This window comes from Stenotrophomonas maltophilia group sp. RNC7, from assembly GCF_030910085.1.
GTDB lineage: Bacteria > Pseudomonadota > Gammaproteobacteria > Xanthomonadales > Xanthomonadaceae > Stenotrophomonas > Stenotrophomonas sepilia.
Genome location: NZ_JAVFVN010000476.1, coordinates 53,808 through 111,478, shown reverse-complemented (window position 1 = coordinate 111,478; position 57,671 = coordinate 53,808). Strand labels below are relative to the sequence as shown.

The window sequence follows — 57,671 nt, the reverse complement described above, 5'->3', positions numbered from 1 at the left end:
TGCCGGTGCTGGCGATCATGCTGGCGGTGCAGCGCGTGGGTTCGTCGCTGGCCGCGCAGGTCGGTATGCTGGGCCCTGTTTCCACCATCGTGATGAGCCTATGGCTGCTCGACGAACCGATGGGGCCGGCGCAGATCGCCGGCACCGTGCTGGTGCTGATCGGCGTACTGCTGGTGACCCGCCTGCGGCGCTGACACCGGAGCAGGCGCGTGCGCGGATCCTGGCAGTGATCCGCGCGATCCCGGCGGGGCAGGTGATGGGCTATGGGCAGGTAGCGATGCGCGCGGGCCTGCCCGGGCGTGCACGCCTGACCGCGCGCATCCTGGGCCAGAACGACGACCCGGACCTGCCCTGGCATCGCGTGCTGCGCTCGGATGGGCGCATTGCCATGGAGGAAGGTTCGGCCGGTTGGCGCGAACAGTCACAGCGGTTGCGCGCGGAGGGCGTGGTGGTGGAGAACGGCCGGGTGCGGATGCCGGCGTCTGATCCGACGGCGGCACTGGATGCCGCCGTGTGGGGACCGGGCTGAGCTCCGCTGGCGACTGAACGGGCCGCGCCTGCCGGTCGCCAACAAGACACGGTGCTGCGGCTATGATGGAGGCCGTTCCATGCCGGTGCTCCCATGTTCCCGCGACTGCCAACCGTCACCAAGGCCCTGCTGATCGCCAACGCGATCCTGTTCCTGCTGCAGCAGCCGTTCCTGCTCGGCATGCAGACCTTCGAGCCGTTCATGCTGCAACCGCTGCAGCAGGGCTTCGATGCGTTCTCGCCGGGTGGCAACTTCCAGCCGTGGCAGCTGCTGACTTACGGTTTCCTGCATGGCAGCTTCATGCATCTGTTCTTCAACATGCTGGCGGTCTTCATGTTCGGCGCGCCGCTGGAGCAGACCTGGGGCGAAAAGCGCTTCCTGCTGTATTACCTGGTGTGCGTGGCCGGTGCAGGCGTCTGCCAGCTGCTGGTGGGCACGCTGCTGGAAAACCCAGCCACGGTGCTGGGGGCCTCTGGCGGCGTGTTCGGCCTGCTGCTGGCTTACGGCATGCTGTTCCCCAACCAGCGGGTGATGCTGCTGTTCCCGCCGATCCCGATGAAGGCGCGGACCTTCGTGATCCTGTTTGGCGTGGGCGAACTGGTGCTGGGCATGACCGGCTTGCAGCCAGGCGTGGCCCACTTCGCGCACCTCGGCGGCATGCTGTTCGGCTGGTTGCTGATCCGCTACTGGCGCGGGCAGCCGCCGTTCAACAAGCGCCGCCCACCCGGCCCGCCGAATCGCCCGAACCATCTGCGCAGCGTCAAATGATCCGAAGGATCATTTGACGCTGCAGGTGCCAACCTTGGTTGGCACGCCCTCACAGATCCTGCAACACCACCTGCGCTGCATTGTGACCTGGCGCGCCGGTCACGCCGCCCCCGGGATGTGTTCCCGACCCGCACAGATACAGGCCGGGCAGGGCACCACGATAGCCGGCCTGGCCAACCATCGGCCGTGCCGAGAACAACTGGTTGGCACTGAGCGCTCCGTGGAAGATGTCGCCGCCGATCAGGCCGAAGGTGCGCTCCAGATCCAGCGGTGACAGCACCTGGCGGCCCAGTACGCTGCCAGCGAAACCCGGCGCATACCGTTCAACGGTGGCGATCATCAGATCGGCCACCGTTTCACGATGATCATCCCAGTGACGCCCACCGGGCAGCACGGGCGCCACGTGCTGGCAGAACAGGCTGGCGACGTGCTTCCCCGGCGGCGCCAGCGAATCGTCCAGCGTGCTGGGAATGAGCATTTCCACGATTGGTTCGCGTGACCAGCCATTGCGACGCGCATCCAGCCAGGCACGGTCCATGTAATCCAGGCTTGGGGCCATGATGATGCCGGCGCTGAGGTGATCGCCGGGACCGGGCAGAGCGCGGAAGTCCGGCAGCTGCGACAGCGCGACATTCATCCGGAACGTGCCGGAACCGCAGCGCCAGTTCGCCATGCGTTCGCGCGTTGCGTCCGGTACCTGCTCCGGTGCCAGCATCTGCTCGTACAGCAGCTTTGGATTGACGTTGGCGATCATCGCGCGTGCGCGCAGGATTTCGCCGTTGGCCAGCGCCACGCCCACGACACGACCCTGCTCGATCAGCAGGCGTTGCACACCGGCATCCACGCGCAGCTCAGCCCCGGCCTCCCGCGCGGCAGTGGCGATGGCCTGGCTGATCGCGCCCATGCCACCGATCGCATGGCCCCACGCACCTTTCATGCCATTGCACTGGCCGAACACGTGGTGCAGCAGTACGTAGGCACTGCCCGGTGTATAGGGGCTTGCGTAGTTGCCGACGATGCCATCGAAGCCGAACAGCGCCTTGATCGGCTCGCTTTCGAACCAGCGGTCCAGGTACTCGGCCGCCGACAGCGTGAAAAGGTCCAGCAGCTCCTGCCGCAGCGAGGCATCCAGCGTGGCCAGTTCACGACCGAGACGGCCCATCTGCCACAGGGCGGGCAGCGCACGCCAACCGCCTGCTGCACCCAGGTCCGGCGGCGCGCGTAGGGCCCAGGCGCGCAGCACGTCGGCGAAGATCTCCAGGCGCGCTTCGTATTCGGGTAGCCGCTGTGCATCCCGCTCGGAAAACTTCGCGACCTCGGCCTGGGTGCGGCCTGGTGCGGACAGCAGGTAGCGGCCGTCCGGCAATGGCAGGAAGTTGTTGGCCGGGCGATTGATGATGCGCAGCCCATGCGCATGCAGCTGCAGGTCGTCGATTACCTTTGGTTGCAGCAGCGACACCGTATAGGACGCCACCGAGTTGCGGAACCCGGGGTGGAATTCCTCGGTGACCGCCGCGCCGCCGAGAACGCCACGACGTTCCAGCACCAGCACCTTCTTGCCAGCGCGTGCGAGATAGGCCGCGCAGACCAGGCCGTTGTGGCCGCCACCGATGATGATCGCATCCCAGGACATCAGCACCTCGGAAAAAGGGGACGGAGGGGATTAAGTCGCAATCCGCATGGGGTCACAGGCAATGGGGAATAACGACTTAATCCCCTCCGTCCCCTTTTTTGATTGCCGCTTCGATGGTGGCGATGTCGATCTTCTTCATCGGCATCATCGCGTTGAAGGCGCGCTTGGCCAGTGCCTTGTCCTGGCTGGTCACCGCTTCGATCAGCATGCGTGGGCTGATCTGCCAGGAAACGCCCCATCGGTCCTTGCACCAACCGCACTGGCTCTCCTGTCCGCCGTTGCTGACGATGGCGTCCCACAAGCGGTCAGTCTCGGCCTGGTCCTCGGTCTGGATCTGGAAGGAGAAGGCTTCGCTGTGCTTGAACGCGGTGCCGCCGTTGAGGCCGACGCAGGGGATGCCGCAGACCGTGAATTCGACCGTCAGTACGTTGCCTTCCTTGCCGTCCGGGTAGTCGCCCGGGGCGTGGTGGACAGCGCTCACCGCGCTGTCGGGAAAGGTGTTGGCATAGAAGGTGGCGGCCTCGAGCGCGCCGTTGTCGTACCAGATACAGATCGTGTTCTTGTGTGCCATGTCCGGCTCCACGATGGACGAAGGCGCAGCGATAGCACGCCCGGTGTTAATCCGGGATCGTGCTGCACCCGCAAAAAAAGAGCGCCCGAAGGCGCCCTTTGTACTCCCGGTGCGGCAGCCGGCTCAGCGCCAGACCTTGATCTGGTCGGCTTCGCTGCGCTGCATCGGCTGGCCGGCCTTGCAGCTGAAGGTGGCGCCGAACGCCGGCAGGTTCGCCAGCGTGCCGTTGCTGCGCCACAGGCCCGGTGCGCGGATGTCGGCGGTCAGGCGACGCACGGCCTCGTTCGGCGACAGCTGTTGCGCCCACAGCGCCGACCACGCGCGGAAGAAGCCCTGCTGCTGTGCCTGCTTGGCCTTGGGCTCCTGCGCGGCATACGCCGCCCATGCCAGTTCCAGGCCGGCGATGTCGGCCAGGTTCTCTTCCTGGGTCAGCGTGCCGTTGACCTTGGCACCCTTCACGCCCGGGAAGTCGTAGGCGCTGTACTGCGCGGCCACGCGATTGCCGAGCAGGGTCCAGGCGGTCTTGTCGGCCGGGGTCCACCAGCTGCGCAACTCACCCTTGGCATCGACCAGCGCGCCCTTGGCATCGATCGCACGGGTCAGCTCGTGGCCGACCAGGCCCCCGAAGCTGCCGAACTTGTCGGCGGTGTCGGCCTTGGCGTTGAACACCGGGCCCTGCAGGATCGCGGCGGTGACGATCAGGCGGTTCTGCGCCAGGTCGTAGGCCAGCGACGGCTGCTGCGGCAGCACGTCCCAGCGACGGTCGGCATTGCCCTTGCCGATGCGCTTCATTTCCTCGCGGTGGCGCCAGGTCGAAGCAATCAGCATGTTGCCACCAAACGAGCCGCGCCCCATCGGCTGCACGCTGTAGTCCAGGTCGCGCAGCGGGGTGCCGATCTCGATCTTCAGCGCAGCCAGCTTGGCTTGCGCTTCAGCCTTGGCTTCGGCGCTCATCCAGCTGTTGTTCTTGACCGCTTCGATCTGTACTTCGCGCAGCTTGTCGACGATCCACGCCGCCTGGCGACGATCTTCGGCGGACAGGTAGCGCGCGGCATATTCGCGGCCGACCATCGGGCCGGCGGCCACGTTGATCGCATCGAGCACGCTTTCCCAGCGCTGCGGTGGCAGGGTTTCGCCGCGCAGCACGCGGCCACGGAATTCGAACTCGGCGTCGCGGTAGGCCTTGGACAGGTACGGCGCCATCGAATCGCCCACGCGCCAGCGCAGGTAGGCTTTCCACTGGTCCGGCTTGAGCTTGGTGACCATGCCATCGAGCTGCTTGAACAGGCCCGGATCGGCCAGCGAGACCAGATCGTCATCCACGCCCTGTGCCTTCAGGAACGCATCCAGCTGCAGGTTGCGATAGCGGCTGTTGAGCTCCTTGGTGGAGATGGGCGCGTAGTTGTTGAACGGGTTGTTGATGCCGGCCAGCGACTGCGCGTTGCGCGCCAGCTCGGTCTCCAGCGCGATCACCGCCTGCGATTCGGCATCCAGCTTGGCCGCCGGGGTGCCGGTCAGCGCCAGGATCTGCTTGACGTAGTTGCGGTAGCGACCCATCAGCGCCACGGTATCGGCGTCGGTGCGGGTATAGAACGCGGGATCCGGCAGGCCCATGCCGCCCTGCATGAAGTAACCGATGTGGCGGTCCAGTGCCTTCAGGTCGACGTCAGGGCCGAAGTTGAAGGCGACCGGGATGCCCACCTGGTGCAGCGCGGCGATCGAGGCCGGCACATCCTTGGCCTTCTTGATGGCGTTGATGCGGGTCAGCAGCGGGGCGATTGGATTGGAACCGTCCGCTTCCACGGCGGCTTCGTCAAGGCCGCTGGCCCAGAAGTCACCCAGCAGCTTCTGCACGTTGCCCTGCGGCGACTTCATCGCGGCGTCGAGCAGGTCGCGCTGCTGCTGGCGGCTGCGGTCGACCAGCTGGCCCAGTGCGGTCGTGGCGCCGGTCTGCGGCACCGGGTTGGCCTTCAGCCAGCCTGCATTGGTGGCGTCGTAGAAGTCGCTGCACTGGGCGCTGACGGCCGGGGCGCGTGAGGCCTTCTTCTTGGCGGCGGCAAACGCATCGTGGGTCGGGAGCAGAGTCGCCAGGCTGATGCCCAGGGCGATGGCAAGCGGACGGAAGTTGGGCATGTGGAACGAATCCGTGATGGATTGAGGGCGCGCGCACTATAGCAAGCCGGGCATGGGCGCGGCATGCACGCATCACGGTGGCTCCGCCGAGCCGTGCGCCGACCAAGGTCGGCATCTACCAACGGCGTGGGTCATGCGCGGATGACGGGCGCTGTGAAAAACAAGGGCCCGGGAATTCCCGGGCCCTTGCAGGTATGCCGCAACGTCAGCCGTTGCTTACCAGATCACCACCTGCTGCTCGCCGGTGCGGGCCATCGGCGAACCGGCCTTGCACTGGAACGCGGCGGCGAAGGTCGGCAGGTTCGACGGCGCACCCATGGCGCGGAACTGCGCCGGGGCGTGCGGATCGGTGGCCAGGCGGACCTTGGCGTTTTCCGGGGTGTACTTGGTGCGCCACACGGTGGCCCAGTTGAAGAAGAAGCGCTGGTCGCGGGTGAAGCCATCGACCTTCGCATCTTCCTTGCCGGCGGAGGCCTTCTGCAGCGCGTCGTAGGCGGTGGCCAGGCCACCCAGGTCGGCGATGTTCTCGCCCAGGGTCAGGTGGCCGTTCACCGCCTGGCCGTCGACCTTGTACTGGTCGAACTGCTTGACCAGCTTGCCGGTGAGGCCTTCGAAGTTCTTCTTGTCGGCCGGGGTCCACCAGTCTTCCATGTTGCCGGTCGGCCCGAAGCGTGCACCCTGGTCGTCGTAACCGTGGGTCATTTCATGGCCGATCACCGCACCGATGCCGCCGTAGTTCAGCGCGTCGTCGGCCTTCGGATCGAAGAACGGCGGCTGCAGGATGGCGGCCGGGAACACGATCTCGTTCTGCAGCGGGTTGTAGTAGGCGTTGACGGTCTGCGGGGTCATGCCCCACTCGGTCTTGTCCACCGGCTTGCCGATCTTGGACAGGTTGAACTTGTAGTTGAACTCGTTGGCCGCGCGCACGTTGCCGAGGAAGCTGTCGCGCTGGGTCTGCAGGCCCGACCAGTCGCGCCACTTGTCCGGGTAACCGATCTTCGGGGTGAAGGTCTCCCACTTGGCGATGGCCTTGGCCTTGGTTTCCTCGCTCATCCAGCTCAGGCCCTGGATGCGGTCCTTCAGCGCGGCGGCCAGGTTCTTCACCAGTTCTTCCATCTTCGCCTTGGCTTCCGGCGAGAAGGCGACCTTCACGTACAGCTGGCCGAAGGCTTCACCGGCATCATTCTCGATGGTGCCCAGCACGCGCTTCCAGCGCGGCTTCTGTTCCTTCTGGCCGTTGAGGGTCTTGCCGTAGAACTCGTAGTTCTCCTGCACGAAGGCGTCAGCCAGGTACGGCGAGGCACTGTCCACGGTGTGGAAGCGCAGGTAGGCGCGCCACACCGACGGGTCGGTATCGCCCAGCGCCTTGCTCACTTCCTCATGGAAAGCCGGCATGGCCAGCGAGAACTTCTCCGGTGCGGCCACGCCCTGCGACTTGAAGAACTCGGTCCAGCTGAAGTTCGGGGTCAGCTTGTCGGCGTCGGCCAGGGTGACCGGGTTGTAGTACAGCTCGACGTTGCGCGACAGCTCGACGCGCGACTTGGAGGCCTTGGCCAGGCGGGTTTCGAACTTGACCACGTCCTCGGCCTGCTTGGCCGCGTCGGCCGCGGCGACGCCGGACAGCTCCAGCACCTTGGCGACGTGCGCCTGGTAGGCCTTCAGCTTGTCGGCGTTCTTGGCATCGGTGTAATAGGTGGTATCCGGCAGGCCCAGGCCGCCCTGGCTGGCGTAGGCCATGTTCATGGCCGAGTTCTTGAAGTCGGCTTCGGCACCGAAGCCGAACAGGACGTTGTCACCCTTGGCGGCGCTGGTGCGCAGGTAGTTGGCGATCGCTGCCTTGTCCTGCAGGCCGTCGATCGCCGCCAGGTCGGCCTTCAGCGGCTCGATGCCCTGCGCGTTGATCTTCGCTTCGTCCATGCCGGTCGCCCACAGGTCGCCGACGATCTTCTCGATGTGGTTCGGGTTCTTGACCTGCGCGACCTGTTCGGCCAGCTGGTGCTGCACGGCCACCGAGCGCTCGTCGAGGATGGTGAACGCGCCCCAGCTGGTGCGGTCGCCCGGGATTTCATTGGCGGCCAGCCACTTGCTGTTGACGTAGTCGCCAAAGGCGGTGCAGGCGTCCTTGGTGGTGTCCAGGTCGCTCGGCTGGAAGGCGTTGTAGGCCGGCAGCTTGCTCTCGTCCAGCTTATAGGTGGTGGCTTCGGCGGTGGCCGGGGCGGAGGCGGCGGCGTCCTTGGCCGGGGTTTCAGTCTTGCCGCAGCCGACCAGCGCGGCCGAAACGGCCAGGGTCAGCAGCACGATCTTGGGAGTACGGGTCACTTGAATGGCCTCCGGGCCGAGTGAGTCAGGGAGTGGCCGCAGGTGCGACCGTGGGCCGAACGATACGCCGCCGGCCAGACCTGCAAGGGTGTCGAAGGTCATGGTCGGGCGCAAGGGCTTTTGCCGGGCCCGGAAAAGGCAGACCCGGCAAAAGCCGGGTCTGTCGGGTGTTGCGGTTCTGGATGGATCAGAACTTGTAGGTGGCGCCCATGTACATGTAACGGCCGATGTTGTCGTACATCGCCGAACCGACGTCGGAGCCGAAGTAGTTCACCGGCGGATCCTTGTCGAAGGCATTGTCGATGCCCATGTAGACGTCGATCTTGTCACTCGGGAAGCGGTAGCCGAACTGGAAGTTGTGGTACGTGTACGAGCCGTTGCGGATCGGGCTGGTCTGTCCCGGGTTGGCCTGGTAGCTCTTCGGCTGCACACGCAGGTTCGGGCCGACGTAGGTCATGTCCCACGACGCGCGCCACTGGCCCAGCGAGTACTTGGTCTGCAACTGGCCACGCCAGCGCGGATCGGTCACCCAGGTGACGTTCTCGTCGTACTCGTTCGGGAAGGCCTGGAAGGCCCACTCGCGCGACTGCAGCAGACGGGTGCCCACCAGGCGGATGACGGTGTCACCCTCGGCCAGCTTGAAGCGGTAGTCCATTTCCAGATCGACGCCGACGCGACGCGAGCGGGCGAGGTTTTCGTTCAGCGCAACCCAGCGGCTGATCGAGTATTCCGGGAAGGTGCGGCCGCCAGCATCGGTCTTGCCGCCCACCGGTGCGCGTTCGATGAAGCCGCAGAAGCTGTTGTTGATCCCCCCCGGCGAATCCACGCAACGGGTTGCATTGGTCTGCGCGGTCACCGCACCAATGGCGTCCTTCAGACTGATCCACCAGTAGTCGACGGACATGCCGAAGCCCTGCAGGAAATCAGGCTGCCAGACCAGGCCATAGGTGAAGCTGCGTGCCCGTTCCGGCTTCAGGTCCGGATTGCCGCCGCTGACGCCCGGGCGGGTGGCAGTGTAGGTGTCGACCCAGCCGACCGGCACGCCCAGCGCCGAGCAGTTGGCCTGGCGCAGTGCCGGGTCCGCCGCGGTGTTCGGGCGGTTCGGGTTGGTGGCCAGGTAGTTGCAGGGGTCGTTGACCGTGGCGAAGTTCTCGCTCTGCGGGTTGTACAGCTCACCGATGCTCGGTGCGCGCACCGCTTGCGACAGGGTGCCGCGGGCACGCAGCGACGGGATGATGGTCCAGTCCAGGCCCACCTTCCAGGTGGTGGTCTTGCCGATGCTGCTGTAGTCCGACCAGCGGCCTGCGGCGTCCAGGGTCAGGTTGTAGATGCCCGGGATGTCAGCCAGTAGCGGCACTGTCGTTTCAACGAAGGCCTCGCGCACGTCGTACTTGCCCATGCGGTTGGGAATGGCGTTGAGGAAGGTGAGGCCCTGCGCGGCCAGCGGATCGGTGATCTCGCGGCTCTTTTCGCGGCGGTATTCCACACCACCGGCCACGCCGACATCACCGGCCGGCAGGCTGAAGAGCGAGCCGTTGGCCAGCGACGCGCTGAACACCGACTGCTGCAGGCGCGAGTAGTTGAACGAATTGACGTTCATCCAGTCACGTGCGGCTTGGGTCACCGCGCCGTTGCCGAACACCGAGAACGGCACGCAGCCTTCGCGGGCGAACTGCGAGTACACGCGGTTGCCGTTGTTGGGGTTGGTCGCGTTCGGGTTCAGCGTGGTGCGGCAGACGATCTGGCCAGTGGCCGGGTTGACCACGGTATCCAGGCCAGCCTGCCAACGCTCGTTGATACGGTTGTTGAGGTTCCAGCGCTTGACTTCGCTCTGGCCCCAGTTGCCGTAAACGTCGTAGGTCCAGTTCTCGGTCAGGTTGCCTTCCATGCCCAGCACAAAGCGCTGGGTGTTGCGCTCCACGTGCTCACCACGCTGGCCGGCGTCGACGTTGAAGCGGCTCAGGGTTAGCTGGCTCAGGCCGGCGCTGGTCATCAGTGCACGCAATTGCGGCGACACGTAAGCGTTATCGCGCTGGATGCGCAAGGTCTGGTCGAACGACGGCTGTGCCAGGAAGTCCGACTCGGTTTCGGTGTACTTGCCTTCGAAGTACAGGCGATGGTTGTCGGTCAGGTCGAAGTTGACGACCGTGTTGATACTCTTGCGGTCGAACTTCGGCTGCAGGTCGGCAACCGAGTTCAGGTCGGCGAAATCACAGTTCACGCAACTGGTTGCGCTGACCACGGTGCCGTCGTAGCGCTGCTTGCGGAAGGTGCCATCCGGGTTGAACTGGTAGCGGTTGCCCCAGGTAGCCGGATTGTTCGGGTTGAAGGTGCCGATGTTGAAGGTACCGCCGAAGGAGATCGAGTGATTGCCGCCCGGGCCTGCCAGCACGGTTTCCGGGTTGCTTTCGCTGGACGGCTTGCTGCTGTCGTAGTTCGGGTTGCGCACCGACACCAGGAACTCGTTGCCGATGGCGCGGTCGGTGCGGACGAAGCGGTCCTGCTTGCTGTACTCAAGGGCGACGGCGGCGTTGCCGCGGCCACCAGCGAAGTCGGTGCCGGCCGAGGCGCTGATGAAGGAGCGGTTGAAGCCGCCTTCGCTGGCCATGCCGGTCTGACCGCGCACTTCGGCGCCGTCGAAGGATTTCTTCATGATGAAGTTGACCACGCCAGCCACGGCGTCGGCGCCGTACACGGCCGAGGCACCACCGGTGATCACTTCCACGCGCTCGATCCATTCCACCGGGATGGTGTTGACGTCCACGGCCGAGGAGCCCGAGGTCGCGCCGACGTGGCGGCGGCCATTGACCAGCACCAGAGTGCGCGAGGTGCCCATGCCACGCAGGTCCATCAGACCCACGCCGGCGGTGCCGATGAAGCGGGTCGAGTTGCCCAGCGTGTAGGTCGGTGTCAGCGCTGGCAGGCGCGTCATCAGATCGCCGATGTTGTTCGCACCGGTGGCACGAATCTCCTCGGCGGTGATGGCCGTGACCGGCGAGGGGGTCACAAAGCCCGTACGCGCAATGCGCGAGCCGGTCACACTGACGCGATCGAGGTCGATCGGATTGGAGGAGGCTTCCTGCGCGAAGGCAGGTGCTGCGGCCACGGCGAGCAGACCGACGAGCAGGGCGCTGCTGAGCGGGTGACGGCCAGGTGGGCGGTTGTACGTCATCGTTATGGGTCCCCTAATGAATTGAAGCGTGCTGTTCCGTCCGTTCGTTACACCTAAGTTCATATAACGGGCGTCGTTCATGGAACCTAACACGGCCTTAACGAGAAATGCATACAAATGTCACAAAATGGTACTGGGTGCACTTCGAAGTTGGCTGAAAGTGCAACAAATACAATCGTTTAATATCAATTGTGATCTGCCGGCCACAACTTGATGACGCGAAGCTGAACGTGGTGGGATGGGCCACTTTGCGCAAATAGGCGTTTCATCATCCGTCCAGGAGCGGTGTTCATCAGAGGGGCGGAGGAAGCTGCCGTAGTTGGCCTGCAGCGTGGCGATCCCCCCGCTTGGCGACCAGGTCGTCGATGTGTCGGAACGTGCCTTTGCGTAGCTTTCGTAATTCCAAATCGACGTCGGGTTGCCCAGCAGGTCCTGGAAGTCCTCACCCGGCTGCACCTGCACTTCATGCTTCAGCATGTTGGTGTAGTTGTCCGAGAACTGCAGCGAACCGAAGCGGCCGATGTCTTGCAAGTACGTGAAGCCGACGGTAAGGGCCTGCAGGTTCTGGCAGGCTCATCTTCGGGGGGCACAGCGAGCTCAGGTTGCTGGCCGAATCGCGTACGACCCAGTCGGCCACGTCCTGATGGGTGGCCGAGGAGCTCTTCGGCAAGTCGTTGCGGCAGTAGTACTCGGCCAGCAGCAGCGGGTCTATGCTGGCTGCATCAACTCCGTTCTCGATCTTGCAGTTGTAGCAGTCGGCCGAGATCGACAGGTTTCTACAACCGGGGTATGGGCCGATTCGGCCAAGTTGCACTCGGTTTCTACGGCTACATGCCGAAGAATTGTGGTCAGGCGGCAAACGTGCTTGTGCCGTTCGTGGAGGGCGTGGATGCGTTCGATGAGCCCAAGTGCCAGCTCCGCTGGGGCCGGGAATGGGCAGGCCCTGTTCCACCAGGGCCTGTTCTTCCATCCGCTCAGGCCGGATACGGAAAAGCCCCGCCATGGCGGGGCTTTTTCGTTACTGCGGTTGCGGGATTACTTCACGCCGAACGCGTACTTGGCCTGCACGTAGATCGCGCGCCCGTAGGCGTTGTACAGGTAGTTGTTGTACGGCTGGCCGCTGGTGCCGGCGAAGCTGTAGCGCTGATTGTCCGGCATCTTGTTGAACACGTTGTTGACCATCAGCGACAGGGTCAGGTTTTCCATCGCGCGGTAGTTCACGCTCAGGTTGTAGGTGGTGTAGGAACCCCACTTGCCTGCCTTGTAGCCGGAGCTGTGGACGTAGTCATAGCCGTTGCCCACGTAAGCCATGTAGTTCGGCGTCTTGCCGATGTAGTTGGCATACAGGGTGGTGGTCCAGTTGTCCTTGGCCCAGCCGATCGAGCCGTCCGCGCGTACCTTGGCGTACGAGTCATACACCCACATCGCATACGGGTCGTGCAGCAGGTCCAGGAACTCGTCACCCGGCTGCGGCTGCAGCTTGCGCTTGAGCATGTCGGTGTAGTTGGCCGAGAACTGCAGCGAACCGAAGCGACCGATGTCCTGCACGTACTTGAAGCTGGCGGTCAGTGCTTCCAGGTTCTGGCGGGCGACGTTCATCTTCGGCGTGTAGATCTCGTCGAGCACGCCCGATGCATCACGGGTGATCCAGTCATCGACGTTCTGGCAGCTGGCCGAGGTGTTGTTGGACTGGCCGTTGCGGCAGTAGTACTCGGCCAGCAGCAGCTGGTCGGAGCTGAGCGTATCGACCTCGTTCTTGATCTTCCAGTTGTAGTAGTCGACCGACAGCGACAGGTTGTTGATCGGTGCCCACACGACGCCTGCATTCCAGACGTCGGCGGTGATCGGCTCCAGGTCGGGGTTGCCCGAGCGGGTGCCGAACACCGAGACGCTGTCGTACGGGCAGCCGGTGGTGTTGGCCGGGTCGTAGCCCAGCTGGCCGCAGCGGTAGTAGTCGGTGGAACCGTTGGCGTAGTAACCGCTGCGGCCCTGGAAGGCATCGGACAGGGTCGGTGCGCGGAACGCCGTACCGTACTTGCCGCGGAACAACAGGCTTTCGATCGGGCGGAACTCGATGCCGACGCTGTAGGTGGCCTTGTCCACGGTGTTGCTGCCGATCTTGAAGGCGTCATAGCGGCCGGAGCCGGTGACGGTCAGCGTTTCCAGCAGCGGCATGCGCAGTTCGGTGGTCACCGCATAGTTGCTGCGATGGCCGGCACCGGATACGGCGGTGGTCCCCCACACGCTGCCATCCATCAGGCCCGGGTCGGGCGTGTAATCCCAGCCTTCACTGCCGCCTTCCAGAACCACGGCGAAGCCAGCATCGCCACCCGGCAGCTTGAACAGCGAGCCATTGGTGACCTGGGCGCGGGCCAGGTTCTGCCAGGTGCGGCTTTCGCTGTAGCTGTAGCCGGTGAAGCTCTGGAAGTCACCGGCGGGCAGCGGTGCGTAGAACGCTTCCCAGTTCGGGCTGTAGATGTTGTAGCCGGTGCTGGTGGTACCCAGCACCGGGCCCAGCACACGCTGCTCGAAGTAGTCGTTGATCGGGTCGTTCCAGCGCACGAAATTGCGCTCGGTCAGCTTGTACTCGCCACGGGTGAAGCTGAGGCTGTAGTCCCAGTTGCCTGCGGTGCCGCGGCCGCCGAGGGTGACCTGGTAGGCCTTGTTGCGGTCGGTGTTCATGATGTCGCGGTAACCGCCGCCGCCGATGTCCTCCGGCGCGAACACGCGCTGCAGGTTCATGTACTGGCCGCTGGCCTGGTCGTAGAAGCGGCCCCAGCCCGAGGAGGTGCCCCACCAGGTGTAGCCGGAACCGGTGGCGTACTTGACCTCCTCCAGGCTGTACAGCGCGTCGCCGAACAGCTGGAAATTGTCATTCACGTCGAAGGTGGCCGAGCTGTAGATCTGCCCGCTTTCCTTGCCGTTCTTGATGGTCTTGTACCCGGTGCCGTAGACAGAGCCGCAGGCCTGGCCGGTCGGACGGGTACCGAGCACGGTGGTGCCGTCGAACTGGCCCGCCACGTTGGCGCACCGGTTCGGGTCCATCATCGCGTAGCGGTTGTTGGCGGCCGGCAGTAGCACCAGGAAATCGTTGGAGACGTACTGCGGGCTGTAACCGTCGGGGTTGTTGACCTTGGTCAGGTCGCGCTGGTAACCCCAGATCGGGCTGGTCTTCTCATACTGCACGTTGACCAGTGCATGGAAGCGGTCATCCTTGGAGTTGAAACCGCGTGCGCCGCTGAAGCGGAAGCTGTTGCCGCCTCCTTCGCTGTAGGCACCGCCGCGCACATTGAGCACGCCGCCATCCATGCGCTCCTTGAGGATGATGTTGACCACGCCGGCGATCGCGTCCGAGCCGTACAGCGACGACTGGCCACCCGGCAGGATCTCGATGCGCTCGACGATGTCGATCGGGATGCCGCTGATGTTGTTGAAGGTATCGCCGCCGTTGTACAGCGCCGGATACGAGAGCATCGGGCGGCCGTTGATCAGGTACTTGGTATAGCCCGGGCTGAGGCCGAACATGCCCGCCGCTTCGGCGCCCTGGGTGAAGGATGCGGAGGTCTGGCCACCCTGCAGGCCGCCCGTGGACAGCGAGGACTGCTGCAGGACATCGGCGACGCTGGTGAAACCGCGGGTCTGGATATCCTCGGCGGTGACGGTCAGGACGGGCGTGTGGTTCTCGATCTCGGTCTGCGGAATCAGCGACCCGGTGACGGTCACACGATCAAGCTGGGTCGGCGCATTGCCGTCCTGGGCCAAGGCGGTGCCGGAGGCCAGGAGGGTGCCGAGCAGGGCGAGGGTCAGAGGGTGGCGCGAGAGCGTGGAACGTTGGCGAGACATGGTGGATCCCCGTAGTGAGCAATGTCTTGGCGGCGCATTCCCTGCGCATTAACAATTCGTTCAGTGTGACTCCATTCAGGTCGACCGTAACACGTCGTTAACGCTGCCAACACAGGGCTGTCACATCAAGGTGCCGTTGGGAGATGAAAAAACGCTTCAGAATCAATGGATAAGGCGACTTGTTTTGGCATGTTTCAAAAGTTTGCGGCGTGCAAGGGAGCATGTCGGCATGGCGGATATGCCTTGTAGATCAATGCGTTGCCTTGGATCAGCGCTGCCGGGAACCCGGATGTTTGTGCGTTGTGGATCACACTTTCTGCTACAGGCCGGACAGGGAGCGGGCAGTGGTGCAAAAAAAAGGCCCCGCCGAAGCGGGGCCTGGTTCAGACACGCGGTCCGGAATACGACGGGATCAGAAGTCGTACTTGACCTGGGCCGAGATCTGACGGCCGTAGACGCTGTAGAAGCCGTCGTTGAACGGGGTCGATTCGTTGCCCGGGTAGTTGTAGCGCTGGCCTTCCGGCAGCTTGTTGAACACGTTGTTGACCATCAGCGACAGGGTCAGATCGTCCTGTGCCTGGTAGTTCAGGCTCATGTTGTACGTGGTGTACGAGCCCCACTTGCCGGCCTTGGCGCCGGAGGAGTGGACGTAGTCGTAGCTGCGGCCGGTGTAGGCCAGGTAGTTCGGGGTGCTGCCGACGTAGTTGGCGTACACGGTGGTGGTGAACTTGGAGATGGCCCAGCCCACCGACACGTCGCCGCGTACCTTGGCGAAGTTGTCGTAGTACCACATGTTGTACGGATCGCTCAGCAGGTCCAGCTTCTGCGCACCCGGCAGGGCCACCACTTCACGCTTCAGCATGTTGGTGTAGTTGCCGGAGAACATCAGCGAACCGAAGCGGCCCAGGTCCTGCTGGTACTTGGCGCCGACGGTCACCGCTTCCAGGTTCTGGCTGGCCACGTTGAGCTTCGGGGTGTACACGCGGGTCAGGTTGCCACCGGCGTCGCGGGACACCCAGTCGGTCACGTTCTGGCAGCTGGCCGAGGTGTTGTTCGGCAGGCCGTTGCGGCACTGGTACTCGGCCAGCAGCAGCTGGTCGGTGCTCAGGGTCTTGACCTCGTTCTTGATCTTCCAGTTGTAGTAGTCGACCGACAGCGAGAAGTTGCTCACCGGGGCCCACACCACGCCTGCGCTCCACACGTCGGCGGTGATCGGCTTCAGGTCCGGGTTGCCGGACTTTTCGCTGTACACCGAGGTGGTCTTGTAGAACGAGCAGGCTTCGTCACGCAGCGCGTAACCCATCTGGCTGCAGCGGTAGTAGTCGTTCTGGCCGGAGGCGAACGAGCCGCTCATGCCCTGGAAGGCATCGGACAGGGTCGGCGCGCGGAACGCGGTGCCGTACTTGCCGCGCAGCAGCAGGCTTTCCACCGGACGGTATTCCAGGCCGATGCTGTAGGTGGCCTTGTCGACGGTCTTGTCGGCGATCTTGAAGGCGTCATAGCGGCCCGAGGCGCTGATGGTCAGCGACTCGAATACCGGCATGCGCAGTTCGCTGGTCACCGCGTAGTTGCTGCGGTGGCCGGCACCGGCCACGGCGGTGGCGCCCCAGGCGTTGCCATCGACGAAGGCCTGGTCGGGCGAGTAATCCCAACCTTCGCTGCCGCCTTCCAGCACCACGGCCAGGCCGGCGTCGCCGCCCGGCAGGGAGAACAGCGAACCGTTGGTCACCTGCACGCGACCCAGGTTCTGCCAGGTCTTGCTGCGGTGGGTGCCATAGCCGGTGAAGCTGGCGAACTGGTCCGGGGTGATCGGCGAGTAGAAGGCGGTGTAGTTCGGGTTGTAGATGCCGAAGCCATCAGCAGTGGTGCCCAGGCGCGGGCCCAGCACGGTGTCGCCGAAGAAGCCTTCGATCTTGTCCTTCCAGCGCGCGAAGCGGTTCTGGTCCAGACGGTATTCGCCGCGGGTGAAGCTGGCGCTGTAGTCCCAGTCGCCGACCATGCCCTTGCCGCCCAGGGTGACCTGGTAGGAACGGCTCTCATCGGAGTTCAGGATGTTGTTGTAGTGGCCCGGGCCGATTTCTTCCGGCGCGAAGGCGCGCTGCAGGTTCACGACCTTGCCCAGGCCCTGGTCGTAGAAGCCGCCCATCACCGACTTGGTGCCCCACCACAGGGCGCTGGAGCCGGAGGTGAACTCGGTCTTTTCCTTGCTGTACAGCACGTCGGCGAACAGCTGGAAGTTGTCGTTCACGTCGAAGGTCATCGACGAGTAGAACTGGCCGCTGTTCTTGCCGTTCTTCAGGGTCTTGTAGCCGGCGCTGTACACCGAGCCGCACGATTCGCCCGATGCACGCTTGCCGACGGTGGTGGTGCCGTCGTACAGGCCTGCCACGTTGGCGCAGCGGGTCGGGTCCATCATGTACAGCTTGTTGTCGGCGTTGCCGATGACGGCAAAGTCGTTCGACGGAAGCTGCGCGGTGTAACCGACCGGGTTGTTCTGCTTGGTGATGTCACGCTGGTAGCCCCAGATCGGGCTGCCGTTCTCGATCTGCACGTTGACCAGCGCGTGGAAGCGGTCGTCGAACGCGTTGAAGCCCTTGGCGGCGCTGAAGCGGATGTTGCTGCCACCACCTTCGGTGTAGGTACCGCCACGGATCGACATCGTGCCGCCGTCCATGCGTTCCTTCAGGATGATGTTGACCACGCCGGCGATCGCGTCCGAGCCGTACAGCGACGACTGGCCGCCCGGCAGGACTTCGATGCGCTCGACGATGTCGATCGGGATGCCGCTGATGTTGTTGAACGACTCGCTGCCGTTGTACAGCGCCGGATACGAGAGCATCGGGCGGCCGTTGATCAGGTACTTGGTGTAGCCCGGATTCAGGCCGAACATGCCGGCGGCTTCGGCGCCCTGGGTGAACGCACCCGAGGTCTGGCCGCCCTGCAGGCCGCCGGTCGTCAGCGATGACTGCTGCAGCACTTCAGCAACACTGCTGAAGCCGCGGGTCTGGATGTCTTCGGCGGTGATGGACATCACCGGGGTCTGGGTTTCGACCTGGGTCTGCGGGATCAGCGAACCGGTGACGGTGATCTTGTCCAGGTTGGTCGCCTTGTCTTGGGCCATTGCCGGGGAGGCGGCCATCAGAGCGGAAAGCAGGGCGACGGCGAGCGTGTTGCGACGTGCGGTATTGCTGACGTGTTTCATGTAGTTCCAATGGAGAGCAAAAAACAAAAACGGCACTGCGCATGCGCCATCGCGCGGGCCGCAACAGCGGGCTCCGCAGCTCAAAACAGTGCTGATCGAACGTAACATGAACTTAACAATCTGTGCACGAATCCGTCGCAATCCTGAATTTCAGTCAGGTTACGTCCAGCTTGTATGATGCTGGGTTATCCCCCTGACTCCGCCGGTGCTCGTTGTGAACAGTTCTCCCCGCCGTCCCCATGCCAGCCAGGTCCAGAAGGGACTTACGCCGCATGCCCGCATCCGCAATGTCATCGCGGTCGGTTCGGGCAAGGGCGGCGTCGGCAAGTCCACCACCTCGGTGAACCTGGCCGTGGCGCTGCAGCAGCTCGGTGCGCGGGTGGGCGTGCTCGACGCCGACATTTACGGCCCCAGCGTGCCGGCCATGCTGGGGCTGTCCGGCCGCCCGGAAAGCCCGGACAACAAGAGCATCGAGCCTCTGCGTGCGTTCGGCGTGGACACCATGTCGATCGGCTACCTGATCGAAGAAGACACCCCGATGATCTGGCGCGGCCCGATGGCCACCTCGGCGATGACCCAGCTGTTCAACGATACCCTGTGGGACGACCTGGATTTCCTGCTGATCGACCTGCCGCCGGGCACGGGTGACATCCAGCTGACCCTGACCCAGAAGATTCCGCTGGCCGGTGCGGTGATCGTCACCACGCCGCAGGATATCGCCACGCTGGATGCGAAGAAGGCGCTGAAGATGTTCGAGAAGGTCGAGGTGCCGGTGCTGGGCATCGTCGAGAACATGGCGGTGCACACGTGCAGCAGCTGCGGGCACATCGAGCACCTGTTCGGCGAGGGTGGCGGCGAGCGCATGGCCGCGCAGTACGGCGTGCCGCTGCTGGGGTCGCTGCCGCTGCAGATCGGCATCCGCGAGCAGGGCGATGCAGGCACGCCGATCACCGTGGCCCAGCCGGATTCGGCACCGGCCCAGGCCTATCGCCATGCCGCGCAGCGCCTGATCGAGGAAGTCGGCAAGCGCCCGCGGGCCTCGATCCCGATCCTGTCCTCGCTGCTGTAAGTGCCGGGGCAGGGGCCGCCGGCGCAGGCCGGCCCCCTGCTAGAATCCTCGCGCCCCCTCGTACCCCCAGGACAAAGCATGAGCATCAAGAGTGACCGTTGGATCCGCCGCATGTCCGAGCAGCACGGCATGATCGAGCCGTTCGAGGCCGGGCAGGTCAAGCAGGCCAACGGCCAGCGCATCGTCAGCTACGGCACGTCCAGCTATGGCTATGACGTGCGCTGCTCGCGCGAGTTCAAGGTGTTCACCAACATCAACTCGACGATCGTCGATCCCAAGCATTTCGATCCGGGCAGCTTCGTGGATATCGTCGGCGATGAGTGCATCATCCCGCCGAACAGCTTCGCGCTGGCGCGTACCGTGGAGTACTTCCGCATTCCGCGCGATACCCTGGTGGTGTGCCTGGGCAAGAGCACCTACGCGCGCTGCGGCATCATCGTCAACGTGACGCCGCTGGAGCCGGAATGGGAAGGCCACGTCACCCTGGAATTCAGCAACACCACGCCGCTGCCGGCGCGCATCTACGCCAACGAAGGCGTGGCGCAGATGCTGTTCTTCCAGGCGGCCGCCGATGACATCTGCGAGACGTCGTACCGCGACCGTGGCGGCAAGTACCAGGGCCAGACCGGCGTGACCCTGCCGCGGACCTGAAGATTGCAGGCGATTTGTAGAGCCGAGCCATGCTCGGCTTCAAGGCAGGGCAGCCGAGCATGGCCCGGCTCCACATGAAGGAAGGCGGCGCAATGCGCCGCCTTCCTTATTTGCCGCGACCGAACAGCATCGCGATGCCGACACCCACCAGGGCCACCGGCCACCAGGTCAGCAGCAGCTTGGACAGGTTCAGGTGCGTCCAGCCGAGATTGCTGGCGAGCATGAACAGGCCGATCAGGATCAGCAGGACGGCGGCAACGAGGTTGAATCGCATCGGGTCGGCGAAGGCTCAGGACAGGGCCGGATATCCTAGCCGTTCCTTCCAGTAGGCGACATGCTGGTCCAGCGCCGCCGGCTCGTAGCGGTGCGCCGGGCCGCTGCCCCAGACCGGGCCCGGCCAGGCCGGATCACCGTCATGGCGGCCGATCACATGGAAATGCAGCTGGCGCACGATATTGCCCAGCGCCCCGATGTTGATCTTTTCCACCCCGTCGGAGCCCTTCAGGGCCTTGCAGGCGCGGTTGAGCTCGGTGCGGAGCTTGTCCTGCTGCTCGCCGTCCAGCTCGATCCACTCGGTGACCCCGGCCAGGCGCGGTACCAGCACCAGCCAGGGGAATCGTTCGTCGTTCATCAGCCGCACTTGCGACAACGGTCCTTCCGCCACCAGCACGCTATCGGCGGCCAGGCGTGAATCGAGTTCGAATTCGCTCATCCAAGATGCTCCGAGAAGAAGTCCAGGGTGCGTTGCAGCGCCAGGGCGGCGCTGTCTGGATCATACGCATGTCCGACCTCCCGGTTGAAGGCATGATCGGCCGGATAGACGTAGGTGGTCATCTGCGGCAGCTTCTCGCGGTGGGCCTGCACGGCTTCCGGTGGGATGCTGCGATCCTGGGCGCCGAAGTGGAAGATCACCGGTGCCTTGGGTGTCTCATCGAGGAACTGGACGTTGCGGGCGCCGTAGTAGCTGACCGACGGCAGCCCCAGGCGCACTGCGGACAGCATCGCCACCGTGCCACCCCAGCAGTAGCCGACGGTGCCCACCTTGCCGTAAGGGGCCAGCCGGGTGGCCGCCGCACGTACCACTTCCAGTGCCTTCTCCATGCCCAGCGCTGCCACCCGTTCCAGGCCCTGTTTCACGCCGTCGGCGTCGTAGGGCAGCGCGTCCGGATCGGCGTCGGGGCCATCGAGCAGGTCGAAGAACGAGGGCGCCAGCACCGCATAGCCTTCCGCCGCGAAGCGCTCGGCCACGCTGCGGATATGCGGATTGGCGCCGAAGATTTCCTGCACCACCACCAGGCCGCCACGCGCGGTGCCCTCCGGCAGGGCCTGCCAGGCCCGTACCGGGCCGTGATGCGTATCCAGGGTGATCCACTCGGCCATCGTCATCTTCCTCGTTGCTGGAAACAGAACTGCATTGTCGGTGCTGCGCCGGTTAGCGCGGCGTCACTGGCTGTGCCGTATCGGTCGGCTGGGCATTCAGAGCGCGGCCGCCAACCCCGGTATACTGGCGCCCTTTCAGGCCCCGGCCCCCAGGAACCCCTGCCATGGCGGCAGGGGCCCAGGCCCCCAGAGTCCCGCGATTTCCATGTCCCAGCTGAACCCCAAAGTCGGCTTCGTCAGCCTTGGCTGCCCGAAGGCCCTCGTCGATTCCGAGCGCATCCTCACCCAGCTCCGCTCGGAAGGCTACGACATCGTCCCGTCCTACGATTCGGCCGACGTGGTGGTGGTCAACACCTGTGGCTTCATCGATTCTGCGGTGACCGAGTCGCTGGACGCGATCGGCGAGGCGATGAACCAGAACGGCAAGGTGATCGTCACCGGTTGCCTGGGCAAGCGCCCGGAGCAGATCCGCGAGGCGTACCCCAACGTGCTGGCGGTGTCCGGCCCGCAGGATTACCAGAGCGTGATGGAAGCGGTGCATGAAGCACTGCCGCCCAAGCACGATCCGTTCGTGGACCTGGTGCCCGACTACGGTATCAAGCTGACCCCGCGGCACTACGCGTACCTGAAGATTTCCGAGGGCTGCAACCACAAATGCAGCTTCTGCATCATTCCGTCGATGCGCGGCAAGCTGGTTTCGCGCCCGGTCGACGAGGTGCTGCGTGAAGCCGAGCGCCTGGTGCGTGGCGGCGTGCGCGAGCTGCTGGTGGTTTCGCAGGACACCTCGGCCTACGGCGTGGACGTGAAGTACGCAGAAAAGATGTGGCGCGACAAGGCCTACCAGACCCGTTTGAAGGCGCTGTGCGAAGGCCTGTCGGAGCTGGATGCGTGGGTGCGCATGCACTACGTCTACCCGTATCCGCACGTGGACGAAGTGGTGCCGCTGATGGCCGAGAACCGCATCCTGCCGTACCTGGATATCCCGTTCCAGCACGCCAGCCCGCGCATCCTGCGCCTGATGAAGCGCCCCGGCGCGGTGGAGAAGACCCTGGAGCGCGTGCAGAACTGGCGCCGTATCGCGCCGGACATCACTGTGCGTTCGACCTTCATCGTCGGCTTCCCGGGCGAAACCGAAGCCGAGTTCGAGGAACTGCTGTCGTTCCTTGACGAAGCGCAGCTGGATCGCGTCGGTGCGTTCGCTTACTCGCCGGTCGAGGGTGCCACCGCCAACGACCTGCCTGACGCCGTGCCGGAAGAGGTGAAGCAGGAACGCCTGGCCCGTTTCATGGAGAAGCAGGCGCAGATTTCCGCCGCGCGCCTGGAAGCCAAGATCGGCACCGTGCAGCAGTGCCTGGTCGACGCCATCGAAGGCGACATCGCCGTGGCCCGCTCCAAGGCCGATGCCCCGGAGATCGACGGCCTGGTGCACATCCAGAATGCCGACCAGGTGCCGCTGCGCGTGGGCGAATTCGTCGACGTGGAGATCACCGAGAGCGACGAGCATGACCTGTACGGTGACGCGCTGGCGGCCGCCCCCCGTCCGGCGTTCGACCTCAAGGTGCTGTGATCGCAGCGACGGCCGCCACCGGCAACGGCGGCGGTTCACGGCGCTTCGTACCGCCGCCACGTGCGGCGGTAGCTGCACGGCGGTTCGAGCACCCGCTGTTTGCCGGGCTTCAGGACTTCCGTGACCTGCTGGACGGCACCGCATGGCCGTCCATCGCGGCGCTCGATGCACGCCTGGCCGTGCCTGGCAAGCGCCTGGTTGAACAGGACGCCGCGCTGCTGGCCGATGGCTTGCATTACGAGGAGCGTATCGCGCAGGGACGCATCGCCACCCGTGCCGGCAACTGGCACGACCTGTTCAATGCGCTGGTGTGGGCCTCACAGCCGCAGCTGAAGCGAGCGCTCAACGTGCGGCAGTGCCTGCATATCGAGGCGATGCCACCCGGCCAGCGCAACCGCGCGCAGGCCGCCTTGACCCAGTTCGACGAAACCGGCGTGATCGTGCGTGTGCGCGATGACTCACTGCTGGCTGCCTGGGATGCACACGACTGGCCCGCGTTGTTTGACCCGGTGAACTGGCAGAGCGGTGACATCGCCATCACTGTGGTATTCGGGCATGCGCTGATGGAACAGGCACTGCTGCCGGGGCGATTGCTGGTCGGCAAGTGCGTGGTGGTGCAGGGCGATGCCGATGCTGCCTGTGTCGACGTGGTGAGCGCTGCCATTGCCGAGGGCAGGGCGGTGACCGATCCGCTGCAGCTGCGTCCGCTGCCGTTGGCTGGAATCCCAGGCTGGCACGACGTCCAGGATTCCGCCTTCTATCGCAATGCCGACTATTTCCGCCCGCTGCGTGCAGGGCGTACGTACCCACCACCGTTGTAGAGCCGAGCCCATGCTCGGCAGCGTTGCCCATCAGCCGAGCATGGGCTCGGCTCTACAACGGCGGCGAGGTCGGGCATGGCTCGACGCTACACAGGCTCGTACTCCACCCCGATCACCGCAAAGGTGAACTGCCCACCAGGCAGCTCCACCGAGAACTCATCATCCAGCCGCTTTTTCAGCAGCGCACGCGCCAGGGGGGAATCGATGCTGATCCAGCCCAGGCCCGCATCGGTCTCATCCGGCCCGACAATGCGGTAGCGGCTGGTGTCGCCGCTGTCCACGTTCTCCAGTTCCACCCATGCGCCGAAGAACACCGCCAACGGGTCGGTCGGCGTGGTGTCGACCACGCGCAGCGATTCCAGCCGCTTGGTCAGGTAGCGCACGCGGCGGTCGATCTCGCCCAGTTGCTTCTTGCGGTAGGTGTACTCGGCGTTCTCGGAACGGTCGCCTTCTGCGGCAGCGGCGGCGAGTGCTTTCACCACCTCCGGACGGCGCACGCGCCATAGCTCATCCAGTTCGGCCTTCAGTCGCGCATGCCCGGAAGCGGTGATCAGGGCCGTGCTTTTTTCTGCGGGGGGACGCCAACGCGACATGCAATACGACTTCTTTTCGAGGGGAAGCGATGGGGAAGTGGGATCGGAGCCCTTTCCAGCGGAAAGGGCTCCGACCCCAGTAGTGGCAGGTCAGCGCTTGCCGCCGAAGATGCCACCGAGGATGCCGCGCACGATCTGGTTGCCCAGCTTGGTGCCGACGGTACGCGTGGTCTGCTTGGCCATGGTCTCGATCATGCCCTGGCGGCGCTTGGTGCCGAAGATCGCATCCTTGATCGCCTGGCCGAAACCGCCTTCCTGCGCTTCGTCCTGCTCGCGGCTGCGGGCGGCGGGAGCCTGCGCCTGCTCGACCGTCTTCTGCGCGCGCTGGGCCAGCAACTCGGCGGCCGATTCGCGGTTGATCGCGGTGTCGTAGCGGGTGCCGACCGGGCTGCCGGCACGCACCTGGGCGCGCTCGGCCTCGGTGATCGGTCCCATCCGGCAGCGCGGCGGCGCGATCATCGTCTGCTGCACCGGCATCGGTACGCCCTTGTCCTGCAGCGTGGAGACCAGGGCCTCACCGGTGCCGAGCTGGCTCAATACCTTGGCCACGTCCAGCTTGGGGTTCGGCACGAACGTCTCGGCGGCGGTCTTCACCGCCTTCTGGTCGCGCGGGGTGAACGCGCGCAGCGCGTGCTGAACGCGATTGCCCAGCTGGCCGAGAATGTTGCCCGGCACGTCGTCGGGGAACTGCGAGCAGAAGTAAACGCCCACGCCCTTGGAACGGATCAGGCGCACCACCTGCTCGATGCGCTGCACCAGCGACGGCGGTGCATCATCGAACAGCAGGTGGGCCTCGTCGAAGATGAAGACCAGCTTCGGCTTGTCCAGGTCGCCCACTTCCGGCAGCTGCTCGAACAGTTCCGAAAGCAGCCACAGCAGGAAGGTGGAATAGAGCTTGGGCTTGAGCACCAGCTGGTCGGCGGCGAGGATGCCGATCATGCCGCGGCCGTCGTGGTTGACCCGCATGATGTCCGCCAGTTCAAGCGCCGGTTCGCCGAAGAAGTTCTCGCCACCGTCCTGCGCCAGGCGCAGCACCGAACGCTGGATCGCGGCGATCGACTGCGCGCTGACCAGGCCATACTCGGTGGAGATGTCCTTGCGCTCCTCGGCGACCAGGCCGAGCAGGGCGCGCAGGTCGTCCATGTCCAGCAGCAGCAGGCCGCGGTCGTCGGCCAGCTTGAATACGATGTCGAGTACCCCGGCCTGGGTGTCGTTCAATTCGAGGATGCGCGACAGCAGGGTCGGGCCCATCTCACTGACGGTGGTGCGTACCGGGTGGCCGAGCTTGCCGTACAGGTCCCAGAAGATGGTCGGGCTGGCGGCCGGCGCATAGTCGGCCACGCCGATCTCGGCCGCGCGCTTGAGCAGGTTCTCGGCACCGGTGCCGGGCACGGCCAGGCCGGACACATCGCCCTTCACGTCAGCCAGGAACACCGGCACGCCCAGCCGCGAGAAGCCCTCGGCCAGGGTCATCAGGGTCACGGTCTTGCCGGTACCGGTGGCGCCGGCCACCAGACCGTGGCGGTTGCCGAGTTTCGGCAGCAGGGTGACGGCAATATCGTCGGTAATGCCTTTGCCGAGCAGAATCGGATCCATTGTCCAGCCCTTGTGATGAATAGCCCAATGTTAACCGCCGGCAGTGACGGTCCGAAGGTCGGCTTGCCCGGACCTTGGCGGCGCCGCTACTCTGCCTGCCTGTTTTGCACACAGTGCCATCAATGCCCGTTCCTGTCCTGATTTCCCGCGGTTGGCCGCTGCTGGCCCTGGCCGGCCTGGTTTCCCTGGCGCCCGACGCCCACGCACAGCGGGTTTCGGCCCGGGACAAGGTGAAGGTGGATGCGCTGCAGCAGCGCATGACCGCCGCCGAAAAGCGCTACGGCGATGCCCTGCTGCTGGTCGCCAACGCCGATCCCAAGGGCAGCAACGAGGCTGATGCCGCGCTGGAGGACATGGAAGATGTCCTCAACGACTGCGTGAAGCAGAAGGGCTGCCAGATGGGGACCCTGCTGGCCAGCTACAAGCGGCTGCTCAAGCACGACGCCGATGCCGCCGCCAGCGATGACGTGGCCGACGAGGGCGGTGACCGCCTGGAAGCCGACCCGGACCACATCGGGCCGCTCACCGCCGACGTGCCCGAGGCCGCGCGCGCTGCCGCGCTGCTGAACGACAAGCGGCACGCCTTCGACACGATGGTCGAGTACAACCCGGCGGTGCAGGCCGGCATCCGCCGCTGGCTGACCGACATGCGCCCGGCGCTGCTGACCAGCTACGAGAATTACCAGAACCTGCGCGCGGTGATGTGGCCGGAGTGGGAAAAGCGCGGCCTGCCCGAGGCGCTGCTGTTCGGGATCATGGCCAAGGAATCCAATGGCCGTGTGCATGCTTCCTCGCGCGCCGGCGCCGCCGGCCTGATGCAGTTCATGCCAGCCACTGGCCGCCGTTTCGGCCTGGGCCCGGACGGCACCGGCTTCGATACCCGCTTCGACGCGCGCAGCGCCGCCGAGGCCAGCGCCAGCTACCTCAACGAGCGCCTGCGCGAACTGAACAACAACGTGGAAATGTCGGTGGCCGCCTATAACGGTGGCGAAGGCCGTGCTGCGCGCGTGTTCAAGCAGAGCGGTGGGCAGAGCTTCTGGACCGACAGCGTCTACAACCAGTTCCCGGGCGAGACCAAGGACTACGTGCCGATGGTGATCGCCGCGGCCTGGATCTTCCTGCACCCGCAGCAGTACGGCGTGGAGTTCCCGAAGATCAGCGCGCAGCCGGCCACGCTGCGGCTGGCCAAGTCCACCACCATCTATGAATTGACCATCTGCCTGGGCAGTCACGGTACCCGCGATGGCTACATGCGTGCGTTGCGCAACCTCAACCCGCGCTATGAGGCCGATGGCTGGATTCCGGCCGGTACGCTGATCAACGCCACCACCCGCATCGCCGGCCTGTACCAGCGAAATTGTGTCAGTGGTCCGCGTGCCGACCTCGCCCGCACGCTGATCACCGCTGATCTCAACGCGGCGATCAAGCGCCCGGCCGCGTCGAGCTATACCGCTAGCGTGGCGGTGGGCGGCGTGGTGCCGGTGGCCGACGCGGCTGCATCCACCAGCGTGCCGACCGCACCGGTGGCTGCAGTGGCGGCACCGCGCCCGGCGCCGGCCGCCCGGTCGAAGCCGGCGCGCAGCCACAAGGTGGGCCGGGGGGAGACCCTGGGCGCCATCGCCGCCAAGTTCCAGTGCGACCTGCCGACCCTGGCCCGCGCCAACGGCCTGAAGGCTCCGGCCTACAGCCTGCGCCAGGGCCAGACGCTGAAGCTGCAGGGCTGCGACAAGTAATTCCCAAGACCACTGGAATTTGTATGGACCTCGAAGCCACCCGCAACCTGTTCGCCAACCTCCGCGAGAACACCGACTGGGACATCAACGGCCCGTTGCTGTGGGGGTATTTCTTCGTCCACGCCAGTGCCGAGCCGCTGCAGGCGCTGGCCCAGCACCTGCAGGCACAGGGCTACACCTTCGTGGAACTCTTCGAGCAGGAACCGGAAGAGGGCGACGCGCCGTTCCACGTGCTGCACGTGGAGCGCGTGGAAATCCACGACGAAGCCTCGCTGGACCGCCGCAACCAGGAATTCGCGGCGCTGGCCGCGGAGCACGGCGTGGAAGACTACGACGGCATGGACGTCGGCCCGGCCCCGGTCCTGCAGTAATCCGCTTCTGACTGTAGAGCCGAGCCCATGCTCGGCTGTTCATGCCGGCAGCCGAGCATGGGCTCGGCTCTACAGACCCGGTAGTGCCGGCCGCTGGCCGGCATCCCGTTGAATCCATCCATGCGTCGCGTGGATCTACGGTCAGCGCAGCTTTGCCAGGGCCTGGCCCAGCTGCACCGGGCTTTCGGCGCCCAGCTGCGGGGCGAATTCGGCCACGCCCGGCGGCAGCAGCACTACCACGGTCGAGCCGTAATTGAAGCGTGCCATCTCGGCGAAACGCTCCAGCTTGATGCCCTTGCCGCGGTAGTCCTTGCGGGTGATGCGATCGCCGTAGGCCGGGATCTCCTCGCCGCTCCACACGGTTTCCACGCCGGACACCAGCAGCGCGCCGACCATCACGCTGACCATCGGGCCGAAGCTGGTGTCGAAGTGGCAGACCAGGCGCTCGTTGCGTGCGAACAGGCGCGGTACGCCGTTGACGGCCGCAGGACCGACACTGAACAGGCGGCCCGGCACGTGCACGGTTTCACGCAGGGTGCCGGTCCACGGCATGTGCACGCGGTGGTAGTCGCGCGGCGACAGGTACACGGTGGCGTACAGACCGTCGTTGTACGGCTTGGCGTCCTCGTCGCTGCCCAGCAGCTCGGCGGCGGTGAACGACTGGCCCTTGGCCTGGAAGATGCGGCCGGCCTCGATCTTCCCCAGCTGGCTGATGCGGCCGTCGGCCGGCATCACCAGGCTGCGCGGATCGGCATCGGCCACGCGCGCGCCCGGCTTCAGCGCGCGGGTGAAGAACTGGTTGAAGGTCGCATAGCTGCGCGGGTCCGGGTTGGCCGCTTCGTCCAGGTTGACGTTGAACTTGCGGGTGACGGTGTCGATCAGCCAGCGCGACACGCGCGGATCGTCCGAGTACGCCAGCGAGCGTGCCATCGAGGACAGCAGGCGATGGGGCAGGGCGTACGTCAGGGCGGTGGTGAGGCTCATGGGGCGGTTTTCTCGGTCAGCTTGTGCAGGTCGCGGGCGATCGCCGGCGCATTGAACGGGGGGCGCACCAGGCCGGCAAGGCGGCCCTGCGGGTCGAGCACGGCCAGGCTGGCCGAATGCTCGACGGTGTAATCCTCGGCGTTCTCGTCGAAATGCTTGCCCGGCACTTTCTGGAACACGAAGCCCAGCGAGGTGGCGAAGCGCTCCAGCGAGGGGATATCGGCGGTGGCGGCCAGGGTGTCCTTGTGGAAGCCGTGCACGTACTCGCCCAGGCGGGTGGCGCTGTCGCGGTCCGGGTCGACCGAGATGAACAGCACGCGCGGGCGCAGGCCATCGGGCAGGGCCTCCCACTGGCTCTGCGCGCCGGCCAGCTCGGCCAGGGTGGTCGGGCAGACGTCCGGGCAGAAGGTGAAGCCCAGGAACACCAGGGTCCAGTGGCCCTTCAGTTCGCCCGGGATCAGGCGGGTGCCGTCGGACTGGGCCAGGTTGAAGTCGGGCAGTTCACGCGGCTGCGGGTACAGGGTGATCGCTTCGGTGGCCGGGGCGTTGGCAGGCGGCTTCGGCGCGAACACCTGCTGGGCGGCCAGCAGGCCGAGCCCCGCGGCCAGGGCGATCAGCAGGATGATGCCGGCATTGCGATTGAACATGGGGGCTCCCGCGCGAAATGGGCTCCATCATACCGGCTGCGGCCCGATCGTTTCCGTCGCAACGGATGCTGCCGCGGGCGCCAGCCCCTATAATCGGGGGCCAATTTGCCCGCAGTACCGCCATGACCGCTGAAACGGCCGCCGAACTCCACACGATCATCGATCTGATCCGCTACGGCACCAGCCGTTTCAACGAAGCCGGGCTGACCTTCGGGCACAGCTACGACAATGCGCTGGATGAGGCCACCCAACTGGTGCTGCACAGCCTGCACCTGCCGCACGACCTCGGCCCGGCCTACGGCCAGGCACGCCTGCTGCAGGCCGAAAAGCTGCGCGTGCTGGAGCTGTTCCAGCGCCGCATCGACGAACGCATCCCCGCTGCCTACCTGACCGGTGAGGCCTGGTTCGCCGGCCTGAGCTTCAAGAGTGACGCGCGCGCGCTGGTGCCGCGCTCGCCGATCGCCGAACTGATCGAATGTGGTTTCGAACCGTGGCTGGCCGGCCGCGATGTCAGCCGTGCACTGGATCTTTGCACCGGTTCGGGCTGCATCGCCATCGCCATGGGCCACTACTACCCGAACTGGGAAGTGGACGGCGTCGACCTGAGTGACGACGCACTGTCGCTGGCCGAGGAGAACAAGGAGCGCCTGCAGGCGCACAACGTCACCCTGATCAAGTCGGACCTGTTCAATGGTCTGACCGGCCGCCACTACGACCTGATCGTCACCAACCCGCCGTACGTCACCAACGACGAGACTGATGCCCTGCCGCAGGAATATTCCTACGAGCCGGAAATGGGCCTGCGTGCCGGTGACGATGGCCTGGACCTGGTGCTGAAGATCCTGCGCGACGCCCCGCTGCACCTGAGCGAAGACGGTCTGCTGATCTGTGAAGTGGGTGAGTCCGAACAGCATCTGGTCAAGCTGCTGCCGGAAGTCGATTTTTCCTGGATCGAGTTCAAGGTTGGCCAGATGGGCATCTTTGCGGTCGAATGCCGCGAGCTGATCGCCCACAGCGCACGCATCACCGAACTGGCGGCGCAGCGCCCGTGAGCTCCAATTCGTTCGGCAAGCTGTTCACCGTCACCACGTTCGGCGAGTCGCACGGGCCGGCCATCGGCTGCGTGATCGATGGCTGCCCTCCGGGGCTGGCGCTGGACGCGGCCGAATTCGCCCACGACCTGCAGCGCCGTGCGACCGGCAAGAGCCGGCACACTTCCGCGCGGCGCGAGGCCGACGAGGTCGAGATCCTGTCCGGCGTATACGAGGGCCTGACCACCGGCACCCCGATCGCGCTGCTGATCCGTAACACCGACCAGCGCAGCAAGGATTACGCCAATATCGGCCAGCAGTTCCGCCCGGGCCATGCCGACTACAGTTACTGGCACAAGTACGGCATCCGCGATCCGCGTGGCGGTGGCCGTTCCTCGGCACGCGAGACCACCATGCGCGTGGCCGCTGGCGTGGTCGCCAAGAAGTGGCTGGCCGAGCGTTTCGGCGTGACCGTGCGTGGCTACCTGTCGCAGCTGGGCGACATCACCCCGGCCGGTTTCGACTGGTCGGCGGTGGAAGACAATCCGTTCTTCTGGCCGCACGCCGCACAGGTGCCCGAGCTGGAGGCGTACATGGATGCGCTGCGCAAGTCTGGCGACTCGGTCGGTGCGCGCGTGGACGTGGTCGCCGACAACGTGCCGCCGGGCTGGGGCGAGCCGATCTACGGCAAGCTTGATGGCGAACTGGCCGCCGCGCTGATGAGCATCAATGCGGTGAAGGGCGTGGAGATCGGCGACGGATTCGCCAGCGCCGCGCAGAAGGGCACTGAACACCGTGACCTGCTGACGCCGCAGGGCTTCGCCAGCAACCATGCCGGCGGCATCCTCGGTGGCATCTCCACCGGTCAGCCGGTCGTTGCGTCGATCGCCCTGAAGCCGACGTCCAGCCTGCGCCTGCCGGGCCCGTCGCTGGATACGGACGGCAACGTGGTCGAGGTGGTCACCACCGGCCGCCACGATCCCTGCGTCGGCATCCGCGCCACGCCCATCGCCGAAGCGATGGTGGCGCTGGTGCTGATGGATCAGGCGCTGCGTCATCGCGCGCAGTGCGGCGATGTCGGCACGATCACCCCGCGCATTCCCGGGCAGATCGATGGCTGACACGCGGCCGACCGTGTGGGTGAGCCAGCCGCTGATCGAGGCGGCCATCGCGCCGCTGCGCGATCGCGTGCAGCTGCGCAGCACCGACACCGTCACCGCCTGGTCGCCGGACCAGATCGCTGCACAGCTGGCCAGCGCCGACGGCGCGATCATCACCCTCAACGAGCGCATCGGTGCGGCCCAGGTGGCCAATGCCACGCAGTTGCAGGTGATCGCCAATGTCGGCGTCGGCTACAACAACCTGGATGTCGACGCGCTCAGCGCCGCCGGCATCCTGGCCAGCAACACGCCGGACGTGTTGACCGAAACCACCGCCGATCTCGGTTTCGCGCTGCTGATGGCAACCGCGCGCCGGATCACTGAGTCCGAGCGCTGGCTGCGTGACGGGCAGTGGCAGCAGTGGTCGTTCCAGACCATGCTGGGCGCGGATGTCCATGGCAGCACACTGGGCATCCTTGGCATGGGCCGCATCGGCCAGGGCATCGCCCGCCGCGGCGCGCACGGTTTCGGCATGAAGGTGCTGTACCACAACCGTTCACGGTTGCCGGCCGACACCGAGGCGTCGCTCCGCGCGACCTACGTGGACCTGGATACACTGCTGGCACAGTCCGACCATCTGGTAACGGTGCTGCCCTACACGCCGGCCTCGCATCACATCATCGATGCGGTTGCCCTGGCGAAGATGAAGCCGACGGCAACCCTGGTGAACATCGCCCGCGGCGGCATCGTCGACGAACTGGCGCTGGCCGACGCACTGGCCAACGGCCACCTGGCGGCTGCCGGCCTGGATGTGTACGAGGGCGAGCCGAAGGTGCGCCCGGAGCTGCTGGCGCTGCGCAACGTGGTGCTCACGCCGCATATCGGCAGCGCCTCGCTGGGCACGCGCACGGCGATGGTGCAGCTGGCCGTGGATAATCTGGCTGCCGGGCTCGGCCTGGATGGTGGCCCGTCGCGCATGCCGAGCGCGATCAACGCTGACGCGGCGATGGCCGCGCGCGTGATGCTGGGCAAAAAAACCGGGAAACGATAGGGAACCTCCGCGCGCCCCGCTTGAGGAGGTTCCCCGAACCCAGCTGTCGTGCGTGTTTTCCCCCATTCCCGTTTTCGTGAGAGTTCCCCATGAGCAATGCACAGCGCAGTTTCCACGTCGCCGTCGTCGGTGCCACCGGCGCCGTTGGCGAGACCATGTTGTCGATCCTGGCCGAGCGTGATTTCCCGGTCGGCACCCTGAGCGTCCTCGCCTCCGAGCGTTCGGCCGGTGGCGAGATCGAATTCAACGGCCAGAAGGTCAAGGTCCAGGACCTGGCCACCTTCGATCCGACCGGTGTCGAGATCGCGCTGTTCTCGGCTGGCGGCAGCGTGTCCAAGGAATACGCACCGAAGTTCGCCGCCGCCGGTGCGGTGGTGATCGACAACTCCTCGGCCTTCCGTTACGACGATGACGTGCCGCTGGTGGTGTCCGAGGTCAACCCGGAACAGGTCGCCAACCGTCCGCGCGGCATCATCGCCAACCCGAACTGCTCGACCATGCAGATGCTGGTGGCGCTGGCGCCGCTGCACCGCAAGTACGGTATCGAGCGCATCAATGTGTCCACCTACCAGTCGGTGTCCGGCGGTGGCCGCTCGGCGATGGAGGAACTGGGCAAGCAGACCGGCCAGCTGCTCAGCTTCCAGGAGATCGATCCGCAGCGCTTCCCGGTGCAGATCGCCTTCAACCTGATCCCGCACATCGATGACTTCCAGGACAATGGCTTCACCAAGGAAGAGATGAAGCTGATCTGGGAGACCCGCAAGATCCTCGGTGACGACAGCATCCTGGTGAACCCGACCGCGGTGCGCGTGCCGGTGTTCTACGGCCACTCCGAGTCGGTGGCGATCGAGACCCGCGACAAGGTCACCGTCGCTGAAGCGCGCGCGCTGCTGGAGCAGTCGCCGGGCATCGAAGTGGTGGATCGTCACGAGGCCGGTGGCTATCCGACTCCGGTTACCCATGCTTCGGGGACCGATGCGGTGTATGTCGGCCGTATCCGCGAGGACCTGTCGCACCCGCGTGGCCTGAACCTGTGGATCGTGTCGGACAACGTGCGCAAGGGCGCTGCCCTGAACGCCGTGCAGCTGGCCGAGCTGGTCGCCGCCGAACAGCGTTGATGGAGAGGCCGGGCAATGCCCGGCCTTTTCTGTAGAGCCGAGCCCACGCTCGGCTCAGGCCATGCAGCCGAGCATGGGCTCGGCTCTACATGGGTGCGGACCCCGGTCCGCACGCTTTATAGTGTCGCCATGAATAAACGGGCCAGGGGCGCAAAGCGCCCGCTCCTCTATCTTTCCACCGCGCTGCTGGCCCTGGCCAGCAGTTCGGCGCTTGCCCTGGGCTTGGGTGACATCCGTGTCCTGTCCAAGCCGGGCCAGCCCCTGCTGGCCGAAATCCCGGTAGTCTCGGCCGATCCATCCGAACTGGAGAACCTGCGCGTCGCGCTGGCCTCTGCGGTCACCTTCGAACGCGTTGGCCTGCAGCGGCCGGCCGGGCTGGTCAGCGAGCTGCAGTTCGAACTGACCCGCAATGCGCAGGGCAGGGCGGTGGTGCGGGTGACCTCGCAGACACCGGTCGAAACCCCGTCGTTGAGCTTCCTGATCGAGGCCGACTGGGGCCAGGGCCGCTTGGTGCGCGAATACTCGGCGCTGATCGATGCGCCCTCCAGCGCACTGGCGGTGGCCGAACCGGAAATCGTCGCGCCGGCCGGTACCCTCTCCAACACCATCGTCCGTGACGTTGCACCGGCACCGGCCGCTGCGGAGAGCGCAAGCGCACCTGCGCCGTCCACTGCGGCAGCGCCGGCACCTGCATCGGCTCGCCCGCGTGCAGGGGATGCACCCGCCGCTGCCGCGCAGGCAGCCGATGGCAGCGTCATCGTCCAGCGTGGGCAGACCCTGTCGCAGATCGCCAGCGCGGTGGCCCGCGGCAACCAGGTCAGCCGCGACCGCGCGATGATCGCCCTGCTGCGGGCCAACCCGGAGGCCTTCATCCGCGGCAACGTCAACCTGCTCAAGCAAGGCGCCGTACTGCGCATGCCCGGCAGCGATGCACTGGCGGCGGTCGATGCCGCCGAGGCCGCAGCGCTGGTGCGCGAGCATGCAGCGCAGTGGCGGCAGGCGCGCACCGTGCCGCAACCGGCGGGTACCGTCGCCCCGGTGGCCGCGGCGGCAACCACGAACGCTTCTTCCCCGGCCGCGGCCAATGGGGCACGACTTGAAATCGCCCCTGCGCTGGCTTCCGACGCCGCGCGCGCGGGCACAACCACCGGCACTGGAGCCGGCAGCGAGGGTGACATGCTGGGCAACGAACAACTGCGCCAGGCACGCGAGGACATCGCGACCCGCGATGCCGAGATTGGCGAGCTGAAGCAGCGCGTCGCCGACCTGGAAAAACTCAAGGAACAGCAGCAGTCGCTGATCGCGATGAAGGACAACGACCTGGCCGCCGCGCAGCAGCGCCTGGCACAGGTACCGGATACCCGCGATGCGGCAACGCCGTGGTACTGGCTGGGGCTGCCGGTGCTGCTGCTGGCGGCCGGTGCAGCCTGGCTGCTGCGTCGTCGCAAGCCATCGCCGCTGCCGCCGCTGCGCGACGAAGACGATGCCGCCGGCCTGGCCGCTGCGGTACCGGCGGGCGCGGCGCTGGATACGCTGGCCGAGCAGTCCTCGTGGTCGTCGGTGGTGCCCGAAGCAGGCCGCCAGGAGCCGGCGATGCCGGCTTGGGCGAGCGAAACCGGGGGGCAGGATGACGCGGCTGCCGAACCGGTCGCCGACGTCGCCGCCCAGGCTGACTGGCAGGCGCAGACGCTGCGCGATGACGAAGTGATGGAGCTGCCCGAGGCAGTGACCGACCTGCCGCGCTGGGACGAGCCGGTGGCCACGCAGGAGGATTCCGCGCCGGCCGCCGCCGCGCAGGATGAGCTGCTCGCGCAGGCGGCCCCTGGCGAGGTGGCAGTGCCGGACTACGCGCTGCACGCCGAACAGCAGCCGCAGTTCCGCGGCGTGTTCGACCTGCCGGCCGAGCACCCTGACGGCGAGGCTTCAGGCGCAGCGCCGCATGACGCGCTGGCCGCGGCGGCGCATGAAGACGGTACTGCGGCGCCGGCCAGCGATGCCGGCTGGGCGCCGCGCGCCGGGCAGGAACGCCTTGAGCTGGCCATCGCCTACCTCGACCTGGGCGATGCCCAGACCGCGCGTACGTTGCTGCAGGAAGTGGCCGAGGGCGGCGACCTGCACTGCCAGGCCCAGGCCCGCGAACTGCTGGCCCGCCTGCCGTGATCGACCCTGCCGACAAGGACCCCGTCATGAGCCGCGAGCGCCGCATCGACTACGTTGAATTCGCTTCCACGGATCCTGCAGCCAGCCGCGCCTTCTTCGAGAAGGCGTTCGGCTGGTCGTTCGTAGACTATGGCAGCGACTACACCGCGTTCGACGACGGCCGCCTGCAGGGCGGCTTCTTCCGCGGCCAGCCGCTGCGTGCCAGCGATGCCGGTGCCCCGCTGCTGGTGCTGTACGCTGACCAGCTGGCACCGATCGAAGCGGCGGTGCTTGACGCTGGCGGTGAGATCGTGCGGCCGGTGTTTTCCTTCCCCGGTGGCAGCCGTTTCCAGTTCGTCGAGCCCGGTGGCAACGAACTGGCGGTGTGGTCCGAACGCGATCCGGCCTGAGCGCCGCCCCTCCCGCAACATCTGAGGTAGCACATGCGTTACGCGCTTGGCGTCGAGTACGACGGCAGCGATTTCAGGGGCTGGCAGAACCTCGGCGAGGGCGGCCCGAGCGTGCAGGCCAGCCTTGAGCAGGCCCTGTCGTCGGTGGCCGATTCGCCGCTGCAGGTGGTCTGTGCCGGCCGCACCGATGCCGGCGTGCACGGTCAGTGCCAGGTCGTGCATTTCGATACCGACGTGGTGCGCGATCCGCGCGCGTGGATGCTGGGCACTACCACCCGCCTGCCGCGCTCGATCGCAGTGCGCTGGTGCGTGCCGGTGGCCGAGGATTTCCACGCGCGTTTCTCCGCACGCGCACGCCGCTACCGCTACCGCCTGCTCAACCGCGAAGTGCGGCCCGCGCTGGACCGGCAGACCTTGAGCTGGGAGCGCCGCGCGCTGGACGAGACCCTGATGCACGCCGCCGGCCAGGCCCTGCTCGGCGAGAACGATTTCAGCGCGTTCCGTTCGGTGCAGTGCCAGGCGCTGCACGCCCGGCGTGAGCTGCAGTCACTGCAGGTCAGCCGCCAGGGCGAGGTGATCGAGGTCGCCGTGCAGGGCAATGCATTCCTTCATCACATGGTCCGCAATATCGTCGGATCGCTGATCCTGGTGGGCAGTGGCGAGAAGCCGGTGGAATGGATCGCCGAACTGCTGGCCGGGCGCGATCGCACCGTAGCCGGTCCCACCGCACCGCCGCAGGGCCTGGTGTTCCTTGGGCCCCTGTACCCCGACAACTGGCACCTGCCCGCCGAGGTCACGCTATGAGCCGCTCCTACTACCGCACACGCATCAAGTTCTGTGGCATGACCCGGGCCGGCGACGTCCGCCTGGCCGGTGAGCTGGGCGTGGACGCGGTGGGTTTCATCTTTGCCCGTGAAAGCAGCCGCCGGGTCGCTCCGGCCGAAGCGCGCGCGATGCGCCAGGCGATCGCGCCCATGGTCGACGTGGTGGCGCTGTTCCGCAACAACAGCAAGGAAGAGGTGCGCGAGGTGCTGCGCACGGTACGGCCGACCCTGCTGCAGTTCCACGGCGAGGAAGACGAGGGCTTCTGCCGCAGCTTCAACATGCCCTACCTGAAGGCGATCGCCATGGGCGGGCGTGAAGAGATCAACGCCCGCACCCTGCAGCTGCGCTATCCCAGCGCCGCCGGCTTCCTGTTCGACAGCCATGCCCCGGGCGGCGGTGGCGGCACCGGCGTGGCCTTCGACTGGGGCCGCATTCCGACCGGCCTGCACCGGCCGTTCCTGCTGGCCGGTGGCCTGAATCCGGAAAACGTCTACGACGCCGTGCTGGCCACCCTGCCGTGGGGCGTGGATGTCTCCAGCGGCATCGAACTGGAGCCGGGCATCAAGGACGGCTACAGGATGCGTACTTTCGTCGAGGAAGTGCGCCGCGCCGATTGCACGGTTCTTGAGTGATTGGCGTCACTATTTGCCGTAATTTGGACTTGGATTTGAGCCTGCACGCATTCTTCACATAGGATGGACCCAAGCGCGCCTGCCATGAGGGTCGGCGCGGGGATCGACGGGACGTGCATGGCGCGCCCCGAACGGGCCGCCGCCGCCCACAGCCCAGGAAGGCAAGCGATGCAGGAGTTCCTCACCGTCGTGTTCGGTTTCCCGACCCTGCCGTACAGCATCGTGCTGGCGGTGGCGGTGCTGTATTGGGCACTGGCGGCCTTCGGCCTGGTCGACGACGGGTTTGGCGATGCCGGCGCCGATGGGGCGCTGCATGGCGACCCACATGATCTGCAGGGACTGTCCGCGCTGCTGGCGCGCTGGGGCCTGGGTGGGGTTCCCCTCATGCTTGTGGTGACGCTGCTGGGTTTCTTCGCCTGGATCGTCACCTATTTCGTCCATCTGTTCGTGCTGTTGCCGCTGCCGGACCTGCTGCGCTGGGCGATCGGTGCGGTCGTGGCCCTTCTGGCGCCGTTGCCGGCGGTTCCGTTCACCGCGCTGCTGCTGCGCCCCGTCCGCAGGTTCCTGCTGCGCCTGCGCCCGGTGGCGCAGGCCTCGCTGCTGGGGCGTACCGGCGTGGTTGCCTCGCCGAAGGTGGATGCCCGCGGCGGTCACGCCACCTTCGACGATGGCGGCGCCGGACTGGTGCTGCAGGTGCGCAGCGAGATCGAACTGCAGCGTGGCGAGCGCATCGTGCTGGTCGAACACGTGGCTGATCAACACCATTACCGGGTGGTCCGCGCCGACGCGGTCGCCCTCGACTTCCAGGACAACCTGCTTCCGGGCAACAAGGAGAATCACTGATGACGTTGGCAACCATGGCCCCCTTCCTGATCGGCGTAGCCGTGCTGCTGGTCGCACTGCTCGGCCTGGCCGGCCTGTTCAAGGCCTTCTACCGCAAGGTCGACCAGGGCGTGGCCCTGATCGTCAACGACATGAGCTCCACGCCCAAGGTGCACTTCACCGGTGCGCTGATCATCCCGGTGCTGTACCGCGCCGAGCTGATGCGGATCAGCCTGATCACGCTGCAGATCGACCGCCGCGGCAAGGAAGGCCTGATCTGCCGCGACAACATGCGTGCCGATATCGCCGTGGCGTTCTACCTGCGGGTCAACGAGACCCAGGCCGACGTGCTGCGCGTGGCCAAGGCCATCGGTGCCGACCGTGCATCGGACAAGCATGCGGTCGACGAGCTGTTCAACGCCAAGTTCTCCGAAGCACTGAAGACGGTCGGCAAGAAGTTCGACTTCACCGAACTGTTTGAGAAGCGCCAGGAGTTCCGCGACGAGATCATCGCGGTGATCGGCAATGATCTGAACGGCTACGTCCTTGAGGACGTGGCAATCGACTACCTGGAGCAGACCCCGAAGTCGCTGCTGGACCAGTTCAACATTCTCGATGCGCAGGGCATTCGCAAGATCACCGAATTGACCGCCGCGCAGAATGTGGTGACCAACGAGCTGGAGCAGAACGAGAAGCTCGCCATCACCAAGAAGAACGTGGAAGCGCGCGAAGCGCTGCTGGCCCTGGAACGCCAGCAGGCCGAAGCCGAAGCACGGCAGAAGCGTGAGATCGAGACCATCCGCGCACGCGAGGAGGCCGAGACCGCCAAGGTGCAGGAGGAGCAGCGCCAGTTGTCCGAGAACGCCCGTATCGAAGCGCAGCAGCTGATCGAGATCCGGGACCAGAACCGCCTGCGCGAAGTGGAAGTAGCCGAGCAGAACCGCCAGCGTGCCGTGGCCATCGAGGCCGAGCGCGTGGAGCGCGCACGCCAGCTGGAGCAGGTCACCACCGATCGTGAAGTGCAGCTGCAGGGCGTGGAGCGTGACAAGGTGGTCGAGCAGGGCAAGATGGACGTGGCCAACATCACCCGTGAACGCATCTCCATCGACAAGACCGTGGCGCAGGAAGAGGAGCGCATCAAGGAAGTGCGCGAAGTCTCCGAGGCCGACCGCCAGAAGCAGGTGCTGATCCTGGAAGCCGAGGCCAAGGCGCAGGAAGCGCTGGTGCGCGAAGTCAAGGAAGCGCAGGCGCGCGAGACCGCGTCAAAGCATCGCGCGGTGGAACTGACCACGCTGGCCCAGGCCGAGCATGAAGCGGCCGGCAAGCAGGCCGAAGCCAAGCGCCTGTTGGCCGATGCCCTGCGTGCCGAACAGGCAGCGCCGGGCCTGGCCGAAGCGCAGGTGCGTGAAGCTTCGGCGCTGGCCATCGAGAAGGTCGGCATTGCCGAGGCCCGCGTGATCGAAGCCAAGGCCGAAGCCAGCCTGAAGCAGGGCAGCAACGAAGCCCGCGTTCTGGCCGAGACCCTGCAGGCGCAGGCGCAGGGTGAGGAAAAGATGGGCCTGGCCCGTGCCACCGCCACCGAGTCGCTGGGCAATGCCGAAGCCGGCGTGGTGCAGAAGAAGCTGCTGGCCGAGGCCGAGGGCCTGGTGCGCAAGTTCGAAGCCATCGCCTCGCTGAGTGACCAGGCACGTGGCCATGAAGAGTTCCGCATGATGCTGGACAACAGCCTGAAGCAGGCGCTGGCCTCGATCGAAGCCGGTAAGGAAGTCTCGCGCGAGAACGCCAATGTCATCGCCAGCGCGCTGCGCAACGCCGATATCGACCTGGTCGGTGGCGACGGCGGCATGTTCGAGAACCTGGTCAAGGCGGTGTCGCTGGGCAAGTCGATCGAAGGCTTCGCCGGCAAGAGCCCGATCGTGCAGGAGCTGATGCAGCGCTACCTGGGCGTGGCCGTGGCCGAACCGGCGCCGCGCCAGATCGCCGAGGATGCCGAAGCGGTACCGACCGTGTCGGCTACCGTGGTCGACAGCGCCCGTTGATGCATCGGGCGATGGCCGCCGCCATCGCCCGCCCGCGCCGGCCGCAACCGCGGCCGTCCGCCCGTGAGCCGGAAACCTGCTGATGTCTGAAACCCATCCGTCCGCCGAATCCACTGCGCCGGAGGCCGGCGGCAGCACCGTCGACCAGGCTGTCGCCCAGGGCGGCGCCTACGAAGTCCTGCGCCGCCGCCTGGCCGAGCAGGGCCAGCGCCTGCAGGGCCTGGCCGAAACACTCAACCGCCAGCGCCTGGCCGAGTTCGGCGACAGCCGCCTGGAGGTGGTCGGGCGCTTCCGCATCCGCAGCGACAACAACTGCGTCGGCCGTGACATCGTGCAGGTGGGCCCGGACCGCCTGCTGTTCGGCTACAACGTGTTCATCGGGTTGAAGACCCAGACCCGCATCGAGGATGTGTTCGGCCTGTACCGGCTGGTGGAGGGCAGCGACGGCTACGACGTCGCGGCGCTGGAACTGAAGGGCAGCTTCCTCGACCAGCCCGGCTTCGTGCACGATTTCAACGAGCTGTATGCCTACTACAAGCACGCGCGCCTGCTGCAGCTGATCGTGGTCGGCGACAAGCTGCTGGCCTCGTTCCAGATCGGCGAGCGCAGCAGCGACGTGCGCGTGTTCCGCTGGGCGCTGTCGCGCGACGGCGAGCTGACCTACCTGGATGCGCGCGGTGAGCGCGATATCGCACTGCCGCCGCCGTTCGACTTCGAATGGACCCGGGCGACCCGCGACCTGGCGGTCAACGGCCGCCATTCGCACCTGAACATCCTCGACACCCTGTTCGTGGAGACCACCGGCGGCGACCTCACCATCAAGGTCGAAAACAACACCGAAACCGGGCAGGGCATCTACAGCGAACCCGTGGAGGACAGCACGCAGTCGCTGGACGACGCCCAGTTCGAGTTCGCCCGGGTCGGCTCGCTGGTATTGCTGAAGGTGCTGCCGTACCGCGAGACCGAATGGCGCGGCCTGATCTACAACACGCTGACCGGCAGCATCGTGCGCAATGATGCGATCGTGCAGGCCTGCGTGCAGCTGCCCGAAGACCATGGCGTGATCTTCCCGGGTGGCTATTACCTGCAGGGCGGCGAGCACAAGGCGTTTGATGCATCGATGGCCGGCATGCAGTTCAAGCGCAGCATCCGTTCGCCAAACGGTGAGGACGTGCTGTACATCTTCTACGAGCGCGAAGGCGGGCGCTCGGCGCTGTTCGTCTACAACACCATCCAGCGCGTGCTGCAGAACCCGGTGTTCGGCCATGGCTACGCCTTGATGCAGGACGGTCGCATGGTGCTGTTCCATGCCGAGGGCAGCGAACCGACCCGCATCCATCCGATGCAGGTCTGGCAGACGCCGTTCAGCAGTGACGAGTTCGCCGCCAACCGGCCGCCCGGCAACACGTTCATGGGTCGCATCGGCAACGCCGAGCTGGTGCGCGGCATTTCCAACCTGTTCAACCTGGCGCGCGAGATCGATGGCCAGGACGTGTCGGTACAGCGCTACCAGCGCCTGGTGGCCGATACGCGGCGCCTGTTCGATGCGCACCACTGGCTGGGTGACGCGGCCTGCGATGGCGCCGAGGCGCTGCTGCGGCAGATCAGCGCGACCGGCGAATCAGTGCTGGACGAGTACGAGAAGGTGCAGTCGATCCGTCAGCAATCGGCGCAGGCGATGGGGGAGGCCGAGGCCGCGCACAAGGCGCTGCTGGGCCGGCTGCAACCGCAGAACTGGAGCGAGGTGCAGGCCTTCGTCGAGGCCCTCAACGCGATCACCGCATTGCGCGGGCGGCTGCTGACCCTCCGCGAGCTGCGCTACATCGACACCGCGCGCATCGAGGCGATGACCGTCGAACTGGTGGAGGCACAGGACCGTGTTGGCGCCGCCACCGGAGACTTCCTCGCCGGCGAGGAAGCGCTGGCGCCGCTGGCCACGCGCCTGCAGGCGCTGGATGATGCCGCGCAGCAGGCACAGACGGCGCGCCAGCTGGACGAGCAGTTGGAAGGCCTGCGTGGCATGGCGTCCGACCTGGACATGCTGTCCGAGCTGATGGCCGGCCTGAAGGTGGACGATGCCACTGCCCGCACCCGCGTGGTCGAGTCGATCTCGGTGCTGTACGGTCGCCTCAACCAGGCGCGCGCGCGTGCTGACCAGCGCCGCAGGTCACTCGGTTCGGCCGAGGCCGTGGCGCAGTTCGCCGCCCAGTTCGCGCTGTTCTCGCAGTCGATCACCAGCGCGCTGGCGCTGGCCACCGACCCCGAACGTGCCGACGAGCACTTGTCGCGCCTGCTGGTGCAGCTGGAGGAACTGGAGAGCCAGTTCGGCGAACACGAGCAGTTCCTCGGCGACATCCTGAGCAAGCGCGAAGAGCTGGTCGAGGCCTTCGAAACGCACAAGCAGGCGTTGCTGGATGACCGCCAGCGCAAGGCGCGTTCGGTACTGGATGCGGCCAATCGGATCCTCGACGGCCTGGCCAGCCGCACCGAGCGCTTCGCCACCGCCGATGAGCTCAACGCGTTCTTTGCCGGTGATCCGCTGATCCTCAAGCTGCGTGAGCTGGCCGAGCGCCTGCGTACGCTGCACGACAACGTCAAGGCCGACGACATCGAGGCGCGGCTGAAGGGCGTGCGTGACCAGGCGGTGCGCCAGCTGCGCGACCGCAGTGACCTGTACGAAGCCGGCGGCAACGTGGTACGGCTGGGCCCGCGTCATCGCTTCAGCGTCAATACGCAGGCACTGGACCTGACCCTGTTGCCGCGTGGCGATACGTTGGCCATCCATCTGACCGGCACCGACTTCCTGGAGACCCTGCACGATCCGGAGCTGGACGCACTCAAGCCGTTCTGGTCGGTCACCCTCGACTCGGAATCGCCCACGCTGTATCGCGGCGAGTATCTGGCCGGCAGCCTGCTGCTGGCCGCGCAGGAGGGGCGCGATGGCCTCGATCTGGCTGCGCTGCAGCACGACGTCGCCAATCCGGAAGCACTGGATCAGCGTGTGCGTGCGTTCGCCGCGCCGCGCTATCGCGAAGGCTATGAGCGTGGCATCCATGACCATGATGCCGCGCTGATCCTGCGTGCGTTGCTGCCCTTGCAGCAGGCCGCTGGCAGCCTGCGCCATGCACCACGGATACGTGCGCTGGCGTTGCTGTTCTGGGCCGCCGAGCAGCGGCGCGAGGCGGTGGCGCAATGGCCGGCGCGGCAGGTGGGCGCCGAGGCGCTGGCACGCCTGCTGGGGTCCGACGAAGGGCGTCTGGCGTTGCGCACAGAAATGGCCGAGGCGCTGCTGGGGTATGCGCAGTCCCACGCGTTGCCCTTCGATGCCGATGCCGCGGAGGCTGCAGCCGCCTATCTGGGCGAAGAACTGGCGGCGGGCGATCCGGTGTTCAGCAGCAGCCGCCACGCGGTGGCGCTGCTGGAGGCATTGGCCCAGCAGCTGGAACAGGCGGGGCAGCGTGAGGCGATCGAGCGTGCCCTGCAGCGCGGCCAGGATCCACTGGCTACGCGTTGGTCATTGGCTGGGCAGTGGCTGCGCGCAGTGGCGCGGATGCCGGCGCATGCCCAGCATGCCGGCTATGTCGACGAAGCCGCCGCGTTGCTGCTGGTGCAGCGCCAGTTGCGCACCCGTGCCAGCGATGCCGCACTGCAGGCGGAGGTCAATGGCCTGCTGGGTGAACACGCACGCATCAGCAATGGCGCGCTGGTGGTATCGCTGGATGATTTCCTCGCGCGCCTGCAGCAGCACCTGCGTCATTTCGTGCCAGCGTTCCATGCCTACCAGGCGCTGCGCCAGGGCATCATCGGTCGCGAGCGCGAGACCCTGCGGCTTTCCGAGTTCAAGGCGCGGCCGCTGTCCTCGTTCGTACGCAACAAGCTGATCAACGATGTCTACCTGGGCGTGATCGGTGACAACCTGGCCAAGCAGATGGGCACGGTCGGCGAGAACAAGCGCAGCGACCTGATGGGCCTGCTGATGATGATTTCGCCCCCGGGCTATGGCAAGACCACGCTGATGGAATACGTGGCGCACCGCTTGGGCCTGGTCTTCATGAAGATCAACGGCCCGGCGCTGGGCCACGAGGTGCGCTCGCTGGACCCGGCCCAGGCACCGGACGCGACCTCGCGGCAGGAGCTGGAGAAGCTCAACCTGGCGCTGGAAATGGGCAACAACACCATGCTGTATGTGGACGACATCCAGCACACCCATCCCGAGTTCCTGCAGAAGTTCATCTCGCTGTGCGACGGCACCCGCCGTATCGAGGGTGTGTGGCGCGGTCGCACCCGCACCTACGACATGCGCGGCAAGAAGTTCTGCGTGGTGATGGCCGGCAACCCGTACACCGAGTCCGGCGAGGTGTTCATGATTCCGGACATGCTGGCCAACCGTGCCGACATCTACAACCTCGGTGACGTGCTCGGTGGCATGGAGGCCGCCTTCACCCTCAGCTACATCGAGAACAGCCTGACCTCCAATCCGGTGCTGGCGCCGCTGGCCACGCGCGACATGGCCGACCTGTATGTACTGGTCGACCGCGCGATGGGCAAGGAGGTCTCGACCAACGGCCTCAGCCACGCCTACAGCAGCGCGGAGATCAACGAGATCACCGCCACCCTGCAGCGCATGCTGCGTGTGCGTGACGTGGTCTACCGGGTCAACCAGCAGTACATCGCCAGCGCCGCACAGGACGACCGCTACCGCACCGAGCCGCCGTTCCGCCTGCAAGGCAGCTACCGCAACATGAACAAGCTGGCCGAGAAGATCTCCCCGGTGATGAACGAGGACGAACTGCAGCAGTTGATCTCCGACCACTATCTGGGCGAGGCGCAGCTGCTGACCACCGGTGCCGAAGAGAACCTGTTGAAGCTGGCCGAACTGCGCGGCGTACTGGATGACACGCAGGCGCAGCGCTGGGCACAGATCAAGCGCGACTTCCTGCGCAACAAGGCCATGGGGGCCGACGACAGCGATGTCGGCGGGCGCGTGGTGGCGCAGCTGGCCGATATCGCCACCGCGCTGCAGCTGCCACCGCCCGCGCCGGAAGCGATCGCCGTTGCGGACCCGGCGCCGTGGCCGGCGCTGCTGGAGGCCCTGCATCGCCTTTCAGAGGCGCGTCCGGCCGCTGCGCCGGCGCCGGTCGCGGCAGCCCCCGGCGTACCGGCCACGGCCCTGGCCGAAGACCTGCAGACGGGCCTGGCGCCGCTGGTGGAGCTGCTGGCGGCATCGCAGGCGCAGCAGGTGCAGGTGTCGCAGACCCTGGCCGCGTTCGCCGGCTGGGCGCGACAGCAGGTCGAGCGGGGCACGCCGAGCGCTGTGGTGGCGCAGCGCGCGCGCGTGCGCCGCGCCGCGACGCCGGAGGAGCGGGCGCTGGATGAGGCGCTGATGCGCCACTTCTACGGCGAGTCATTGCCACCGGAAGACGGCGATGGCATGCCGGCATCCACGCCGAAGCCGCCGCCGCTGCCGTGACCACGCGCGTGCCACTGCCGCCACCGATGCTGCCGGATACGGTCGATGTCGCTGCGCTGGCCGACTATGGTGCGCCGTTGCTGCAGGCGCTGGCGCGGCGCGAAACGCCGTTGCCACCGGATGCGGGCGAGCGCCTGGTGGCTGCGCTTGCGCGCATCGCGCTGGCCCTGCAGGCCGGCAACCCGGCGCAGATCCGGCAGCAGGAAGGCTGGTGGGGGCGGCTGCTGGGGCGCGATGTCGCTCGCGAAGCAGAAGGGCACGCGCTGCAGTCGCAGCTGGGCGTACTGGCCCTGCAGGCGCGTGAGCAGGCCCAGCACCTGCAGCAGCACATGCAGCTGCGGGCCATGGCCATCATTGAGCATTCCGCGGCGGCCGCGGCGCTGGACGGCTGGGCCGAACTGGCTGCGTCGCGGCTGACGACGCTGGATATCGCCGGTCAGGCCGCGCTGTCGCACCGGCTGGACCATCTTCGCCGGCTGGCCTCGCTGCGCCGCCTGGAAGCCGGCCAATGGCAGCTGCTGCAGGACCAGGACAACTTGCTGCTGCAACGCTTCGCGCGCATCCATGACGTGCTGCTGCCAGCCTGGCGGCAGGCTGCACTGGCGGGCCAGGCCGCTGCGGGCGCTGCGTTGGCCGGCAAGGCTGCCACGTTGCACGCACAGATCAATGACGAGGTGGCCGCGGCTCAGGCTAGACTGCCTTGAGCCGGCCGCCGCTGCCGCTTACCCAACTGCAAGGAGACTGCCCGATGACCCAGGACAGCCAGACCCCCGGTGCCCTCGTACCCGGCACGACCACCGCCACTGCGCTCGACGAAGGTGCACTGCAGGCGCTTGGGCTGGTCCGCGAGGATCTGCCGCGCATCGCCGAGATCCGTCTGGAACTGGACGATCTGCGCCCGGGCAACCTGCAGGTGTTCGGCCGCGAGGCGGCCACGCGCACCGCCGCGTTCTCCAGCCAGTTGCTGGACCAGGTCCGCAATCGTGACCTGGATGCCAGTGGCGAGAAGCTGGGCGAGGTGGTGCGCATCGCGCGCAGCCTGAAGCTGGACGGCTTCGCCCAGCGTTCGAAGGTGCCGGTGATCGGTGGCCTGATCGACCGCATGCGCGCCTCCAAGGGCGAGCTGGTGCAGAAGTTCAGCGACACCAACGCGCAGATCGAACAGCTGCTGGCCGACGTTGGCGTGCAGCAGGCGTTGATGGGCAAGCGCGTGGGCGAGTTCGACCGCATGCACGATATCGTCCGCGAAGAGCGTCGTGCGCTTGGACTGTATGCGGCAGCCGGCAAGCAGCGGCTGGCCGAACTGCAGGCCGAACAGCTGGCCGGGCAGGGCAGTGAGGATCCGCAGCAGCGCATCCGCCAGAGCGAAGTCGACAACGCGATCCGCCTCCTCGAAAAGCGGGTGTCCGACCTGCAGCTGATGCAGCATGCGGCCGATCAGTCGCTGCCGATGATCCGCCTGATCCAGGCCAACGCGCTGCAGCTGATCGAGAAGTTCAACACCGTCCGCGACATCACCATTCCGTCGTGGAAGCGCCAGTTCGCCATCCAGCTCTCGCTGGGCGAACAGAAGGCTGCGGTCGAACTGTCCACGGCCATCGATGACGCCACCAACGAATTGATGCGCCGCAATGCCGACCTGCTGCGCCAGGCCTCGGTGGATACCGCGCGCAGCAACCAGCGCGGCGTGATCGACGTGGCCACGCTGCGCCATGTGCACGACCAGCTGATCGCCACGGTGGAAGAAGTGCGCAGCATCCACCGCGAAGGGATGCAGCAGCGGCAGCAGGCGGAAGCGGAGCTGTCGCGCCTGCGCGAAGACCTGCAGCAGCGCCTGGTCACACCGACCGCCAGCTGAAAAAAGGGGACGGAGGGAATCAAGTCGTTTGTGCCACTTGCGACTTAATTCCCTCCGTCCCCTTTTTGTTGTCAGCGGAGTTGCTGGCCCAGCCAGTCGGCGAGCGCATCCACGCGCGCATCAGGTGGTCCGTCCGGTCGCGCCAGCACCCAGAAGCCGCCAGTGGCGGCAAACCCCCACGGTGCGACCAGCCGGCCCGCTGCCAGATCCTCGGCCACCAGTGGCTCGGGTGCGATCGCCGGGCCCAGCCCGGCCACCGCTGCCTCCAGCAGGTAATACAGATGCTCGAAGGCCGTGCCCAGCTGCAGCTTCGCGGGGTCCAGAGCGTGCGCCTGCGCCCACGCCGGCCACGCCTGCGGCCGTGAGCTGGTGTGCAGCAGCGTCTCCTGCAGCAGCGCCGAGGGCGGTACATGCCGCAGCCGCTGCGCCGCCGGATGCGAGGGCGCCACCACCACGCCGACCCGTTCCGGCGCCAGCTCACGCACCTGCCAGCCGCGGGGCCACGGCCCCTGCGCCAGCAGCAAAACCGCATCCAGTGCCGCCTGTGCCTCGGTGAAGCTGCCATCCAGCGCTGACCACTGCAGGCGCACGCCGGGCAGGGCGGCCTGCAGCGCAGGCAGGCGCGGGATCATCCAGCGCGCCAGCACGCTGCCGCTGCAGCCCAGTACCAGCGCCGGGGCCGCTGCCGGCCGCCGCAGTTCGCGCACGCAGTCTTCGATGCCGCCGAAGGCCTCGCTGCACGCTGCCTGCAGCCGCGTGCCCGCAGCGGTCAGGCGCAGGCCGCGACCGGCACGCTGGAACAGCGCCAGGCCGAGATGGTCTTCCAGCAGCTTCAGCTGCCGGCTGACCGCACCGTGGGTGACATGCAGGTCGTGTGCGGCGCGGCCGACGCCGCCGAGACGGGCGGTGGCCTCGAACGCACGCAGCGCATTGAGCGGTGGCAGCAGGGAGCGGCTCATGTGAGATTTCCTGACGATATGCGCCAGATAATATCCATTTTCCGGTCAAGACCCGTGCGCTAGAGTATCCACCTGTCTCGATACCAGCGGTCGCTTCCATGTCTGCCTCCCCCATTGCCGACTACCACGCCTTCCCGGATGCCCAGGGCCATTTCGGCCGCTACGGCGGCAGCTTCGTCGCCGAAACCCTGGTCGGTCCGCTGCAGGAACTGGCCCAGGCCTATGACCAGGCCCGTCAGGATCCGGCATTCCAGGCGGCCTACGACCGCGACCTGGCCCATTACGTGGGCCGGCCGAGCCCGATCTACCACGCCCAGCGCCTGAGCGACCATGTCGGCGGCGCGCAGATCCTGCTCAAGCGCGAAGACCTGAACCACACCGGCGCGCACAAGATCAACAACACCATCGGCCAGGCGCTGCTGGCCGCGCGGATGGGCAAGAAGCGCATCATCGCCGAGACCGGTGCCGGCCAGCACGGCGTTGCCAGTGCCACCGTTGCCGCCCGCCTGGGCCTGGAATGCGTGGTGTACATGGGCGCCACCGACATCGAGCGGCAGAAGATCAACGTCTACCGCATGAAGCTGCTTGGCGCGACGGTGGTGCCGGTCACCTCCGGCTCGGCCACCCTGAAGGACGCGCTCAACGAAGCGATGCGCGACTGGGTGACCAACGTTCAGGACACCTTCTACATCATCGGCACCGTGGCCGGCCCGGATCCGTATCCGCGCATGGTCCGTGACTTCAACGCCATCGTTGGCCGCGAGGCGCGCGAACAGATGCTGGCCGAGTATGGCCGCCTGCCCGATGCGATCACCGCGTGCGTCGGCGGCGGCAGCAACGCCATCGGCCTGTTCCACGCCTTCCTCAACGATCGCCAGGTCGAGATCGTCGGCGCCGAAGCCGCCGGCGACGGCATCGGCACCGGCCGCCACGCCGCATCGATCGCCGCCGGTCGGCCGGGCGTGCTGCATGGCAACCGCACCTATGTGCTGTGCGACGACGACGGCCAGATCATCGAGACCCACTCGGTGTCGGCCGGCCTGGACTATCCGGGCGTCGGCCCGGAGCATGCTTTCCTGGCCGATACCGGCCGTGCGCGCTACCTCGGCATCACTGATGAAGAAGCGCTGCAGGCCTTCCACCTGCTGGCGCATACCGAGGGCATCCTGCCGGCACTGGAGTCCAGCCACGCACTGGCACAGGCGATCAAGCTGGCGCGTGAGCGTCCGCGTGACCAGATCGTGCTGTGCAACCTGTCCGGCCGTGGCGACAAGGACGTGCACACCATCGCCGCGCGCGAAGGGCTGGTGCTGTGAATCACGTGCTGCGCCACGGCGGGGCGCTGGTGCTGGTGATCGGCATGGGCGGCTGCACGCCGCCCGATCCACCGGTGCTTGCTCCGGCCCCGGCCACCCCTGCGGCGATCGCCCCGGCACGCGAACCGGCCAGCAACGACGATGAGGCCGCATATCGCCCGATCGAGGACGCGGCGATGTCCACGGCAGGCGATGGCGGCGAGGACCAGGCGGCCCGGGCGGTGGTGTCGGTGGCCCTGGACCATGCCGGTGAGGTGCTGATCGGCCAGCCCTTCAGCGAACTGCAGGGCGAGGCGCAGTGGCACTCGGCCGGGCTGGGCGAGTCGACCGCTGGGCGTTGCGAGTACTACGAGCGCGGCACGCTGCCCGAGGGCGTGGCGATGATGGTGCAGGACGGCGACGTGGTGCGCTTCGACCTGGCCCCCATTGACGATTCCGGCCAGGTGGTGCTGCAGCCGGGGCCGTTTGGCCTTCATCTGGGCATGCCACGCGCGCAGGCACTCCAGCAGTTGCCCAAGGGCGTTTCCACGCAACCCTATGACGATGATGCGGAGGCCGGTGAGAGCCTGCTCTGGCAGGACCCCGGTTCCGACCTGGCGATCCGCGTGGAGATCGTCGACGGCACCATCTCCCGAATGTACTGGGGCGCCAGCGGCGCCGTTGACCTGATCGAAGGATGTACCTGACATGTCCGTATCCCGACTCGATGCCTGCTTCCTGCGTCTGCGCGAACAGCAGCGCAAGGCGCTGATTCCCTTCGTCACCGCCGGTGATCCGTCGCTGGAGGCCACCGTGCCGGTCATGCACGCACTGGTCGAGGCCGGCGCCGACGTGATCGAACTGGGCGTGCCGTTTTCCGACCCGATGGCCGATGGCCCGACCATCCAGCGCAGCTCCGAGCGCGCGCTGGCACGCGGCGCCGGCAGCCGCTACGTCCTGCAGGCCGTGGCGCAGTTCCGCGAACGCGATGCGCAGACCCCCGTGGTGCTGATGGGCTACCTCAACCCGGTGGAGATCCATGGCTACGCGGCCTTCGCCAAGGCCGCCGTCGACGCCGGCGTGGACGGCGTGCTGCTGGTCGACCTGCCGCCGGAAGAAGCGGGCGATGCCCAGCAGGCGTTCGACGCAGCCGGCCTTGCGCTGGTCCTGCTGGCGTCGCCGACCACCAGCGAGGCGCGAGCCGGCAAGCTGCTGGCGCTGGCCCGTGGCTATCTCTACTACGTCAGCTTTGCCGGTGTCACCGGCGCGTCCGAGCGCCTGGACAGCGATGCCGCCGGTACCCGCCTGCAGGCGTTGCGCGCGCGCGCATCGGTGCCGGTGGTGGCGGGCTTCGGTATCAAGGATGCCGCCAGTGCCGCGGCCATGGCCCGCCAGGCCGATGGCGTGGTGGTCGGAAGCGCGCTGGTGGCGGCGCTGGCGGAAGCGGGCTCGGCGGAAGACGCGGTGCAGCGTGCCCGGGCCTTTCTCGCCCCGCTGCGGCAGGCGCTGGACGCGTAACAGGACTGCCGGCCGCTGGCCGGCGTCCTCCTGATGGCTGGCGTGCAAAGGCTGCCGGCCGGCGGCGGGCACCGCCCAGCACCTAAACGTACGTCCCAGCATGGTTTTTTCCGGCTTCCCCGCGGCTGGCAAGGGGGTGCACGGGCGGGGAAAGCGGAGCTAGACTGTCCGCCTTTGCGGCCCCCGGGCCGCCCTGAACGGAAGTGTCCTCCCGCATGAGTTGGCTCAGCAAGTTGATGCCGTCCGGCATCCGCACCGACAACACCCCCAGCAAGAAGCGCAGTGTCCCCGAGGGCCTGTGGGAAAAGTGCAGCAACTGCGGCAGCGCGTTGTACCGTCCGGAACTGGAAGAGAACCTGGAAGTCTGCCCGAAGTGCGGCCATCACATGGCGATCCGCGCGCGCGCGCGCCTGGCCGCCCTGTTCGACGCCGACAGCACCACCGAGATCGGTGCGCGCCTGGGGCCGACCGACCTGCTCAAGTTCAAGGACCAGAAGAAGTACAGCGAGCGCATCAAGATCGCGCAGAAGAATACCGGCGAGTACGACGCGCTGATCGCCATGCGCGGCCTGCTCAAGGGCCGTGCGCTGGTGGCATCGTCCTTCGACTTCGCCTTCATGGGCGGCTCGATGGGCTCGGTGGTCGGCGAGCGTTTCGCACTGGCCGCAGAAACCGCGGTCGAGATCGGTGCGCCCTACGTGTGCTTCTCGCAGAGCGGTGGCGCCCGCATGCAGGAAGGCCTGTTCTCGCTGATGCAGATGGCCAAGACCTCGGCCGCGCTGGGCAAGCTGCGTGAAGCCGGGCTGCCGTACATCTCGGTGCTGACCCATCCGACCACCGGTGGTGTCTCGGCCTCCTTTGCGATGCTGGGCGACATCAACATCGCCGAACCGCAGGCGCTGATCGGCTTCGCCGGCCCGCGCGTGATCGAGCAGACGGTGCGCGAGAAACTGCCGGAAGGCTTCCAGCGCTCGGAGTTCCTGCTCGAACATGGTGCCATCGACCAGATCTGCGATCGCCGCGAGCTGCGCGACCGCCTGTCCGACCTGCTGGCGATGCTGGGCCGTCAGCCGGCGCCGGAGGTGGCTTGATGGGAGGCCGCAAGTACTTCGGTACTGATGGCATCCGTGGCCGGGTCGGCCAGGGCGTGATCTCGGCCGACTTCGTGCTGCGCCTGGGCAACGCGCTGGGCCGTGTCCTGGTCGCCCAGCGCGGCCAGGACGGGCGCCGGCCGATCGTGGTGATCGGCAAGGACACCCGCATTTCCGGCTACATGTTCGAGGCGGCGCTGGAAGCCGGCCTGGTGGCCGCCGGTGCCGACGTGCAGCTGCTGGGGCCGATGCCGACGCCGGCGGTGGCGTTCCTGACCCGTACGCTGGGCGTGGATGCCGGCATCGTCATCAGTGCCTCGCACAACCCGCACTACGACAACGGCATCAAGTTCTTCTCCGCCCAGGGCGAGAAGCTCGACGATGCCACCGAGCTTGCCCTCGAAGCGGCGCTGGACGTTCCTTTCACCACCGTCGAATCGGAGAAGCTGGGCAAGGCGTCGCGTGGCCGCGAGGCGGTCGGCCGCTACATCGAGTTCTGCAAGGCCAGCGTGCCGCGCGCGTTCGACCTGCGTGGCGTACGCCTGGTGCTGGACTGCGCGCACGGCGCCACCTACCAGATCGCACCGCTGCTGTTCCGCGAGCTGGGTGCCGAGGTGATCGGCATTGGCGCCGAGCCCAACGGCGTCAACATCAACGCCGGCGTAGGCTCCACCCATATCGACAATCTCGCGGCCAAGGTCCGCGAAACCCGCGCCGATCTCGGCATTGCCTTCGACGGCGACGGCGACCGCGTGCTGATGGCCGACGACCAGGGCAACCCGGTCGACGGCGACGACCTGCTTTACATCCTGGCCCGCGCATGGAAAGCCGAAGGCCGCCTGCGCGGCCCGGTGGTCGGCACGCTGATGAGCAACTACGGCGTGGAGAAGGCCTTCGCCGATCTGCAGATTCCGTTCGTGCGCAGCAACGTCGGTGATCGCTATGTGCACCAGGCGCTGATCGAAGGCGGTGGGGTGCTCGGCGGCGAAGCCTCCGGCCACCTGCTGTGCCTGGATCGGGCCACCACCGGTGACGGCATCGTCAGTGCGCTGCAGGTGCTGGTGGCGTTGCGCAACAGCGGGCAGACCCTGCGCCAGGCATTGAAGGGACTGGTGCGGGTGCCGCAGAAGACGGTCAACGTGCGGCTGGGCAATGTCTCGGCCAAGGCAACGGTGCAGGCCGACAGCGTGCAGGCCGCGCTGGCCGTCGCGCAGCAGTCAGTGGCCGGCCGTGGCCGTGCGTTCCTGCGCCCGTCCGGTACCGAGCCGGTGGTGCGTGTCACGGTCGAGGCCGATGATGCAACGCTGATGCAGGACACGCTGGACCGCCTGTCTGCAGCGGTACGTGAAGCCGCCGCCTGAGGCAGCTGTGCATTTGCCCAAACAGAAACGCCCCGCAATGCCGGGGCGTTTTTTCGTTCAGGCGGCAAGGCTGCGCGAGGCTCACGGCCCCGGCACCATCTTCTTCTGCCGCGCCTTGAAGCCATTGAACAGCGGCGCGATCAGGGGGGTGTAGCTCTGGGCGATGCGCTTGCGCAACCAGCTCGCCGGGCGGTTGCGGATCGCGAAGCGGTAGATGCGTTCCGGATCGCCGCCGACCACATTACGGCCGAACGGGTGGGTGGTGTGCAGGTAGCGGAAGCCGTGCTCGCGTGCCACCTCGATGTGGTCCTGGTCGAAATCGCCGTAAGGCCAGCACAGCGTATCGGACACCTCGCCGAGCTTGTCCCGCAGGACTTCGCGCGAGACTGCCAGGTCGTGGCTCAGGCCCGCACGGCGCTGTGCGCGGTCCAGGTCGTCGCGGCGCAGCCAGCGGGTGTGGGTATGGGTGTGGCAATGCACTTCGAAGGTGCCGGCGGCGATGGCCGCGCGCGCTTCGCTCCAGCGCATCATCACGTCGTCGCTGCGGTTCTGCTCGTAGATCGCCGCTTCGCAGCCGCGGTGGTCCGGCGTGGCAGGCAGCACTGCCCCGGCAAGCCCCGCGTGGGGCCGCTCCGGGCCTTCACCCATCCAGCCGGTGACCACGAACACCACTGCGTGCATGCCGTACTTCTGCAGGATCGGGTGCGCATACACCCAGTTGTCCAGGTAGCCATCGTCGAAGGTGATCACGATCGACTTGCGCGGCACCGGCTTGCCGGCCAGGAAGCCGGCGTACTGGTCCAGTGTCAGCGAAGTCCAGCCGTTGCCGGCCAACCAGGCGATCTGGCTTTCGAAATTCTCCGGTGACACGGTGATCATGCCCGGCGACGGACTGACGTGGTGGTGCATGAGCACCGGTACGGTTCGGGCATCAGCCATGTCCCAGCTCCTTCAGCCACTGGCGGTAGTAGTGTTCGGTGGTCTCATCGTGGCCATCGGGGGTGAACCGGTGCGCGCTGTGCATCCAGTCCCACCCGGCGCGGCCCATCTGCCGCCGCCGTTCCGGATCTTCCACCAGCAGGCGCAGTGCGCCTGTCAGGGCTGCATTGTCGCCCAATCGGGTGAGGATCGCATTGCTGCCCTCGACCACCATCTCCGGCACGCCACCTACGCGCGTGGCCACGATCGGTACCCCGACATAGGCGGCCTCCAGGAACACGGTACCGGCCGCTTCCTTGTGCGAAGCCAGCGCGAAGATGTCGAAGCCGGCCATCAGCCGGCACGCGCCGTCACGATAGCCGAGCAGGTGGACCTGTTGCTGCAGCCCATGCTCGTCGCGCAGCGCCTGCAGCCGATCCATGACCGGCTGGCCATCGCCGATCACCACCAGGTGCAGGTTCGGATGCGTCCTGCACAGCGGCACCATCGCCTGCAGGAGGTCGGCATGGCCCTTGGGTCCGCGCAGCACCGCCACGCAACCGACCACGATGTCCTGCTCGCCGAAACCGAGCTCGGCGCGCACCTCCGCGCGCACCTCCTGCAGGCATTGCCAGGGATCGGCCTTGCGGATCTCGCTCCAGCGCGGCGGGACTGCAATTGGCGGCACGATACCGATGTGCTCGGCCGGAATGCCGCGCTCGGTCAGCAGCTGCTTGACGAAGCTGCTGACGGTCATCACCCGGTGCGGCAGGCCGGTATAGGTCAGCAGCGAGTTGACCGGGCTCATCAGGTGGCGCGAGCGTATTACCAGCGGTGTGCCGCCCAGGCGTGCACCGGCGGCGGCGATCAGCGCGTCACGGCGGCTGGTGGTGTTGACCACGTCGTAGCGCTCGCGACGCACCAGGCGCGAGACCGACCAGATGCCGCGCAGCAGGCGCAGCAGGCCCCCCATGCGCAGGGTGTGCACGGTGAAACCGTCGTCGCGTGCCAGCTTGGCCAGTCGCGCTTCGGGCTGGCACAGCAGCGCCACCTCATGGCCACGCGCGCGCATCACCTGCATGTGGCGGAAGATGTAGATCTCCTGCCCGCCCATTCCCTTGGCGGCTTCGGTGTGCAGGATGCGCAGCGGACGGTTCATGCGGGATCGATCCTTGAAGGTCAACGATTGCGGAAGCGGGTCAACGCTTCCCATGCAGTGCGTACGGCAGCCGCATCAGGGGCCTGCTGGGGCAGCGGGAGGTAGTGCCGGTCCAGCGCTGTGGCGTTGCCGAACTTGTCGAACACGTAGATCGCGTCGCCATGGCGTATCGCGCGCTGCGACCAGCTTTCGACCACCAGGGCACGCGGGCCCTGCGGTTCGGCCAGCAGGTCCTGGCCGGTGCTGTAATCGCTCAGCGCGTTCTCGCAGCCCAGCGCATGGCGCATCAGTGTCGGTACCCAGTCTTCGTGCGAGCTGGTACGGGCGTCGCGGCCAGCGGCCCTGCCTGGCCAATGCAGCACGAACGGGACCTGCAGCTGGTAGTCGGAGAAGTTGCCGTTGTGGCCCCAATAGTTCAGCTTGAGGTCGTTGAACTCTTCGGCATGGTCGCCGGTGACCAGCACGATGGTGTCCTCGGCCAGGCCCTGTGCGCGCAGGTCGTCCAGCAGCGAGCCGATCAGGCTGTCTGCGTAGTGCACGGCGGTGCGGTAGCGGTTGAGTTCCGGCGTCGGGTCATGCTCCGGGCCGAATTTGAGGAAGTCGATGTCCGCAGCCATCGGCGTCGCCACGGGCGGGTAACCATCGGGCATGTGGTAGGGCGCGTGAGTGGAGTCGAGGAACACGAAGCCAAACCACGGGCGCTGCGCCGCCTGGCTGGCGCGGATGTCCTGCTGCAGTGCACTGATGATCGCGCGGTCGCGGCCGTCGGACTTCAGTGCCGATGGCCCCTGGTGCAGCTGGTCGCGCACATCGGCGAATGCCGTGCGATCGAATTCCGGGCTGTACAACGGCGCACTGCCGTACAGGTGCAGGTCGTAGCCCTGCTGGCCCAGCACCTGGAACAGCTGCGAGCCGCGCTGCTCGTCGAGCATGCTTGGCCAGTAACCACCGGGCAGGCCGTACAGCAGCCCGAACAGGCCGTAGCGGGTGGCATTGCCGGTGCTGAAGTGCTGGTCGAACACGCGCGCGTCCTGCGCCAGCGCCAACGTGTTGGGCATCAGCTGCGGTGTCAGCACGTCCTGGCGCAGCGATTCCAGCACCACCATCAGCACATTGGGACGATGCGGGTTCTGGCACCGCAGCGGGTGCAGTGGGTACTGCAGCTGCGCATGGCGCGGGTCGGGCAGGCCGGCCTGCTGCTGGCTGACCACGCCCAGGCGCCGCATGAAGCTCTTGGCGGTGATCGGTTGCGCCCACGGCAGGTAGTTCCACTGCGCGATCACATCGCGGTCG

General features: G+C 66.6%; 46 protein-coding genes (2 of these 46 cut by a window edge). 27 read left to right on the top strand and 19 right to left on the bottom strand.

Annotation, left to right across the window (positions count from 1 at the left end):
• From RCF13_RS08555 to RCF13_RS08545, 3 genes are all read left to right on the top strand, one after another.
• Positions 1–194, top strand: the 3' end of a protein-coding gene (locus tag RCF13_RS08555; protein WP_134968064.1) for a DMT family transporter. It extends 727 nt beyond the left edge of the window; only the last 194 of its 921 coding nucleotides appear in the window; its start codon lies off the left edge, out of view; the stop codon is at positions 192–194.
• Positions 191–529 (top strand): MGMT family protein, encoded by a 339-nt coding sequence (locus RCF13_RS08550; protein ID WP_229298572.1) that lies wholly within the window; start codon positions 191–193, stop codon positions 527–529. Before RCF13_RS08555 ends, RCF13_RS08550 begins: the two co-directional genes overlap by 4 nt.
• A 93-nt stretch (positions 530–622) precedes the next feature.
• On the top strand, positions 623–1,297 hold the full coding sequence (locus RCF13_RS08545) for a rhomboid family intramembrane serine protease (protein ID WP_061479637.1): 675 nt from the start codon (positions 623–625) through the stop codon (positions 1,295–1,297).
• A gap of 49 nt (positions 1,298–1,346) precedes the next feature.
• Here RCF13_RS08545 and RCF13_RS08540 read toward each other — a convergent pair whose 3' ends face one another.
• The 8 genes from RCF13_RS08540 to RCF13_RS08505 all read right to left on the bottom strand — a co-directional run bounded on the left by RCF13_RS08540 (position 1,347) and on the right by RCF13_RS08505 (position 18,170).
• The gene (locus tag RCF13_RS08540; RefSeq protein ID WP_061479671.1) at positions 1,347–2,930 is read right to left on the bottom strand and encodes an NAD(P)/FAD-dependent oxidoreductase; all 1,584 of its coding nucleotides are present in this window, start codon (positions 2,928–2,930) and stop codon (positions 1,347–1,349) included.
• A 76-nt stretch (positions 2,931–3,006) separates the two neighbouring features.
• Positions 3,007–3,501, bottom strand: coding sequence for a VOC family protein (locus RCF13_RS08535; protein ID WP_061479636.1), 495 nt, complete (start codon positions 3,499–3,501; stop codon positions 3,007–3,009).
• A gap of 123 nt (positions 3,502–3,624) precedes the next feature.
• Positions 3,625–5,634: a M13 family metallopeptidase gene (locus tag RCF13_RS08530; RefSeq protein WP_134968065.1), complete on the bottom strand. Its 2,010-nt coding sequence runs from the start codon at positions 5,632–5,634 to the stop codon at positions 3,625–3,627.
• A 216-nt stretch (positions 5,635–5,850) separates the two neighbouring features.
• Positions 5,851–7,953 carry a M13-type metalloendopeptidase gene (locus RCF13_RS08525; protein WP_072168541.1) on the bottom strand — a complete coding sequence of 701 codons (2,103 nt, stop codon included), beginning with the start codon at positions 7,951–7,953 and terminating at the stop codon, positions 5,851–5,853.
• Positions 7,954–8,140: 187 nt separating this feature from the next.
• On the bottom strand, positions 8,141–11,125 hold the full coding sequence (locus RCF13_RS08520; protein ID WP_308141062.1) for a TonB-dependent receptor: 2,985 nt from the start codon (positions 11,123–11,125) through the stop codon (positions 8,141–8,143).
• Between the two features lie 120 nt (positions 11,126–11,245).
• Positions 11,246–11,656, bottom strand: coding sequence for a hypothetical protein (locus RCF13_RS08515; RefSeq protein ID WP_229298473.1), 411 nt, complete (start codon positions 11,654–11,656; stop codon positions 11,246–11,248).
• A 504-nt stretch (positions 11,657–12,160) separates the two neighbouring features.
• Positions 12,161–14,968, bottom strand: a complete 2,808-nt coding sequence (locus RCF13_RS08510) for a TonB-dependent receptor (RefSeq protein WP_065179173.1) — start codon at positions 14,966–14,968, stop codon at positions 12,161–12,163.
• A 412-nt stretch (positions 14,969–15,380) separates the two neighbouring features.
• Positions 15,381–18,170, bottom strand: coding sequence for a TonB-dependent receptor (locus tag RCF13_RS08505; protein ID WP_231352230.1), 2,790 nt, complete (start codon positions 18,168–18,170; stop codon positions 15,381–15,383).
• A 214-nt stretch (positions 18,171–18,384) separates the two neighbouring features.
• On the opposite strand from RCF13_RS08505, the gene apbC reads away from it, so the two are divergent.
• Both apbC and dcd read left to right on the top strand, forming a co-directional pair.
• Positions 18,385–19,239 carry an iron-sulfur cluster carrier protein ApbC gene (gene apbC, locus RCF13_RS08500; RefSeq protein WP_005418013.1) on the top strand — a complete coding sequence of 285 codons (855 nt, stop codon included), beginning with the start codon at positions 18,385–18,387 and terminating at the stop codon, positions 19,237–19,239.
• 78 nt (positions 19,240–19,317) lie between these two features.
• The gene (gene dcd / locus RCF13_RS08495) at positions 19,318–19,890 is read left to right on the top strand and encodes a dCTP deaminase (RefSeq protein WP_005418012.1); all 573 of its coding nucleotides are present in this window, start codon (positions 19,318–19,320) and stop codon (positions 19,888–19,890) included.
• 106 nt (positions 19,891–19,996) lie between these two features.
• Here dcd and RCF13_RS08490 read toward each other — a convergent pair whose 3' ends face one another.
• Genes RCF13_RS08490 through RCF13_RS08480 form a run of 3 tightly spaced genes read right to left on the bottom strand, consistent with a single transcriptional unit; the run spans position 19,997 to position 21,270 of the window.
• Positions 19,997–20,164 (bottom strand): DUF5668 domain-containing protein, encoded by a 168-nt coding sequence (locus tag RCF13_RS08490; protein WP_005418011.1) that lies wholly within the window; start codon positions 20,162–20,164, stop codon positions 19,997–19,999.
• A gap of 15 nt (positions 20,165–20,179) precedes the next feature.
• Entirely contained in the window at positions 20,180–20,602 is a 423-nt protein-coding gene (locus RCF13_RS08485; RefSeq protein ID WP_005418010.1) for an HIT family protein, read from the bottom strand.
• Positions 20,599–21,270 carry a dienelactone hydrolase family protein gene (locus RCF13_RS08480; RefSeq protein ID WP_134968067.1) on the bottom strand — a complete coding sequence of 224 codons (672 nt, stop codon included), beginning with the start codon at positions 21,268–21,270 and terminating at the stop codon, positions 20,599–20,601. The genes RCF13_RS08485 and RCF13_RS08480 overlap by 4 nt, the downstream gene beginning before the upstream one ends.
• 205 nt (positions 21,271–21,475) lie before the next feature.
• Here RCF13_RS08480 and rimO point away from each other — a divergent pair, with 205 nt between their 5' ends.
• Positions 21,476–22,837 carry a 30S ribosomal protein S12 methylthiotransferase RimO gene (gene rimO / locus RCF13_RS08475; RefSeq protein WP_134968068.1) on the top strand — a complete coding sequence of 454 codons (1,362 nt, stop codon included), beginning with the start codon at positions 21,476–21,478 and terminating at the stop codon, positions 22,835–22,837.
• Positions 22,834–23,658: a DUF3025 domain-containing protein gene (locus RCF13_RS08470; protein WP_134968069.1), complete on the top strand. Its 825-nt coding sequence runs from the start codon at positions 22,834–22,836 to the stop codon at positions 23,656–23,658. The genes rimO and RCF13_RS08470 overlap by 4 nt, the downstream gene beginning before the upstream one ends.
• 86 nt (positions 23,659–23,744) lie before the next feature.
• On the opposite strand, the gene greB is transcribed toward RCF13_RS08470, so the two are convergent.
• Positions 23,745–24,251: a transcription elongation factor GreB gene (gene greB, locus RCF13_RS08465; RefSeq protein ID WP_005418006.1), complete on the bottom strand. Its 507-nt coding sequence runs from the start codon at positions 24,249–24,251 to the stop codon at positions 23,745–23,747.
• Between the two features lie 90 nt (positions 24,252–24,341).
• Complete coding sequence (locus tag RCF13_RS08460; protein ID WP_134968070.1) at positions 24,342–25,847, bottom strand: helicase HerA-like domain-containing protein; 1,506 nt, start codon at positions 25,845–25,847, stop codon at positions 24,342–24,344.
• A gap of 122 nt (positions 25,848–25,969) precedes the next feature.
• Between RCF13_RS08460 and RCF13_RS08455 the strand changes: the two genes are divergently transcribed.
• Both RCF13_RS08455 and RCF13_RS08450 read left to right on the top strand, forming a co-directional pair.
• Positions 25,970–27,580 (top strand): transglycosylase SLT domain-containing protein, encoded by a 1,611-nt coding sequence (locus RCF13_RS08455; RefSeq protein WP_231352229.1) that lies wholly within the window; start codon positions 25,970–25,972, stop codon positions 27,578–27,580.
• A gap of 23 nt (positions 27,581–27,603) precedes the next feature.
• The gene (locus RCF13_RS08450) at positions 27,604–27,951 is read left to right on the top strand and encodes a ribonuclease E inhibitor RraB (RefSeq protein ID WP_049414732.1); all 348 of its coding nucleotides are present in this window, start codon (positions 27,604–27,606) and stop codon (positions 27,949–27,951) included.
• 141 nt (positions 27,952–28,092) lie between these two features.
• On the opposite strand, the gene asd is transcribed toward RCF13_RS08450, so the two are convergent.
• Positions 28,093–28,935 (bottom strand): archaetidylserine decarboxylase, encoded by an 843-nt coding sequence (gene asd, locus RCF13_RS08445; RefSeq protein ID WP_061480028.1) that lies wholly within the window; start codon positions 28,933–28,935, stop codon positions 28,093–28,095.
• A complete protein-coding gene (locus tag RCF13_RS08440; RefSeq protein ID WP_134968071.1) occupies positions 28,932–29,582 on the bottom strand; it encodes an SCO family protein in 651 nt (216 codons plus the stop codon). The genes asd and RCF13_RS08440 overlap by 4 nt, the downstream gene beginning before the upstream one ends.
• 122 nt (positions 29,583–29,704) lie before the next feature.
• Between RCF13_RS08440 and prmB the strand changes: the two genes are divergently transcribed.
• The 13 genes from prmB to RCF13_RS08375 all read left to right on the top strand — a co-directional run bounded on the left by prmB (position 29,705) and on the right by RCF13_RS08375 (position 48,077).
• Positions 29,705–30,634 (top strand): 50S ribosomal protein L3 N(5)-glutamine methyltransferase, encoded by a 930-nt coding sequence (gene prmB / locus RCF13_RS08435; protein ID WP_049414727.1) that lies wholly within the window; start codon positions 29,705–29,707, stop codon positions 30,632–30,634.
• On the top strand, positions 30,631–31,734 hold the full coding sequence (gene aroC, locus RCF13_RS08430) for a chorismate synthase (RefSeq protein WP_061480026.1): 1,104 nt from the start codon (positions 30,631–30,633) through the stop codon (positions 31,732–31,734). The genes prmB and aroC overlap by 4 nt, the downstream gene beginning before the upstream one ends.
• On the top strand, positions 31,727–32,764 hold the full coding sequence (locus tag RCF13_RS08425; protein WP_061480025.1) for a D-glycerate dehydrogenase: 1,038 nt from the start codon (positions 31,727–31,729) through the stop codon (positions 32,762–32,764). Before aroC ends, RCF13_RS08425 begins: the two co-directional genes overlap by 8 nt.
• A gap of 89 nt (positions 32,765–32,853) precedes the next feature.
• Complete coding sequence (locus RCF13_RS08420; protein ID WP_019660602.1) at positions 32,854–33,882, top strand: aspartate-semialdehyde dehydrogenase; 1,029 nt, start codon at positions 32,854–32,856, stop codon at positions 33,880–33,882.
• Positions 33,883–34,011: 129 nt separating this feature from the next.
• Positions 34,012–36,042, top strand: a complete 2,031-nt coding sequence (locus RCF13_RS08415) for a FimV/HubP family polar landmark protein (RefSeq protein WP_231352227.1) — start codon at positions 34,012–34,014, stop codon at positions 36,040–36,042.
• A gap of 26 nt (positions 36,043–36,068) precedes the next feature.
• Complete coding sequence (locus tag RCF13_RS08410) at positions 36,069–36,431, top strand: VOC family protein (RefSeq protein ID WP_049414720.1); 363 nt, start codon at positions 36,069–36,071, stop codon at positions 36,429–36,431.
• Positions 36,432–36,464: 33 nt separating this feature from the next.
• Positions 36,465–37,235, top strand: coding sequence for a tRNA pseudouridine(38-40) synthase TruA (truA, locus tag RCF13_RS08405; protein WP_049414719.1), 771 nt, complete (start codon positions 36,465–36,467; stop codon positions 37,233–37,235).
• Positions 37,232–37,888: a phosphoribosylanthranilate isomerase gene (locus tag RCF13_RS08400; protein ID WP_053500245.1), complete on the top strand. Its 657-nt coding sequence runs from the start codon at positions 37,232–37,234 to the stop codon at positions 37,886–37,888. Before truA ends, RCF13_RS08400 begins: the two co-directional genes overlap by 4 nt.
• A 168-nt stretch (positions 37,889–38,056) precedes the next feature.
• On the top strand, positions 38,057–38,731 hold the full coding sequence (locus RCF13_RS08395; RefSeq protein ID WP_134969110.1) for a DUF1449 family protein: 675 nt from the start codon (positions 38,057–38,059) through the stop codon (positions 38,729–38,731).
• Positions 38,731–40,749, top strand: a complete 2,019-nt coding sequence (locus RCF13_RS08390; RefSeq protein ID WP_005417967.1) for a hypothetical protein — start codon at positions 38,731–38,733, stop codon at positions 40,747–40,749. The genes RCF13_RS08395 and RCF13_RS08390 overlap by 1 nt, the downstream gene beginning before the upstream one ends.
• Positions 40,750–40,831: 82 nt before the next feature.
• Entirely contained in the window at positions 40,832–46,219 is a 5,388-nt protein-coding gene (locus RCF13_RS08385) for a DNA repair ATPase (protein WP_269217108.1), read from the top strand.
• Positions 46,216–46,923 carry a hypothetical protein gene (locus RCF13_RS08380; RefSeq protein ID WP_231352226.1) on the top strand — a complete coding sequence of 236 codons (708 nt, stop codon included), beginning with the start codon at positions 46,216–46,218 and terminating at the stop codon, positions 46,921–46,923. The genes RCF13_RS08385 and RCF13_RS08380 overlap by 4 nt, the downstream gene beginning before the upstream one ends.
• 44 nt (positions 46,924–46,967) lie before the next feature.
• The gene (locus tag RCF13_RS08375) at positions 46,968–48,077 is read left to right on the top strand and encodes a toxic anion resistance protein (RefSeq protein WP_061480019.1); all 1,110 of its coding nucleotides are present in this window, start codon (positions 46,968–46,970) and stop codon (positions 48,075–48,077) included.
• A gap of 71 nt (positions 48,078–48,148) precedes the next feature.
• Here the strand turns inward: RCF13_RS08375 and RCF13_RS08370 are convergent, their stop codons facing one another.
• Positions 48,149–49,036, bottom strand: a complete 888-nt coding sequence (locus RCF13_RS08370; RefSeq protein ID WP_005417955.1) for a LysR family transcriptional regulator — start codon at positions 49,034–49,036, stop codon at positions 48,149–48,151.
• A gap of 98 nt (positions 49,037–49,134) precedes the next feature.
• Between RCF13_RS08370 and trpB the strand changes: the two genes are divergently transcribed.
• From trpB to glmM, 5 genes are all read left to right on the top strand, one after another.
• Positions 49,135–50,352: a tryptophan synthase subunit beta gene (gene trpB, locus RCF13_RS08365; RefSeq protein WP_005417953.1), complete on the top strand. Its 1,218-nt coding sequence runs from the start codon at positions 49,135–49,137 to the stop codon at positions 50,350–50,352.
• Entirely contained in the window at positions 50,349–51,038 is a 690-nt protein-coding gene (locus RCF13_RS08360) for a hypothetical protein (protein WP_061480017.1), read from the top strand. The genes trpB and RCF13_RS08360 overlap by 4 nt, the downstream gene beginning before the upstream one ends.
• Position 51,039: 1 nt before the next feature.
• Entirely contained in the window at positions 51,040–51,849 is an 810-nt protein-coding gene (trpA, locus tag RCF13_RS08355; RefSeq protein WP_061480016.1) for a tryptophan synthase subunit alpha, read from the top strand.
• 215 nt (positions 51,850–52,064) lie between these two features.
• The gene (gene accD, locus RCF13_RS08350) at positions 52,065–52,940 is read left to right on the top strand and encodes an acetyl-CoA carboxylase, carboxyltransferase subunit beta (protein ID WP_005417947.1); all 876 of its coding nucleotides are present in this window, start codon (positions 52,065–52,067) and stop codon (positions 52,938–52,940) included.
• Complete coding sequence (glmM, locus tag RCF13_RS08345) at positions 52,940–54,301, top strand: phosphoglucosamine mutase (protein ID WP_072168494.1); 1,362 nt, start codon at positions 52,940–52,942, stop codon at positions 54,299–54,301. Before accD ends, glmM begins: the two co-directional genes overlap by 1 nt.
• An 81-nt stretch (positions 54,302–54,382) precedes the next feature.
• Here glmM and RCF13_RS08340 read toward each other — a convergent pair whose 3' ends face one another.
• The 3 genes in view from RCF13_RS08340 to RCF13_RS08330 are tightly spaced (at most 20 nt apart) and all read right to left on the bottom strand, a layout consistent with a single transcriptional unit that may run on beyond the window.
• The gene (locus RCF13_RS08340) at positions 54,383–55,240 is read right to left on the bottom strand and encodes a polysaccharide deacetylase family protein (protein WP_061480014.1); all 858 of its coding nucleotides are present in this window, start codon (positions 55,238–55,240) and stop codon (positions 54,383–54,385) included.
• On the bottom strand, positions 55,233–56,378 hold the full coding sequence (locus tag RCF13_RS08335) for a glycosyltransferase family 4 protein (RefSeq protein WP_308141061.1): 1,146 nt from the start codon (positions 56,376–56,378) through the stop codon (positions 55,233–55,235). Before RCF13_RS08335 ends, RCF13_RS08340 begins: the two co-directional genes overlap by 8 nt.
• Positions 56,379–56,398: 20 nt before the next feature.
• Positions 56,399–57,671, bottom strand: partial view of a sulfatase-like hydrolase/transferase gene (locus RCF13_RS08330; protein ID WP_134969166.1) — the 3' portion only. Its footprint extends 605 nt past the window's final position; the window shows 1,273 of its 1,878 coding nt (coding positions 606–1,878); its start codon lies beyond the right edge, outside the window; its stop codon occupies positions 56,399–56,401.

Coding starts and splice junctions, on each gene's coding strand:
- RCF13_RS08545 (WP_061479637.1), top strand. CDS start 623: ATGTTCCCGCGACTGCCAACCGTCACCAAGGCCCTGCTGATCGCCAAC.
- RCF13_RS08540 (WP_061479671.1), bottom strand. CDS start 2,930: ATGTCCTGGGATGCGATCATCATCGGTGGCGGCCACAACGGCCTGGTC.
- RCF13_RS08535 (WP_061479636.1), bottom strand. CDS start 3,501: ATGGCACACAAGAACACGATCTGTATCTGGTACGACAACGGCGCGCTC.
- RCF13_RS08530 (WP_134968065.1), bottom strand. CDS start 5,634: ATGCCCAACTTCCGTCCGCTTGCCATCGCCCTGGGCATCAGCCTGGCG.
- RCF13_RS08520 (WP_308141062.1), bottom strand. CDS start 11,125: ATGACGTACAACCGCCCACCTGGCCGTCACCCGCTCAGCAGCGCCCTG.
- RCF13_RS08510 (WP_065179173.1), bottom strand. CDS start 14,968: ATGTCTCGCCAACGTTCCACGCTCTCGCGCCACCCTCTGACCCTCGCC.
- RCF13_RS08505 (WP_231352230.1), bottom strand. CDS start 18,170: ATGAAACACGTCAGCAATACCGCACGTCGCAACACGCTCGCCGTCGCC.
- dcd (WP_005418012.1), top strand. CDS start 19,318: ATGAGCATCAAGAGTGACCGTTGGATCCGCCGCATGTCCGAGCAGCAC.
- RCF13_RS08490 (WP_005418011.1), bottom strand. CDS start 20,164: ATGCGATTCAACCTCGTTGCCGCCGTCCTGCTGATCCTGATCGGCCTG.
- RCF13_RS08485 (WP_005418010.1), bottom strand. CDS start 20,602: ATGAGCGAATTCGAACTCGATTCACGCCTGGCCGCCGATAGCGTGCTG.
- RCF13_RS08480 (WP_134968067.1), bottom strand. CDS start 21,270: ATGGCCGAGTGGATCACCCTGGATACGCATCACGGCCCGGTACGGGCC.
- rimO (WP_134968068.1), top strand. CDS start 21,476: ATGTCCCAGCTGAACCCCAAAGTCGGCTTCGTCAGCCTTGGCTGCCCG.
- greB (WP_005418006.1), bottom strand. CDS start 24,251: ATGTCGCGTTGGCGTCCCCCCGCAGAAAAAAGCACGGCCCTGATCACC.
- RCF13_RS08460 (WP_134968070.1), bottom strand. CDS start 25,847: ATGGATCCGATTCTGCTCGGCAAAGGCATTACCGACGATATTGCCGTC.
- RCF13_RS08455 (WP_231352229.1), top strand. CDS start 25,970: ATGCCCGTTCCTGTCCTGATTTCCCGCGGTTGGCCGCTGCTGGCCCTG.
- RCF13_RS08450 (WP_049414732.1), top strand. CDS start 27,604: ATGGACCTCGAAGCCACCCGCAACCTGTTCGCCAACCTCCGCGAGAAC.
- asd (WP_061480028.1), bottom strand. CDS start 28,935: ATGAGCCTCACCACCGCCCTGACGTACGCCCTGCCCCATCGCCTGCTG.
- RCF13_RS08440 (WP_134968071.1), bottom strand. CDS start 29,582: ATGTTCAATCGCAATGCCGGCATCATCCTGCTGATCGCCCTGGCCGCG.
- prmB (WP_049414727.1), top strand. CDS start 29,705: ATGACCGCTGAAACGGCCGCCGAACTCCACACGATCATCGATCTGATC.
- RCF13_RS08425 (WP_061480025.1), top strand. CDS start 31,727: ATGGCTGACACGCGGCCGACCGTGTGGGTGAGCCAGCCGCTGATCGAG.
- RCF13_RS08420 (WP_019660602.1), top strand. CDS start 32,854: ATGAGCAATGCACAGCGCAGTTTCCACGTCGCCGTCGTCGGTGCCACC.
- RCF13_RS08415 (WP_231352227.1), top strand. CDS start 34,012: ATGAATAAACGGGCCAGGGGCGCAAAGCGCCCGCTCCTCTATCTTTCC.
- RCF13_RS08410 (WP_049414720.1), top strand. CDS start 36,069: ATGAGCCGCGAGCGCCGCATCGACTACGTTGAATTCGCTTCCACGGAT.
- truA (WP_049414719.1), top strand. CDS start 36,465: ATGCGTTACGCGCTTGGCGTCGAGTACGACGGCAGCGATTTCAGGGGC.
- RCF13_RS08400 (WP_053500245.1), top strand. CDS start 37,232: ATGAGCCGCTCCTACTACCGCACACGCATCAAGTTCTGTGGCATGACC.
- RCF13_RS08395 (WP_134969110.1), top strand. CDS start 38,057: ATGCAGGAGTTCCTCACCGTCGTGTTCGGTTTCCCGACCCTGCCGTAC.
- RCF13_RS08390 (WP_005417967.1), top strand. CDS start 38,731: ATGACGTTGGCAACCATGGCCCCCTTCCTGATCGGCGTAGCCGTGCTG.
- RCF13_RS08385 (WP_269217108.1), top strand. CDS start 40,832: ATGTCTGAAACCCATCCGTCCGCCGAATCCACTGCGCCGGAGGCCGGC.
- RCF13_RS08375 (WP_061480019.1), top strand. CDS start 46,968: ATGACCCAGGACAGCCAGACCCCCGGTGCCCTCGTACCCGGCACGACC.
- RCF13_RS08370 (WP_005417955.1), bottom strand. CDS start 49,036: ATGAGCCGCTCCCTGCTGCCACCGCTCAATGCGCTGCGTGCGTTCGAG.
- trpB (WP_005417953.1), top strand. CDS start 49,135: ATGTCTGCCTCCCCCATTGCCGACTACCACGCCTTCCCGGATGCCCAG.
- trpA (WP_061480016.1), top strand. CDS start 51,040: ATGTCCGTATCCCGACTCGATGCCTGCTTCCTGCGTCTGCGCGAACAG.
- accD (WP_005417947.1), top strand. CDS start 52,065: ATGAGTTGGCTCAGCAAGTTGATGCCGTCCGGCATCCGCACCGACAAC.
- glmM (WP_072168494.1), top strand. CDS start 52,940: ATGGGAGGCCGCAAGTACTTCGGTACTGATGGCATCCGTGGCCGGGTC.
- RCF13_RS08340 (WP_061480014.1), bottom strand. CDS start 55,240: ATGGCTGATGCCCGAACCGTACCGGTGCTCATGCACCACCACGTCAGT.
- RCF13_RS08335 (WP_308141061.1), bottom strand. CDS start 56,378: ATGAACCGTCCGCTGCGCATCCTGCACACCGAAGCCGCCAAGGGAATG.